This window comes from Polaromonas sp. (assembly GCF_035638815.1).
Lineage (GTDB): Bacteria > Pseudomonadota > Gammaproteobacteria > Burkholderiales > Burkholderiaceae_C > Polaromonas.
The window spans coordinates 53,364-100,894 of sequence record NZ_DASQZG010000002.1; the positions used below are offsets into that span (position 1 = coordinate 53,364).

General features: G+C 60.7%; 48 protein-coding genes (1 of these 48 only partly in view). 25 read left to right on the top strand and 23 right to left on the bottom strand.

Annotated features, from left to right (window positions below):
• The 8 genes in view from VE934_RS00560 to VE934_RS00595 are tightly spaced (at most 19 nt apart) and all read left to right on the top strand, a layout consistent with a single transcriptional unit that may run on beyond the window.
• Positions 1–714, top strand: partial view of a helical backbone metal receptor gene (locus VE934_RS00560; RefSeq protein WP_324883245.1) — the 3' portion only. The gene continues 165 nt to the left of window position 1, outside the view; 714 of the gene's 879 nt are visible here — the last part of the coding sequence; its start codon lies off the left edge, out of view; its stop codon occupies positions 712–714.
• Positions 711–1,739, top strand: coding sequence for an iron ABC transporter permease (locus VE934_RS00565; RefSeq protein WP_324883247.1), 1,029 nt, complete (start codon positions 711–713; stop codon positions 1,737–1,739). Before VE934_RS00560 ends, VE934_RS00565 begins: the two co-directional genes overlap by 4 nt.
• A complete protein-coding gene (locus tag VE934_RS00570) occupies positions 1,736–2,503 on the top strand; it encodes an ABC transporter ATP-binding protein (RefSeq protein WP_324883250.1) in 768 nt (255 codons plus the stop codon). The genes VE934_RS00565 and VE934_RS00570 overlap by 4 nt, the downstream gene beginning before the upstream one ends.
• A gap of 19 nt (positions 2,504–2,522) precedes the next feature.
• Positions 2,523–3,104, top strand: a complete 582-nt coding sequence (cobO, locus tag VE934_RS00575) for a cob(I)yrinic acid a,c-diamide adenosyltransferase (RefSeq protein ID WP_324883252.1) — start codon at positions 2,523–2,525, stop codon at positions 3,102–3,104.
• A 14-nt stretch (positions 3,105–3,118) separates the two neighbouring features.
• The gene (bluB, locus tag VE934_RS00580; protein ID WP_324883335.1) at positions 3,119–3,787 is read left to right on the top strand and encodes a 5,6-dimethylbenzimidazole synthase; all 669 of its coding nucleotides are present in this window, start codon (positions 3,119–3,121) and stop codon (positions 3,785–3,787) included.
• Position 3,788: 1 nt separating this feature from the next.
• Positions 3,789–4,811 (top strand): adenosylcobinamide-phosphate synthase CbiB, encoded by a 1,023-nt coding sequence (gene cbiB / locus VE934_RS00585; protein WP_414693786.1) that lies wholly within the window; start codon positions 3,789–3,791, stop codon positions 4,809–4,811.
• Positions 4,808–5,812 (top strand): aminotransferase class I/II-fold pyridoxal phosphate-dependent enzyme, encoded by a 1,005-nt coding sequence (locus tag VE934_RS00590; RefSeq protein ID WP_414693787.1) that lies wholly within the window; start codon positions 4,808–4,810, stop codon positions 5,810–5,812. The genes cbiB and VE934_RS00590 overlap by 4 nt, the downstream gene beginning before the upstream one ends.
• Positions 5,809–7,260, top strand: coding sequence for a cobyric acid synthase (locus VE934_RS00595; RefSeq protein WP_324883256.1), 1,452 nt, complete (start codon positions 5,809–5,811; stop codon positions 7,258–7,260). The genes VE934_RS00590 and VE934_RS00595 overlap by 4 nt, the downstream gene beginning before the upstream one ends.
• A 16-nt stretch (positions 7,261–7,276) precedes the next feature.
• Here VE934_RS00595 and VE934_RS00600 read toward each other — a convergent pair whose 3' ends face one another.
• A complete protein-coding gene (locus tag VE934_RS00600) occupies positions 7,277–8,455 on the bottom strand; it encodes a sensor histidine kinase (protein WP_324883258.1) in 1,179 nt (392 codons plus the stop codon).
• 224 nt (positions 8,456–8,679) lie between these two features.
• Here VE934_RS00600 and VE934_RS00605 point away from each other — a divergent pair, with 224 nt between their 5' ends.
• The 3 genes from VE934_RS00605 to VE934_RS00615 all read left to right on the top strand — a co-directional run bounded on the left by VE934_RS00605 (position 8,680) and on the right by VE934_RS00615 (position 12,565).
• Entirely contained in the window at positions 8,680–9,105 is a 426-nt protein-coding gene (locus VE934_RS00605) for a potassium channel family protein (RefSeq protein WP_324883261.1), read from the top strand.
• 106 nt (positions 9,106–9,211) lie between these two features.
• The gene (locus tag VE934_RS00610; protein ID WP_324883263.1) at positions 9,212–11,560 is read left to right on the top strand and encodes an ATP-dependent DNA helicase; all 2,349 of its coding nucleotides are present in this window, start codon (positions 9,212–9,214) and stop codon (positions 11,558–11,560) included.
• Positions 11,561–11,578: 18 nt separating this feature from the next.
• Entirely contained in the window at positions 11,579–12,565 is a 987-nt protein-coding gene (locus VE934_RS00615; RefSeq protein ID WP_324883264.1) for a glycerophosphodiester phosphodiesterase, read from the top strand.
• Positions 12,566–12,637: 72 nt separating this feature from the next.
• On the opposite strand, the gene uvrA is transcribed toward VE934_RS00615, so the two are convergent.
• Positions 12,638–15,295 carry an excinuclease ABC subunit UvrA gene (gene uvrA / locus VE934_RS00620; RefSeq protein WP_324883266.1) on the bottom strand — a complete coding sequence of 886 codons (2,658 nt, stop codon included), beginning with the start codon at positions 15,293–15,295 and terminating at the stop codon, positions 12,638–12,640.
• A 299-nt stretch (positions 15,296–15,594) separates the two neighbouring features.
• Between uvrA and VE934_RS00625 the strand changes: the two genes are divergently transcribed.
• The 4 genes from VE934_RS00625 (at position 15,595) to VE934_RS00640 (ending at position 24,908) form a co-directional block, all read left to right on the top strand.
• Positions 15,595–16,947: an efflux RND transporter periplasmic adaptor subunit gene (locus tag VE934_RS00625; protein WP_324883268.1), complete on the top strand. Its 1,353-nt coding sequence runs from the start codon at positions 15,595–15,597 to the stop codon at positions 16,945–16,947.
• Positions 16,948–16,986: 39 nt separating this feature from the next.
• Positions 16,987–20,106, top strand: a complete 3,120-nt coding sequence (locus VE934_RS00630; protein WP_324883270.1) for an efflux RND transporter permease subunit — start codon at positions 16,987–16,989, stop codon at positions 20,104–20,106.
• A gap of 124 nt (positions 20,107–20,230) precedes the next feature.
• Positions 20,231–23,482 carry an efflux RND transporter permease subunit gene (locus tag VE934_RS00635; protein ID WP_324883272.1) on the top strand — a complete coding sequence of 1,084 codons (3,252 nt, stop codon included), beginning with the start codon at positions 20,231–20,233 and terminating at the stop codon, positions 23,480–23,482.
• Positions 23,483–23,489: 7 nt separating this feature from the next.
• The gene (locus VE934_RS00640; RefSeq protein ID WP_324883339.1) at positions 23,490–24,908 is read left to right on the top strand and encodes an efflux transporter outer membrane subunit; all 1,419 of its coding nucleotides are present in this window, start codon (positions 23,490–23,492) and stop codon (positions 24,906–24,908) included.
• A gap of 72 nt (positions 24,909–24,980) precedes the next feature.
• On the opposite strand, the gene VE934_RS00645 is transcribed toward VE934_RS00640, so the two are convergent.
• The 10 genes from VE934_RS00645 to VE934_RS00690 form a co-directional block, all read right to left on the bottom strand.
• Positions 24,981–25,265, bottom strand: a complete 285-nt coding sequence (locus VE934_RS00645; protein WP_324883274.1) for a GIY-YIG nuclease family protein — start codon at positions 25,263–25,265, stop codon at positions 24,981–24,983.
• Between the two features lie 111 nt (positions 25,266–25,376).
• Positions 25,377–26,018: an endonuclease III gene (gene nth / locus VE934_RS00650; protein ID WP_324883276.1), complete on the bottom strand. Its 642-nt coding sequence runs from the start codon at positions 26,016–26,018 to the stop codon at positions 25,377–25,379.
• A complete protein-coding gene (locus VE934_RS00655; RefSeq protein ID WP_324883341.1) occupies positions 26,015–27,331 on the bottom strand; it encodes a type II toxin-antitoxin system HipA family toxin in 1,317 nt (438 codons plus the stop codon). The genes nth and VE934_RS00655 overlap by 4 nt, the downstream gene beginning before the upstream one ends.
• 35 nt (positions 27,332–27,366) lie before the next feature.
• Positions 27,367–27,615 (bottom strand): helix-turn-helix transcriptional regulator, encoded by a 249-nt coding sequence (locus VE934_RS00660; RefSeq protein WP_324883278.1) that lies wholly within the window; start codon positions 27,613–27,615, stop codon positions 27,367–27,369.
• A 209-nt stretch (positions 27,616–27,824) separates the two neighbouring features.
• Positions 27,825–28,247: a PaaI family thioesterase gene (locus VE934_RS00665; protein ID WP_324883280.1), complete on the bottom strand. Its 423-nt coding sequence runs from the start codon at positions 28,245–28,247 to the stop codon at positions 27,825–27,827.
• Positions 28,237–28,968, bottom strand: a complete 732-nt coding sequence (locus VE934_RS00670; protein ID WP_324883282.1) for a molybdopterin-dependent oxidoreductase — start codon at positions 28,966–28,968, stop codon at positions 28,237–28,239. Before VE934_RS00670 ends, VE934_RS00665 begins: the two co-directional genes overlap by 11 nt.
• On the bottom strand, positions 28,949–29,572 hold the full coding sequence (locus VE934_RS00675; RefSeq protein WP_324883284.1) for a hypothetical protein: 624 nt from the start codon (positions 29,570–29,572) through the stop codon (positions 28,949–28,951). The genes VE934_RS00670 and VE934_RS00675 overlap by 20 nt, the downstream gene beginning before the upstream one ends.
• Entirely contained in the window at positions 29,569–30,153 is a 585-nt protein-coding gene (locus tag VE934_RS00680) for a TetR/AcrR family transcriptional regulator (protein WP_324883286.1), read from the bottom strand. The genes VE934_RS00675 and VE934_RS00680 overlap by 4 nt, the downstream gene beginning before the upstream one ends.
• Positions 30,154–30,224: 71 nt before the next feature.
• Positions 30,225–30,959: a dienelactone hydrolase family protein gene (locus VE934_RS00685; RefSeq protein WP_324883287.1), complete on the bottom strand. Its 735-nt coding sequence runs from the start codon at positions 30,957–30,959 to the stop codon at positions 30,225–30,227.
• 9 nt (positions 30,960–30,968) lie between these two features.
• Positions 30,969–31,385: an LIC_13387 family protein gene (locus tag VE934_RS00690; RefSeq protein WP_324883288.1), complete on the bottom strand. Its 417-nt coding sequence runs from the start codon at positions 31,383–31,385 to the stop codon at positions 30,969–30,971.
• Positions 31,386–31,484: 99 nt separating this feature from the next.
• Between VE934_RS00690 and VE934_RS00695 the strand changes: the two genes are divergently transcribed.
• Positions 31,485–32,672, top strand: a complete 1,188-nt coding sequence (locus VE934_RS00695) for a PLP-dependent aminotransferase family protein (protein ID WP_324883343.1) — start codon at positions 31,485–31,487, stop codon at positions 32,670–32,672.
• A 31-nt stretch (positions 32,673–32,703) separates the two neighbouring features.
• Positions 32,704–33,261 (top strand): chlorite dismutase family protein, encoded by a 558-nt coding sequence (locus tag VE934_RS00700; protein WP_324883290.1) that lies wholly within the window; start codon positions 32,704–32,706, stop codon positions 33,259–33,261.
• A 66-nt stretch (positions 33,262–33,327) separates the two neighbouring features.
• Here the strand turns inward: VE934_RS00700 and VE934_RS00705 are convergent, their stop codons facing one another.
• Entirely contained in the window at positions 33,328–33,513 is a 186-nt protein-coding gene (locus tag VE934_RS00705; protein WP_324883292.1) for a hypothetical protein, read from the bottom strand.
• Positions 33,514–33,781: 268 nt separating this feature from the next.
• On the opposite strand from VE934_RS00705, the gene VE934_RS00710 reads away from it, so the two are divergent.
• On the top strand, positions 33,782–34,837 hold the full coding sequence (locus VE934_RS00710) for a DUF4062 domain-containing protein (protein ID WP_324883294.1): 1,056 nt from the start codon (positions 33,782–33,784) through the stop codon (positions 34,835–34,837).
• Positions 34,838–34,928: 91 nt separating this feature from the next.
• Here VE934_RS00710 and VE934_RS00715 read toward each other — a convergent pair whose 3' ends face one another.
• Positions 34,929–35,144 carry a BatA domain-containing protein gene (locus tag VE934_RS00715; protein WP_324883297.1) on the bottom strand — a complete coding sequence of 72 codons (216 nt, stop codon included), beginning with the start codon at positions 35,142–35,144 and terminating at the stop codon, positions 34,929–34,931.
• A gap of 82 nt (positions 35,145–35,226) precedes the next feature.
• Complete coding sequence (locus VE934_RS00720) at positions 35,227–35,415, bottom strand: hypothetical protein (RefSeq protein ID WP_324883299.1); 189 nt, start codon at positions 35,413–35,415, stop codon at positions 35,227–35,229.
• A gap of 188 nt (positions 35,416–35,603) precedes the next feature.
• Here VE934_RS00720 and VE934_RS00725 point away from each other — a divergent pair, with 188 nt between their 5' ends.
• On the top strand, positions 35,604–35,930 hold the full coding sequence (locus VE934_RS00725; RefSeq protein ID WP_324883301.1) for a histidine phosphatase family protein: 327 nt from the start codon (positions 35,604–35,606) through the stop codon (positions 35,928–35,930).
• A complete protein-coding gene (locus VE934_RS00730; RefSeq protein WP_324883303.1) occupies positions 35,927–36,166 on the top strand; it encodes a hypothetical protein in 240 nt (79 codons plus the stop codon). Before VE934_RS00725 ends, VE934_RS00730 begins: the two co-directional genes overlap by 4 nt.
• Before the next feature lie 47 nt (positions 36,167–36,213).
• Here the strand turns inward: VE934_RS00730 and VE934_RS00735 are convergent, their stop codons facing one another.
• The gene (locus tag VE934_RS00735; protein WP_324883304.1) at positions 36,214–37,245 is read right to left on the bottom strand and encodes a saccharopine dehydrogenase family protein; all 1,032 of its coding nucleotides are present in this window, start codon (positions 37,243–37,245) and stop codon (positions 36,214–36,216) included.
• A gap of 101 nt (positions 37,246–37,346) precedes the next feature.
• Here VE934_RS00735 and VE934_RS00740 point away from each other — a divergent pair, with 101 nt between their 5' ends.
• A complete protein-coding gene (locus VE934_RS00740) occupies positions 37,347–37,955 on the top strand; it encodes a TetR/AcrR family transcriptional regulator (RefSeq protein ID WP_324883306.1) in 609 nt (202 codons plus the stop codon).
• A gap of 33 nt (positions 37,956–37,988) precedes the next feature.
• Here the strand turns inward: VE934_RS00740 and VE934_RS00745 are convergent, their stop codons facing one another.
• From VE934_RS00745 to msrB, 5 genes are all read right to left on the bottom strand, one after another.
• The gene (locus tag VE934_RS00745; RefSeq protein WP_324883308.1) at positions 37,989–38,504 is read right to left on the bottom strand and encodes a GNAT family N-acetyltransferase; all 516 of its coding nucleotides are present in this window, start codon (positions 38,502–38,504) and stop codon (positions 37,989–37,991) included.
• On the bottom strand, positions 38,501–39,103 hold the full coding sequence (locus tag VE934_RS00750; protein WP_324883310.1) for a YdeI/OmpD-associated family protein: 603 nt from the start codon (positions 39,101–39,103) through the stop codon (positions 38,501–38,503). The genes VE934_RS00745 and VE934_RS00750 overlap by 4 nt, the downstream gene beginning before the upstream one ends.
• On the bottom strand, positions 39,100–39,456 hold the full coding sequence (locus VE934_RS00755; protein WP_324883312.1) for a VOC family protein: 357 nt from the start codon (positions 39,454–39,456) through the stop codon (positions 39,100–39,102). Before VE934_RS00755 ends, VE934_RS00750 begins: the two co-directional genes overlap by 4 nt.
• 751 nt (positions 39,457–40,207) lie before the next feature.
• Complete coding sequence (gene msrA, locus VE934_RS00760) at positions 40,208–40,921, bottom strand: peptide-methionine (S)-S-oxide reductase MsrA (RefSeq protein ID WP_324883314.1); 714 nt, start codon at positions 40,919–40,921, stop codon at positions 40,208–40,210.
• A gap of 2 nt (positions 40,922–40,923) precedes the next feature.
• Complete coding sequence (gene msrB / locus VE934_RS00765) at positions 40,924–41,412, bottom strand: peptide-methionine (R)-S-oxide reductase MsrB (protein ID WP_324883316.1); 489 nt, start codon at positions 41,410–41,412, stop codon at positions 40,924–40,926.
• Between the two features lie 246 nt (positions 41,413–41,658).
• Between msrB and VE934_RS00770 the strand changes: the two genes are divergently transcribed.
• The 3 genes from VE934_RS00770 to VE934_RS00780 all read left to right on the top strand — a co-directional run bounded on the left by VE934_RS00770 (position 41,659) and on the right by VE934_RS00780 (position 43,415).
• Positions 41,659–42,210 (top strand): YidB family protein, encoded by a 552-nt coding sequence (locus VE934_RS00770; RefSeq protein WP_324883318.1) that lies wholly within the window; start codon positions 41,659–41,661, stop codon positions 42,208–42,210.
• Between the two features lie 84 nt (positions 42,211–42,294).
• Positions 42,295–42,876: a DUF2889 domain-containing protein gene (locus VE934_RS00775; protein WP_324883320.1), complete on the top strand. Its 582-nt coding sequence runs from the start codon at positions 42,295–42,297 to the stop codon at positions 42,874–42,876.
• Between the two features lie 5 nt (positions 42,877–42,881).
• Complete coding sequence (locus VE934_RS00780; RefSeq protein WP_324883322.1) at positions 42,882–43,415, top strand: GNAT family N-acetyltransferase; 534 nt, start codon at positions 42,882–42,884, stop codon at positions 43,413–43,415.
• A 135-nt stretch (positions 43,416–43,550) separates the two neighbouring features.
• Here VE934_RS00780 and VE934_RS00785 read toward each other — a convergent pair whose 3' ends face one another.
• Positions 43,551–44,834, bottom strand: a complete 1,284-nt coding sequence (locus VE934_RS00785) for a phospholipase D-like domain-containing protein (protein WP_324883324.1) — start codon at positions 44,832–44,834, stop codon at positions 43,551–43,553.
• Between the two features lie 77 nt (positions 44,835–44,911).
• On the bottom strand, positions 44,912–45,220 hold the full coding sequence (locus tag VE934_RS00790) for a hypothetical protein (RefSeq protein ID WP_324883327.1): 309 nt from the start codon (positions 45,218–45,220) through the stop codon (positions 44,912–44,914).
• A gap of 354 nt (positions 45,221–45,574) precedes the next feature.
• Between VE934_RS00790 and VE934_RS00795 the strand changes: the two genes are divergently transcribed.
• Positions 45,575–47,531 (top strand): penicillin-binding protein 1A (locus VE934_RS00795; RefSeq protein ID WP_324883329.1); only part of this gene is annotated, 1,957 nt, incomplete at its 3' end.

Below are 47,531 nucleotides of genomic sequence, written 5' to 3' on the forward strand. Positions count from 1 at the left end.
CAGTGCAAACGGCTGGTGGGTGTGGACCGCTATTCCAATTACCCGGCCATGGTTCGCAGTCTGCCGCAGGTCGGGGGCGGAATCGATCCCAACGTGGAGGCCGTGGTGGCCCTGCGACCCGACGTGGTGCTGATGGCCACGTCTTCGCGCGGCGTGCAGCGGCTGGAGGCTTTGGGCCTGAAGGTGATTGCGCTGGAGCCCAAGAATGCCGTGGACGTGCAGCGCGTGATGGGCAAGATCGGCCAGGTGCTTGAAGTCCCCGACGCCCTGCGCATCTGGCGTGCCATTGACGCCGGGGTCTCGGCGGCTGCGCAGTCGCTACCGCCGGCCGCCAAAGACACGCGGGTTTACTTTGAGGTCAGCCGCGGGCCTTATGCCGCAGGCACCAGCTCCTTCATCGGCGAGACGCTGCTGCGCCTGGGCGTGAAGAACATCATGACGCCCGAGCTCGGGCCTTTCCCAAAGATCAATCCTGAATATGTGGTGCGGGCCAATCCCGATGTGATCATGATTGGCGCGCGCAACGCGCAGGGCCTGGCACAGCGCCCGGGCTGGGCCGGCATGCGGGCGTTGCGCGAGGGTCGCTTGTGCGTGTTCACCCCGGAAGAGTCCGACGTGCTGGTGCGGCCGGGGCCGCGCATGGCTGAAGCGGCGCGCCTCATGGCCACCTGCATCGCGAGTAAAAGTGGCAAACCCGGGGCACCTGTTCAATGAGTGCCGCTGTGCCCGGTGGCGCCGTCCAGCGCCGCACTTATCTGATTGGCCTGTGCCTGCTGCTTGTTGCTGCCGTGTTTTTGCTGGTGGGCGCGGGGGTAGGCAGCACCGGCTTTGACAGCGTGCTCCACGCACGCCATGACCCGGTTGCGTGGCAAATCATCTGGGACATTCGCTTGCCGCGCACGCTGGGCGCCTGGGTGGCCGGCGGCCTGCTTGGGCTGGCCGGTGCGGTTGCCCAGGGTTTGTTTCGCAACCCGCTGGCCGATCCCTATTTGTTAGGCAGTGCCTCTGGCGCCGCGCTGGGTGTGGCGGTGGCCTTGGCGCTGTTTGGCGTGTCGCCGTTTGCGACGGCTTTCCTGGTGCGTCTGGGTCTGACCGGTGCAGCGTTTGCCGGTGCTGTGGGCGGCGTGCTCTTGACCCTCTTGCTGGCCAAAGGGGTGCTGCACACCTTGCGCCTGCTGCTGGCTGGCGTCATCGTCGGCGTGGTGCTGGGCGCGGCGCGCGATCTGGTCTCGCTGGCGGTGCCCGACATCCTGCAGGCCATGCAGGCTTTCATGCTCGGCAGCACTGGTTTTGTGGGCTGGGCGTCCTGCGGCGTGATGGTGGCGGTGCTGCTGCCGACGCTGGCTATTGCCTGGGCGCTGGGCCGCGTGCTCGACGGCCTGGCCCTGGGCGAGGCCACGGCGGCCAGCCTGGGCTTGCCGCTGGCAGCCGTGCGTGCGGTGCTGGTGGGCGTGCTGGCGCTGGTCACCGGCGCGGCGGTGGCGCAGACCGGCCTGATTGCATTTGTGGGTCTGGCTGCGCCGCATCTGGTGCGCTCCATGATCAAGACCACCCATGGCCGGCTGGTGGTGCTGAGCGCACTGATGGGCGGCCTGCTGCTGATGGTGGCCGACGTGCTGGCTCGCTGGATGATTGCGCCGCAGGAGTTGCCTGTGGGTGTGCTGACTGCCGTGCTGGGTGGCAGCTACCTGCTGTGGCTGATGCACCGGCGCGGTTCCCGTGGGAGCGGATCGCTATGAATTCGATAGCTATTGCCGCCCGCGCCATAAGGGCTAGTCTCGGAAATGTTGAGGTATTGCACGGTATTTCGCTGACACTGCCCGCCGCGCGGTGGACCAGCATTGTTGGCCCCAACGGCGCGGGCAAATCCACCTTGCTGCGCGTGCTGGCCGGTCTGCTGGCGCACGGCGGCGAGCTGGCGCTGCTGGGCCAGCCGCTGCAGCAGATGCGCGCCCGCCAGCGCGCGCAACAGCTGTCCTGGCTGGGGCAGAACGAAAACTCGGCCGATGACCTGAGTGCGTATGACGTGGCCATGCTGGGGCGCCTGCCGCACCAGCCCTGGCTGGCGCCGCCGTCGGATGCCGACCGTGCCGCCGTCGAGCGCGCCCTGCGCACCACGCAGGCCTGGGACTGGCGCGACCGGCCCCTGGGCCAGCTCTCCGGTGGCGAACGCCAGCGTGTGCTGCTCGCACGGGTGCTGGCCGTGGAAGCCCAGGTGCTGCTGATGGACGAGCCGCTGGCCAACCTGGACCCACCGCACCAGGCCGACTGGCTGCAACTTGCGCGCGAGCTTGTGCACCATGGCAAGACGGTGGTGAGTGTGCTGCATGAAATATCGTTTGCGTTGCAGGCTGACGAGATGGTTGTGATGGCCGCCGGGCGCGTCACGCACCAGGGCGCCTGCACCGACCCCACTACACACCGCGCGCTGGAAGACGTGTTTGACCGGCGCATCGTCGTACACCCACTGGCCGGCCAGTGGGTAGCGCTTCCCCGCATCTGAGTCATACGAAAAAAGAAACATGCAAATCGAAACACCACCCACCGATAAGCCCTATGAAAAACCCGAGGGCGAACGCCGCGGCCTGCTCATCGTCAACACCGGCGACGGCAAGGGCAAAAGTACCGCCGCCTTTGGCCTGGCGCTGCGCGCCCACGGCCGCCACCATGTGCACGGCAAAGCGGTCAAGATATTCCAGTTCATGAAAGTGCCCAGCGCGCGCTTTGGTGAGCACCGAATGTTTGAGCAACTGGGTATTCCGATTGAAGGTCTGGGTGATGGCTTTAGCTGGAAAAGCCAGGATCTTGAGCATTCGGCACAACTTGCACGCGATGGCTGGGAGAAAGCGAAGGCCGCCATTCTGGGCGGTGAGAACTTCATGGTGGTTCTCGATGAATTGACTTACCCACTGATCTACGGATGGATGCCGCTGGACGATGTGTTGCAGACGCTGAATGACCGGCCAAGAGACGTGCACGTGGTGATCACCGGCCGCCGTTGCCCACCGGAGATCATTGAACTGGCTGACACCGTGACAGAGATGACCAAGGTCAAACATGCATTTAATGCAGGGATTCCGGCACAGCGTGGCATTGAGGACTAAGCGTGACCGCGTCGATGGACCACGCTTTCAGTCCGGCCGAGCAAGCTGCGGTGTACCGCGCCATCCACGAGCGGCGCGACATGCGGCATTTCAGCGGCGGCAGTGTGTCCGATGCGATATTGCTGCGCCTGTTGTCGGCTGCGCACCATGCACCCAGCGTTGGTTTCATGCAGCCCTGGCGTTTTGTCCGCGTGCGCAATCCGCAGTTGCGTGAAAGCCTGCATGCACTGATTGAGCAGGAGCGGGTGTTGACCGCGCAGGCCCTTGGTGCGCGTGAAGACGAGTTCATGAAGCTAAAGGTTCAGGGTGTGCTTGACGCTGCGGAGGTCTTGGTCGTGACTTTGCCACCGGGGCGCGAGCAACATGTGTTTGGACGCCGCACCTTGCCCGAGATGGACCTCGCATCAGCGGCCTGTGCGATTCAAAACCTGTGGCTTGCAGCACGCGCAGAAGGCTTGGGCATGGGGTGGGTGTCCCTGTTTGACCCGGTCCAACTGGCACAGCTGCTACAGATGCCTGAAGGCAGCAAACCTGTTGCTGTGTTGTGCCTCGGGCCGGTGCAGGCCTTCTACGACGAGCCCATGTTGCAGACCGAGAAGTGGGCACGCCGCGCGCCGCTCGCCGAAATGGTTTTTGAAGACCTGTGGGGCAGAACCGCCACAGTTGCCAGCACAGGCGGTTGACTTGTTGTTCGCCTTTTTTAACTGGCACCCTTCGCCGCATTTTCTCGCCAGCGCCCTGTTGCTCTTGCCCGTCTTGCTGCTGGCTTTGTGGCTGGACCGCACATGGGGCGAGCCTCGCGCCGCTTTTCATCCCGTCGTCTGGATGGGGCACTACCTTACGGCTTGCGGTCGCATAACGGCGGTATGTCGGCCTTTGCCCGCATTTGTCGGGGGCACCATCGCCTGGTGCGCGGGCGCGCTGGCCGTGGGCGCTCTTTCCTGGATGGTGCAAGGTCTGCTGGAGGCGCAATTTGTGCGCCTCACGGCTGTCGCGGATGTGCAGGCGGGCGTTTCGGTCCTGCTTCTTCTTGCGCTGATGGCCTGGCTGCTCAAGTGCATGTTGTCCTGGCGCATGTTGCGTCGTGAAGTGCTGGCGGTGGAAGAAGCGTTGCAGCAGTCGCCGCAAGCCGGGCGCGAGCGCCTTTCCTGGCTGGTCAGCCGCGACACGAGCCAGCTGACTGAGAGTGAAGTACGGCAAAGCGCTATTGAGTCACTGGCCGAAAACCTCAACGACTCAGTCGTGGCGCCTGTTTTCTGGTTCGTCCTGCTGGGGCTGCCTGGCGCCGCGGTCTATCGCTTTGCCAACACCGCTGACGCAATGTGGGGTTACCGCGGTATTTACAAGGGCCAAAACTGGAAGTGGGCGGGCAAGTGGGCCGCACGCTCGGACGATGTGTTGTCGTGGGTGCCAGCGAGATTGACAGCGCTGCTGATGTGGCTGGTGAGCAGAGGATTCAAGTTTGCAGCCCTGCACCGGGAGGCGGCGCGTACGCCTTCTCCCAACAGTGGCTGGCCCATGGCCGGCATAGCCCTGGCGCTGAATGTCCACCTGAGCAAGCCCGGTGTGTACACCTTGAATGAAGCGGGCAGGGCGCCCGGAGCTGCGGACACGCAACTAGCCGTTGGTTTTGCATCAAAAGTGCTTCATGGCCTTTTGTTATGCGCGACGATAGCTATTGTTTTGATAGCGGTTACGGTGAAATGATGGTCGCAGACGCCGCCTTGACATCACGCACACATGGCGGCCCGGACCACCTGGGCGTACCGTTGCATGACTTTTCAAGCAACAGCAATGCCTGCGGGCCTTGCCCCGCTGCCTGGACGGCCGTACAGCATGCCGACGCCAGCCAATACCCGGATGCCAGCTACACCGTTTTGCGTGCGCAGCTTGCCGAGTTTCACAAAGTGGACCCGCAGCGCGTGTTGCTGGCAGGCAGCGCCAGCGAGTTTATTTTTCGCATCACTGCGCTGGCTGCCCAGCGTGGCGCCAGCGGTGTTTGGCTGCCATCGCACAGTTACGGCGACTACGCCCAGGCTGCGCAAGGTTTCAAGCTGCCATTGGTGGGCCGACCCGAGCAGGCGCAGCTGCGTTGGGCTTGTGATCCGTCCAGCCCACTCGGCGCGGCGCATGCCTCGCTTGATCAGTTGCCAGACCCCAAGGCGTTTTGTGTGCTGGACCGGGCCTACGAGCCGCTGCGGCTGGGTGGCGCACCTGGTGTGTCACAAGAGGTGCTGCAAAAGTTCTGGCAGCTCTGGACACCCAACAAAGCCCTTGGCCTGACCGGCGTTCGCGCTGCCTATGTGATTGCACCGGCGGATTCTGATGAAAACATTAGCCAACTGGAGCGGCTTGCACCGTCGTGGGTGGTGGGTGCGCATGGTGTGGCGATGTTGCATGCCTGGACCACGCCCGCTGTGCAGGCGTGGCTTTCAGACAGCCTGCCGACGCTGCGGGAATGGAAGGCCAGTCAGATCGCGTTGTGTGAATCTTTCGGATGGACTGTGCTGCCCAGTGAGGCCAACTTTTTTGTTTGCCATGGCAAACAGATCCCGGGCGTCGCGGCCGACTTGCGTCAGCGCGGAATCAAGCTGCGGGACTGCGCGTCTTTCGGTTTACCAAGTCACTTCCGTTTAAGCGTGCAAACGCCAGCAGCGCAGCAGGCGCTGCACAATGCCTTGCAAGACATTTTCGGGAAATCAGCGTGACCGCAAAAAGCGTAATGGTTCTGGGCACGACCAGCGGAGCCGGCAAAAGCTGGCTGACCACGGCTCTGTGTCGCTACTACGCCCGCCAGGGTTTGAGAGTAGCGCCTTATAAAGCCCAAAATATGAGCAACAACGCCCGGGTTGTTGCTCAGGGTGAAATCGGCAGTGCCCAGTATTTTCAGGCGCTTGCCGCAAACGCTGTGCCGGACGTGCGCATGAATCCGCTGTTGCTCAAGCCAGAAAAAGACACGCAAAGCCAGGTGGTTCTGATGGGCCAAGTGAATGCCGAACTCTCGCGCATGGCATGGCGGGGCCGCAGCGCCTCAGTCTGGCCCGTGGTGGCCAAGGCGCTGGACGAGTTGCTGGAAGAAAACGATGTGGTGGTGATGGAAGGCGCGGGCTCTCCGGCTGAGATCAACCTCAAGGACAGCGACATTGTCAACATGCGTGTTGCGCAACACGCCAACGCGGCCTGCCTGCTGGTCACTGACATAGACCGCGGCGGCGCTTTTGCACACCTCTACGGAACCTGGGCCATGCTGGACGCGGCGGAGCAAAAGCTGATCAAAGGTTTTGTTCTGAACAAGTTTCGCGGCGATGCAAAGCTTCTGGCGCCCGGCCCTCAGATGTTGCAGGACCTGACCGGTGTCCCCACCGTGGCAACATTGCCCATGTGGTGGCAACACGGCCTGCCGGAAGAAGACGGTGTTTTTGATGCGCGCAGCACGGGCGCCGGAACCGTGACAAAGACAATCGCTGTCATCGCTTATCCGCGCATCAGCAACCTCGACGAATTCCAGCCGCTTAAAAACGTGCCCGGCATCCATCTCAAGTGGGTACGCAGCCCCGCAGAACTGATCGGCGTCGACTGGATCATCCTTCCCGGTTCCAAGCACACCAGCGGCGACCTGTCCTGGTTGCGGTCGCAGGGGCTGGACGGTGCCATTGCGGCGCATGCAGGGCGGGGCGGCGCCGTGCTGGGAATTTGCGGCGGGCTGCAGATGCTGGGCGAGGCATTGATTGATCCGCACGGTATCGACGGTAACGGCCCTGGTTTGGGCCTGCTGCCCGTAGTTACCTTGTTTGAAGCGGATAAAACCGTGCGCCGCAGGGCGGAAAAGTTTTTAGCCGTGGGTGGCGAGTGGTCAACTCTCTCGGGCGTAGCGGTGCAAGGCTACGAAATCCATCACGGACAGACCGCACCGCACAGCGCCATGGCCGCGGCGGGCGATGTGGCGCGCGCCGTCATGAGCGACGGCCTGGCCTGGCAAAACAATGCCGGAAATGTGCTCGGGGTTTATATGCACGGCTTGTTTGAGGATCCGGCAGTCTTGCACGCGCTGTTCGGAGCCGCCACGCCAACCCTGGAGCCAGTGTTCGATGGTCTTGCGGACTACATCAGCCAACACTTCGCACCCGGTGTGCTGGATGGGCTGATCCGGGACTAGGCAAGCGCAGCTGGCGTCAATCGTCGATGCCGTAAACGTGCGGCACACCTATGGTGAAGAAAAATGTCGCGCCCTGACCCGGTGCAGACTCTGCTGTGACCACGCCGCCGTGCCGCGTGATGACGCGCCGGACAGTGGCAAGTCCAACGCCAGTTCCCGGGAAGTCAGACTCTGAATGCAGCCTTTGAAAAGCGCCGAAAAGTTTGTCTGCGTATTTCATGTCAAAGCCCGCGCCATTGTCACGCACAAAAAACCTGGGTTCGTCAGACTCGTTTGACTCGCGCCCAAAGCTCACCGTGGCCCCAGGCGTCTTTGACGAGTATTTGAGGGCATTGCCAATCAGGTTCTGCAGCACCGAGTGCAAAAGGGCGGGGTCGCCCTCTGCGGCCAGTCCCGGCTCTATATTCACCTGCACATCATTCGTCGGCAGGGAGAGTCGCTCGGCGTTCACGACCTCCTGCGCCATTTGGGAGAGGTCGCACGTCTGTACGTTCAACTCACCGGTCGTGGATTTGGCCAGCTGCAGCAAGGCTTCAATAAGATCGTTCATGCGGTTGGCATTGGCTTCAATCCGGGCCATGTAATGTTCCGAGCGCGAGTCCTGGGATGCGGCAATGGACTTTCTCAGGGCTGTGCAAAAACCCTTGATGGATGACAGAGGAGCCCGTAAATCGTGCGACGCTGAAGACGAGAATGACCGCAAGCTTTCGTTGGACATTTCCAGGGCAATGCTCCGCTCGGCCAGGGTTCTGTTCAGTTCCGCGATTTCGCGTTTGCGCGTCTCACGCTCGGTAACATCTTGTTGTAAGCCCACGTAATGGGTGAGCTTCCCCTCTTCATTCAGAACCGGCGAAACACGCAACTCATTCCAGAACCAGCTGCCGTCTTTGCGGAAATTGCGTAGCAGAACGGTGGCTGAAGCACCCTCTTTCAAGGCGGTTCGAAGTGTCTCCAAACCCGGCTGATCCCGCAGCGCTCCCTGCATAAACCGACAATCGTTACCAATCACCTCGCCTGGCTCGTAACCGGTCATTTGATAAAAAGCCGGGTTGGCATAAATCAGCGGAAATTGTGAGCCGACGGCACGGCCGATGGTGACGCCGTCTCCGCTTGCAGCAATGGCACGGTGCAGCAGGAGTCGTTCAATCTCCGCGCTTTCGCCTGTTTGCGGCAGAGGCTCCGGATAATTTTTCATGTCTATTCCTTTGAGCTATTTTGCACATTACCTGACAATCATCAACCTCGGCCCGAGTTTGTTTGTTCAGTGGTATCAAGTTGAGTTCCCGTGGGCCAGCGCTACGCCAGGCGGGCGAGACAGGGTGATTGCCTGGGCCGGAGCTATAGTTCTCTCAGGCGTACGGCGTGCCGCGTTGCCAGCATCAACCTGGCTATTTCCAATCACCCACTAGCAGACTTACTGTGATCAACATCTTTCTGGCCAATCTGGCCGTTGTCATGCTGGCCGTAGTTATTCACTACGAGTTTCTGTTTCGGCTCACGCTGTTGCTGCCCAAGGTGAAGGTGAGGCACCGCTTCCTGGTGCTGTTGGGCGTGGCCGGGGCGCTGGTCGCGCATACGGTCGAGGTCTGGCTTTTTGCCGGTGTTTATTACCTGATGCACCATGCCGAAGGCTGGGGCCACCTGACGGGCAACTTCAGTGGCAGCTTGATGGACTGCGTCTATTTTTCCTTTACAACTTTCACCACGCTGGGCTTTGGTGACATCCAGCCCGTTGGCGATCTTCGCTTCCTGACGGGTCTCGAGTCATTGACGGGCCTGGTGTTGATTACCTGGTCAGCGTCCTTTCTATTTGTTGAGATGCAGAAGTTCTGGAACGAGAAATAGTTCCCTGGCACACCCTTGTCAGCGCGCCCTCGGGGGCCGATTCCTGCGCAGGTGAGCTGGCTACAATACTGGTTATTCATACAGCAACCCACGACCGCATTTGCACATGAACAAGCCTCACGACCCGGATAAACCGTATGTCGTGGCGGTACGTGCGCTGTGTGACTTCACTGCCAAGCGCGGGGACCTGGATCTCCGCTTCACCCCATCACCCTCAGCCCTTGAAGGTATGGCGGGGCACCGAACGGTGGCCATGCGGCGGCCGGCCCATTACCAGACCGAAGTCAGCCTGAGCGGCGATTACCAGAACCTGCGGGTACGCGGCAGGGCCGATGGCTACGACGCCAAGCTCGGCCAGCTTGAAGAAATCAAAACCTACCGCGGCAACCTTGACACCATGCGTGAGAACCACCGGCATCTGCACTGGGCGCAGTTGAAGGTGTACGGCCATCTGCTGTGCCAGCGGGAGGCCCTGGCCCAAGTCAAACTCGCGCTGGTGTATTTCAACGTGGCCACGCAGGATGAAACCCTGATCGTCGAGTCCCACTCCGCGACAGAGCTGCAGGCATTTTTTGAGGACCAGTGCCAACGCTTCATTGTCTGGGCGCAGCAAGAGCTGGTACACCGTGCCGCGCGGGATGCGGCTTTGGCCTCGCTGGCGTTTCCGCATGCCACCTTCAGACCCGGCCAGCGCGAGTTAGCCGAGGCGGTCTACAAATCGGCCAGCAGCGGCCGCTGTTTAATGGCTCAGGCACCCACCGGCATTGGCAAAACGGTCGGCACCCTGTTTCCCCTGCTCAAGGCTTGCCCCACACAGCAGCTCGACAAGGTGTTTTATCTGGCAGCCAAGACACCGGGCAGGCAGCTCGCGCTGGATGCGTTGGCCCTGATCAAAACCACGGCACCCCAGCTGCCGCTGCGCGTGCTTGAATTGGTAGCGCGCGACAAGGCGTGCGAGCATCCCGGCAGGGCCTGCCACGGCGACTCCTGTCCGCTGGCGCAGGGCTTTTATGACCGCTTGCCGGCGGCCCGACTTGCAGCGGTGGGTCAGGCGATTGAGGGCCCTCTGGACAAAGCTGCACTGCGCGAGGTCGCATTGGCACACGAGGTCTGCCCCTACTACCTGAGCCAGGACCTGCTGCACTGGAGCGATGTGGTGGTGGGCGACTACAACTATTACTTTGACGTCAACGCCATGCTTTACGCCCAGGCGCAGGACAGCCAGTGGCGGGTGAGTGTGCTGGTAGACGAGGCGCACAACCTGGTGGAACGGGCGCGCAAGATGTACTCGGCGGAGCTGGACCCGGCGCATCTGTCTCTTGCGAGGCAGGCCGCGCCACCCGCCATCAAAACAGTGTTGGGGCGTCTGGGCCGGGCCTGGCTCGAACTGCACCAGAACCAGCTGGAGGACTACAAAGTCCATGATGAGGTCCCGCAAGCTTTTTGCGGCGCGCTGCAACAAACGGCCAGTGCCATCCTTGATCATTTGGCCGACCACCCCTCCGGAATCGACGCCCGTCTGCAAAACTTCTTTTTCGAGGTGCTGCATTTCTCCCGTATGGCAGAGCTGCTGGGCACACACTCGCTGTTTGACATCACGCTGGGCGAAAGTGGAGCAGTGCTGTGCCTGCGCAACGTTGTCCCCGCGCCATTTCTGGCCCCGCGATTTGCGGCTGCGCATTCCACCGTGCTCTTTTCCGCCACCATGAGCCCGACGAATTTTTACAGCGACATGCTGGGCCTGCCGGATGACACAGCTTGTATCGATGTGGCCTCGCCGTTTCACGCCGGACAACTGTCGGTACAGGTGGTGCGTGATGTCTCCACGCGCTACCGTCACCGTGAAAACTCTCTCTTGCCCATGGTGGACTTGATGGCGCGGCAATACGCCCAGACGCCGGGCAACTACCTGAGTTTTGTCAGCAGCTTTGACTACCTGCAACAACTGGTGGATTTGTTTAAAACCAGGCACCCCGGCATTGCGGTGTGGGAGCAGTTGCGCGGCATGGAAGAGTCCGCCAAAAAAGCTTTTCTCGGCCGTTTCACCACGGACTCGTGCGGCATTGGTTTTGCGGTACTTGGTGGCGCATTTTCCGAAGGTATTGATTTGCCAGGCAAGCGATTGATTGGTGCTTTTATTGCCACGCTGGGCTTGCCGCAGATCAACCCGGTCAACGAGCAGATCAAGCTGCGCATGGAGAGCAGTTTTGGCAAAGGGTATGACTACACCTATCTTTATCCCGGTCTGCAAAAAGTGGTGCAGGCGGCGGGCCGTGTGATCCGGACCGAGCTTGATCAAGGTGTGGTGTATCTGGTGGACGACCGTTACGCCCAGGCGCAGGTGCAGGAGCTGTTTCCCCGCTGGTGGAAAGTAGAGCACCAGCGCGCACGGGGCAACGCCCAACATGCGCATGAAGCGCCGCAGAAAGGCCTGATGACTGACTTATTAAACTGAGCGTCCAAGGAGGCCACCATGCCAGCTGTATTCCGTCTCACTCTTGCTGCCCTGTTGCTGGCGACAAGCCTGCATAGCCACGGCTTTGACCTGCAGGCCCACCGCGGCGCCCGCGGACTGACACCCGAGAACACCTTGCCGTCGTTTGCTCAGGCCCTGGGCATTGGTGTCACCACGCTTGAGCTGGACATCGCAATCACGAAAGATGGTGTGCTTGTGATCACCCATGACCGGGCGTTGAACCCCGACATCACGCGTGGCGCTGATGGGCGTTTCATCGACGCACCGGGGCCTCTGGTGTCCAGCCTGAGTTTTGCCGAGCTGGGCGCCTACGACGTAGGTCGCATCAAGCCCGGGACCGCTTACGCCCGGCAGTTTTCTGATCAGAAAGCGCTGGACGGCACGCGCATACCGCGTCTGGCCGATTTGTTTGCGCTGGTGAAAAAGTCCGGTAATGACAAAGTGCGTTTTGCCATTGAGACCAAGCTGTCGCCGCTGGCTCCGCAGGACACGCTTGCGCCCGAGGCTTTTGCCCGCGCGGTGATCGCCGCAATCCGCGAGGCCGGCATGGTGTCACGCACTTCGGTGCTGTCTTTTGACTGGCGCACCCTGCAGGTGATCCAGCGCGACGCGCCCGAGATTCCGACCGTGTACCTGAGCATTCAGCGCGGCGCCGGCGAGAACATTGGGGCGGACAAAACCGAGCCTTCGCCCTGGACTGCGGGCATTCGCTACGTCGATCACGGATCAGTGCCCAGGATGATCAAGGCCGCAGGCGGCCACACCTGGTCGGCCTTCCACATGGACCTGACTTCCGAAAAGGTCAAAGAGGCCAAAACCTTGGGTCTGCAGGTTTTGGCCTGGACCGTCAATGAGCCTGCCCGCATGGCTGCCGTGCTGGATATGGGGGTGGACGGCATCGTCACGGACAGACCTGACCTGCTCCGTGAAGAGATGAAGCGCCGCGGCATGCCGCTGCCGAATTCGACGACCGTATCTCCCTAGCTTCGCAACAGTTGCGCCAGGTGGCGCCCCATGGACGCGGGTCGCGCAGCAGGCGAGAGTCCAGGCCGACCCTTAAGCCCGCAGGCAATCCGCAAGGTAGGGGGCGCTGCGGCTGGCGGGATGGTCTGCCACTTCTCGGGGGGTGCCCTGAGCCACTATCAGCCCGCCTTCCTTACCGGCGCCTGGGCCCATGTCGATCACCCAGTCACTTTGCGCCACAACCCGCATCTCGTGCTCCACCACTATGACCGTGTTGCCTGCCTCTACCAGGCCATTGAGTTGCAACAGCAGACGGTCTACATCGGCTGGGTGCAAACCCGTGGTCGGCTCGTCCAGTACGTACAGCGTATTGCCACGCTGGGTACGTTGTAACTCTGTGGCCAGCTTGATGCGCTGGGCCTCACCGCCCGAAAGCTCGGTGGCTGGCTGACCCAGCCGCAGATAGCCCAGCCCGATGTCGCGCAGCACCTGCAGAGGACGCAATACCTGCGCTTCGTCCTTGAAAAATTCGCAGGCTTCATCCACCGTCATGCCCAGCACTTGCGCGATGTTGCTTTCCTGCCAGGTGATCTCAAGTGTTTGGGCGTTGTAGCGTTTGCCGTGACAGTCGGGGCAGGGCGCGTAGACGCTGGGCATAAAAAGCATTTCTACTGACACGAAGCCTTCACCCTCGCAAGTGGCACAACGGCCCTTAGGCAGGTTGAATGAAAAGCGGCCTGCGTCGTAGCGCCGCTTTCGGGCAGCCGGTGTATCGGCAAACAGCTTGCGCACCGTGTCAAAAAAGCCGGTATACGTGGCCAGGTTGGAGCGAGGGGTACGGCCTATGGGCTTTTGATCCACACGCACCAGCCTGCGCACACTTTGGATTCCATCCGTGATGTGCCCTGCGGTTGCCTGGTGTGGCGCCGCCGTAAGCGGGTCACCGTCTTCTGCTTCGTCTTCGGGGCTGGTGCTGCCCAGTTGGGTCGATACCAGGTCCAGCAAGGCCTGGCTTACCAGGCTTGACTTGCCCGATCCGGACACGCCGGTCACGGCAGTGAAGCAACCCAATGGAAACGCCGCGTCCAGCCCTTGCAGATTGTTGCGCGTGATGCCTTCCAGACGTAACCACCCAGTGGCCTTGCGTATTTGCCGCTGGGGCGGGCTTGCCCGTCCGAATAGATAGCGCCCGGTTTGGGATTGGGCGATCCCAGCCAATCCATCCGGAGGTCCGCTATAAAGCACTTCGCCACCCTGTTCTCCCGCACCCGGGCCAACATCTACCAGCCAGTCCGCCCGGCGCATCATCGACAAATCATGCTCGACGACAAAGAGGGTGTTGCCAGCTGCCTTGAGCCGATCCAGCGCAGCCACCAGTGCTTCGCTGTCGGCTGGATGCAGTCCGGCGGAGGGCTCGTCCAGCACATAGATCACCCCGAACAAATGCGAGCCCAGCTGTGTTGCCAGCCGCAGGCGTTGCAACTCGCCCGGCGAAAGTGTCGGCGTGCTGCGCTCCAGCGAGAGGTAGCCCAGTCCCAGCTCTGTCAGTGTGGCCAGGCGGCCCAGCAGGTCATGCGAAATCCGGCGTGCCGCCTCACGTTTTTCTTCTGAGAGATTTGGCGTGCGCCTGACATCGGGCGCAGCCGCATGCGAGGCACCCCCCTGAGCCATCCGGTCCTGCACAGCCTTGCGCGCTGCGGTGCGGGGCAGGGTGCTGCCCACGTCATCAGGGGAACTGCTCAAACGCCCCTCGGCGGCGGGACGCAACACGGCGGCAAGCTGGGTAAGGGACAGTTGCGAAAGTTCGCCAATGTCATGCCCGGCAAAGGTCACGGAAAGCGCCTCCCGCTTGAGGCGTTTCCCATCGCATTGCGGGCACGCGCTGCCCGTCATGAACTGCGCCACGCGCTTTTTCATCAAGGAACTTTGCGTGGTGGCAAAGCTGTGCAGCACGTGGCTGCGTGCACTGGAAAAGGTGCCCTGGTAACTGGGCTCCATCTTGCTGCGCAGCGCTGCCCGGGTTTCTTTGGGTGTGAAACCCGCGTACACGGGCACGGTCGGTTTCTCGTCGGTGAAGAGAATCCAGTCACGCGTTTTCTTTGGCAATTCGCGCCATGGGATGTCCACATCGTGGCCGAGCGTCACCAGAATGTCGCGCAGGTTCTGGCCTTGCCATGCTACGGGCCATGCCGCCACAGCGCGCTCACGAATACTCAGGGAATCGTCGGGCACCATCAATTTTTCCGTCACTTCGTACACCCGGCCTAACCCATGGCAGCGGGGACACGCACCCTGTGGGGTGTTGGGTGAAAAATCTTCTGCATACAACATGGGCTGTTTGGGCGGATAGCTGCCTGCACGCGAGTACAACATCCGAAGCAGGCTGGAGATGGTAGTGACGCTGCCCACAGAAGAGCGGGCGCTGGGCGTGCCGCGCTGCTGTTGCAGCGCCACGGCAGGTGGCAGCCCTTCGATGGAGTCCACATCCGGGACACCCGCCTGGTCGATCAGCCGCCGCGCGTAGGGCGAGACTGACTCCAGATAGCGGCGCTGCGCCTCCGCATACAAAGTCCCAAAGGCCAGGGAGGACTTGCCCGAACCCGAAATTCCGGTAAAAACCACCAGCGCGTCGCGTGGAATGTCCACATCCACATCTTTCAGGTTGTGTTCACGCGCACCCCGTACACGGACAAAGCCCTGGCCGGAAGCTCGTGGGGGAATCGTGCGGGGGGACAGCTGTTTTTTAACCATGGAGAGACCGTAGGTCCGTCACCTGGTGCGCCGGGTCAGATAGAGCCTAATTGCCGGTAGGAGGGCGGCCCCCGTACCCTTCATGGAGCGAGGCCTTTCCCGGCCTTTGCGCTGGCAACAAACCAGGTTCACAAAACAGTTACAAGGAAAGGGCAAGCTAGGCCTGCCCACCCTGCGCAACAGGCGAGGATTGCGCCTACGCCGGGTTGCGCGGCCTGCCGGTGGCGGTCCATAGCTGTTGATGTACCGTGTGACAAAGCCGAGCGCCTGCTGGCGGCGACCCAATAAGAAGGAACCTGATGAATCCGCATTCACCCGAGCAGCCTGCAAAAACTGGCGACAGCCTGGTCCACGCGACCCCGCGCCGCCGGATTAGCCGCCGGGCCTCGCTCATTGGCCTGACCGTTGCCGTGCTGGTGGTTATTGGTGTTGGGTGGCTGGCCTGGTCGCTGACTCACAGAGAAACAGCAGGCGCGGCGGGTCCAGGCGCAGGGCCGGGCGGTGGTCGAAGCCAGTCCACAACAGTCGGCGTGGCCAAGGCCGAGCAGACAAACATTCCGGTTTTTCTCGAAGCGCTGGGCACCGTGGTGCCGCAAGCCACGGTGCGCGTGCGTCCGCAGGTCTCTGGCGTGCTGCAACAGGTACTGTTTAAAGAGGGGCAAATGGTCAGCAAGGGCCAGTTGCTGGCCACCATAGACCCGCGCCAGTTTGAAATGGCGACCCAGCAGGCTCTGGGCCAGCGCATGCGTGATGAAGCCCAGCTTGAAGCGGCGCGTGTCACCCTGCAGCGCTTTCGCACCCTGCTCGAGCAGGACTCCATTGCCCGGCAGGAGGTTGACACACAGGCCGCGCTGGTCAAGCAGCTTGAAGCGGCTGTGGTGATTTCCAAGGCCAACGAAGGTACCGCGCGGCTGAACCTCAGCTACACCCGCATTGTTGCGCCCATTGCGGGCCGCGTCGGCCTGCGGGTGGTGGATGTTGGCAATGTCGTCAACAGCGGCGACGCCAATGGCGTGGCCTTGTTGACCCAGGTCTCTCCGATAGATGTGGAGTTTGCGGTTCCTCAGGATCAGGCACCCGCGCTGCAGCGCAATGGCTCCAACGCCATGGAGGTCAAGGCCTTGGACCGCACCCGCAGCACGGTGCTGGACACTGGCGTGTTTGCCTCGCTGGACAACCAGGTCGACACGCAAACTGGCACGGTGCGTGCCAAAGCGCGGTTCAACAATGCGCAGCAAGCCATGTTTCCCAGCCAGTTTGTCAATGTGCAGCTTCAACTGCGCACCATTGAAAACGCCGTCGTGGTGCCCGTCGCGGCCTTGCGTACCGGCGCCAGTGGTGACCATGTGTTCATCTTCAATAACGACCGGACCGTGACCCTGCGCCCTGTAACCCGCGGCCAGGCCACGGTAGACAAGGTGCAAATCACTACCGGCCTGCAGGCCGGCGAGCGTGTGATTACCGAAGGCGCAGACCGTCTGAAGGATGGCTCGCGCGTCAACCTGCCCGGAGATGCGCCGCGCGCCGGCGGGCGCCGCCAGGGGGCGTCTGCTCCCGCAGGGGCTGCTTCCGGCCAGCGTGGAGGTGGGCAGGGCGGGCAGGGTGGCGAAGGCCGTCGCCAGCGGGCTGCGGCCAGTGCGCCAGCTTCCTGACCGTTCAGGCATGAGCGCCTCGCCAGACCTGCCCACACCATGAGCCCGTCCCGTCCCTTTATCCTGCGCCCGGTCGCAACCTCGCTGTTGATGCTGGCCATCGTGCTGGCTGGCCTGGTGGGTCTGCGCATGTTGCCGCTGTCAGCCTTGCCGCAGGTCGATTACCCCACCATCCAGGTGCAGACGCTGTACCCCGGCGCCAGCCCGGAGGTGATGGCGCAAACCGTGACGGCGCCGCTGGAACGTCAGTTCGGACAGATGCCTGGCTTGTCCCGCATGAGCTCGACCAGCGCGTCTGGCGTGTCCAGCGTCACGCTGCAGTTTGGCTTGGGTCTGGCGCTGGATGTGGCCGAGCAGCAGGTGCAGGCTGCCATCAACGCTGGCGGTTCTCTGCTGCCCGCTGATTTGCCTGCGCCCCCGGTTTACGCCAAGGTCAACCCTGCTGATGCGCCTGTGCTGACCCTGGCCATCACCTCCGACACGTTGCCGCTGACAGAGGTGCAAAACATCGTCAACACCCGACTGGCGCTCAAGATCAGCCAGGTCAGCGGCGTGGGTCTGGTGGCGCTATCGGGCGGCCAGCGTCCGGCCATGCGCATTCAGGTGGATACACGCGCACTGGCCTCTTACGGTCTGACGCTGGACGGTGTGCGCACCGCCATCACTGCTGCCAATGCCAACGGGGCCAAGGGCAGCATCGACGGTCCTACGCGTGCCTACACCATCAATTCCAACGATCAGTTGCTGGCGCTGGCCGATTACAACAAGCTTGTTGTGGCCTTTCGCAATGGCGCGCCGGTTCGTCTCAGCGATGTGGCCCAGGTTGTGGAGAGTGCAGAAAACGTCAAGCTCGGCGCATGGTCGGTGGTCTCGGGCCAACTCAAGCCGGCCATCATTCTCAATGTGCAGCGCCAGCCCGGCGCCAACGTGATTGCCACGGTGGACGCCATCAAGGCGCGACTGCCAGAGCTGACTGCCAGCCTGCCCAGTGCGCTCAAGGTTGACGTGCTGTCTGACCGCACCACAGGTATCAGGGCATCTGTGCACCATGTGCAGCTTGAGCTTTTGCTGGCCGTGATTCTGGTAGTGCTGGTGATTTTTGCCTTTTTGCACAGCCTGCGCGCCACCGTGATCGCCAGTCTGGCGGTGCCGATTTCTCTCATAGGTACGTGCGGCGCGATGTACCTGCTGGGCTACAGCCTGAACAACCTCTCGCTCATGGCCTTGACGATTGCCACCGGCTTTGTGGTCGATGACGCCATCGTCATGATCGAAAACATCTCGCGCCACATCGAGGACGGCGAGCCGCCCATGCAGGCCGCCATGAAGGGCGCCACCGAGATTGGTTTCACCATCATTTCGCTGACCGTCTCGCTGATTGCGGTGCTGATACCGCTGCTCTTCATGGGCGATGTGGTCGGTCGGCTGTTCCGCGAGTTCGCGGTCACCCTGGCCATCACCATTCTGATTTCTGGCGTGGTGTCACTGACGCTGGTGCCCATGATGTCGGCGCGCTGGCTCAAGGCCAACCCCGAGAGCCATGCCAACCAGCGCGGCTGGAGCGGAAAAGTGCAGCGCTTTTTTGATAGGGTGGTGGAGCGTTACGACGTCGCTCTCGGGTGGGTTTTGCTGCGCCAGCGCCTGACCTTGCTGGTGGCGCTGGGCACCCTGGTGCTGACGGTGCTGTTGTATGTGCTGATTCCGAAGGGGCTGTTCCCCACGCAGGACACCGGCCAGTTGCAGGCGCGGGTAGAGGCTTCGCAATCGGTTTCATACCCTCGCATGGCGCAGCTGCAGCAGGAAGTGGCGCGTCTGCTGATGGAAGACCCGGATGTGGCTACCCTGAGCAGCTTTGTCGGTGTGGACGCGGCCAACAACACCATGCTGCACACCGGCCGCATGCTGATCAACCTGAAAGGCTCGCGTGGCAGCCAGGAAGAAATCATGCAGCGGCTCAAGCGTACGGCCCAGGGCGTGGCGGGCATCACCTTCTACGTGCAGCCGGTGCAGGACCTGACCATCGACGCCGAATCCGGCCCCACGCAATATCGCTTTTCGCTGGAGTCCGCCGACAACGCCACCGTGGTCGAGTGGGCCACCCGCCTGACGCAAAAACTGCAGGAAGCCAAGCATGTGCGCAATGTGGTTTCTGACGCGTCCATTCTGGGTGCGGCGGTGTATGTGGACATTGATCGGGACACTGCAGCGCGTCTGAATATCACCGCCGCCAGCATTGACGAGGCGCTGTACAGCGCATTTGGTCAGCGTATTGTCTCGACCATCTTCACTGAAACCAACCAGTACCGGGTCATCCTCGAAGCGCGTCCCGACAGCCAGGCCTCGCCGGCATCACTGGGCATGGTGCAGTTGCGGACTTCTTCGGGCGAAGCCACGCCCTTGTCTGCAGTGGCCAAAATCACGGAGCGGCGTGCGCCGCTGCAAATCACCCACGTGGCGCAATACCCGGCCACCACGGTTGGTTTTGACACTGCCCCCGGCGTGTCGCTGGGCAGTGCAGTGGATGCCATTCGCGACGCTGCCAAAGAAATCAAGCTGCCTGCGGGCGTGACGATGACTTTTCTGGGCGCATCGGGCGCTTACGAATCGTCGCTGTCCAACCAGCTGTGGCTCATTCTGGCGGCCATCATCTGCGTGTACATCGTGCTTGGTGTGCTTTATGAAAGCTACGTCCACCCGCTGACGATTCTCTCAACGCTGCCCTCGGCAGGCGTGGGCGCGCTGGTCATGCTCATCATCACCGGCAATGATCTCGGGGTGATAGGCATCATCGGCATCATTCTTTTGATTGGCATCGTCAAGAAAAACGCGATCATGATGATCGACTTTGCGATTGACGCGGAACGTACGCAAGGCAAGTCGCCCGCGGACGCGATCCGCCAGGCTGCGCTGATGCGCTTCCGGCCGATTCTGATGACGACCCTGGCCGCGCTGTTTGCGGCAGTGCCGCTCATGCTGGGCTGGGGCGAGGGCGCAGAGTTGCGCCGTCCACTGGGCCTCGCGATTTTTGGCGGTTTGATTTTGAGTCAGCTCCTCACGCTGTTCACCACACCGGTGATTTACCTGGGATTTGATCGTTTGGGGAGGCGGTGGTCGTCTCGGCGTGATGCGCGTGCGTCGTCGGAGGTTGTAGAGCCATGATCCTCAAAGCTTGTCATTGCCGGCTTGACCGGCAATCCATGCCTCGCGAGCGAGGACGCAGGTTCATGCTGCATGGATCCCGGATCAAGTCCGGGATGACAGCTTCTGAAAGCGAGGCGCGGCCATGAACCTCTCCGAGCCCTTCGTCCGCCGCCCCATCGCCACGGTCCTGCTGACCATTGGCATTGCGCTGGCCGGCATTGGCGCTTTCTTTCTGCTACCCGTGGCTTCACTGCCGCAGGTGGACTACCCGGCCATTTCTGTCAGCGCCAGCCTGCCCGGCGCCAGCCCTGACACCATGGCCACCAGTGTGGCCACGCCCCTGGAGCGGCGTCTGGGCACGATTGCGGGCGTCAATGAAATGACGTCCAGCAGCAGCAACGGCTCCACCCGGATCAGCCTGCAGTTCGACCTCAACCGCAACATCGATGCGGCGGCCCGCGAGGTGCAGGCTGCCATCAACGCGTCCCGCGCCGACTTGCCGTCCACCCTGCGCAGCAACCCGACCTACCGCAAGGCCAACCCCTCGGCCGCCCCCGTGATCATTTTGGCGATGACCTCGCCCACTCGCTCGCCGGGGCAAATTTACGACGCCGTCTCCAACGTGGTGCAGCAAAAACTCGCGCAGGTCTCTGGTGTGGGAGACGTAGAGCTGGGTGGTGGTTCGCTGCCCGCGGTCCGGGTTGAATTGCTGCCCTTTGCGCTCAACAAATACGGCATCAGCACCGAGGACGTGCGCGCCTCACTGCAGGCAGGCAGTGCCAACCGGCCCAAGGGCGACATTGAAGGCTCGGGCCGGCGCTTTCAGATTTACACCGGTACCGGCCAGCGTGGCGCGGCCAAGGTTTCTGCCGCTGACTACAAAGGCCTGGTGGTGGCCTGGCGCGACGGGGCGGCGGTCCGCCTGTCTGACGTGGCCGACGTGGTGGACAGCGTTGAAAACGTCAACACGCTGGGCCTGTTCAATGGCGACCCGGCCGTGGTGGTGCTGGTTACCTTGCAGCCGGGGGCCAATGTCATCAAGACGGTAGACGGCGTGCGCGCCTTGCTGCCCGAGCTTCAGTCCCAGTTGCCCAAAGACATCAAGCTCTCGGTGGCCTCGGACCGCACCAACTCCATACGCTCGGCGCTGCACGAGGTTGAAATCACGCTGCTGATAGCGGTGGCACTTGTGGTGCTGGTGGTCAGCGCGTTTTTGCGCAGTGTCCGCGCCACAATTATCCCGGCGGTGGCGACGGTGGTCTCGCTGCTGGGTACGTTTGGGGTGATGTACCTGCTGGATTTTTCGCTCAACAACCTGAGCCTGATGGCGCTGACCGTGGCCACCGGTTTTGTGGTGGACGACGCCATCGTCGTGCTCGAGAACACGGCGCGGCATATCGAAGCGGGCATGGACCGCTTCAAGGCCGCTCTGCTGGGCGCGCGCGAGGTAGGCTTTACCGTTCTGTCCATCAGCCTGTCGCTGGTCGCGGTGTTTATTCCGCTGCTCTTCATGGGTGGGCAGGTCGGCCGCTTGTTCCGCGAGTTTGCGGTGACGCTGTCGGCTGCGGTGATGATCTCACTGCTCATTTCACTGACCACCACACCCATGATGTGCGCATGGCTGCTGCGGCCCGACGCACCGGGCAAGAAGCCGGGGCGCGTGGCCCGCTGGTTTGAGCGCGGCTTTGACCGCCTGCACCGCGGTTACGCCCACAGCCTGGATTGGGCCCTGCATGCCCGCTGGGTGGTCATGGCGATTCTGGGTCTGGTCGTGGTGCTCAATGTCTATTTGTTTGTCATGATTCCCAAAGGATTTTTCCCCACGCAGGACACCGGACAAATTCAGGGCGGGTTGCGTGCCGACCAAAGCATTTCCTTTCAGGCTATGCAGGAAAAGCTCAAGGCGCTGGTGGACATCATTCGCGCTGACCCGGCAGTGGATACGGTGGTTGGTTTTACCGGTGGTGGCCGCGCAGGTGGCGGTTTTCTATTTGTTAATCTCAAGCCTGCATCAGAGCGCACCGAAAAAGGACAGGCTGTGATTGCCCGCCTGCGGCCGCAACTGGCGACGGTGACCGGCATCAGCCTCTTCCTTAACCCGGTGCAAGACTTGCGCATGGGTGGGCGCTCCAGCAACTCCACCTACCAGTACACCCTGAAAAGCGACAAGGTGGCCGACCTGCGGCTATGGGCCACGCGCCTGGCAGAAGCCATGAAGCAGCAAGAGGCCCTGGTCGACGTGGATACCGACCAGCAGGAAAACGGCGTCGAGTCTTATGTGGAAGTGGACAAGGACAGCGCGGCACGTCTGGGCATCACTTCGCGCGATGTGGACAACGCGCTCTACAACGGCTTTGGTCAGAGGCAGGTGGCCACGATTTATGACGAGCTCAACCAGTACCGGGTGATCATGGGCGTGGCGCCGCGCTACATACGCAGCCCGGAGTCGCTCAAGGACATCTATGTGCCAGCCCGGCCTCCGGCGGATGCAAGCGCAGCCGCCACTTCTACATCGGCTGCAGGCGCTGCAACAGCGGCAGCAACCACAAGCGTCATCAACCCGGCGCTGCGCGACCAATCGACGGGTCAGGCTCTCAGTGGTGGCGCGCGCACCATGGTGCCGCTGTCGGCCATTGCCAAGTTTTCAGAGCGACCCACCGCCAGCTCTGTGGCGCACCAGGACGCGGAGCTGGCCACCACCATCTCTTACAACCTGGCCGAGGGCAACACCCTGGCCGACGGGCAGGAGGCGGTGCGCCGGGCCGAGGCCTCCATCAGCATGCCTATCAATGTGCGCGGGAGCTTTCAGGGCACGGCGCGCGCTGCACAGGCTTCGCAGCAAGAGCAGCCGCTGCTGATCTTTGCCGCTATCGTCGTTATCTATATCGTGCTTGGCGTGCTGTATGAAAGCCTGGTGCATCCCATCACCGTGCTGTCCACCTTGCCATCTGCCGGGGTGGGCGCGGTGCTGGCGCTACTGATCTTCAGGCTGGACTTTTCCATCATGGCGCTGATCGGGCTTTTCCTGCTCATAGGCATCGTCAAGAAAAACGCCATTCTCATCATTGACTTTGCGCTCGACGCTGAACGATCGCGCGGGCTCTCACCGCTGGACGCGGTGCGCGAGGCTTGTCTGCTGCGTTTTCGCCCCATCCTCATGACAACTCTTGCCGCGATGCTGGGCGCGCTTCCGCTGGTTATTGGTTTTGGCGAGGGCGCAGAGCTGCGCCGCCCATTGGGCATTGCCATCGTCGGCGGGCTGATCGCCAGCCAGGTGCTGACGCTGCTCACCACGCCAGTGGTCTACCTGCTGCTGGACAAGCTGCGCCGCCGCAGCCCGCAAGAGCGAGAGCTGGCCCGCCATGACACCAATCCCAACATTCAAGCTGCCTGAGGTCACCATGCGACTATCACTCACTCTGCCCCCCAGGCTCACCGCACTGGCGCTGGCCCTTCTGCTGGCCGGCTGTGCCGTTGGCCCGCGTTACGAGCAGGCTCCCACGGTGGACACACCTGCTGCTTTCAAGCAAGGGCAGGGCGAGTGGGTGCGCGCCGCGCCCGCCGACACGCTGGAGCGCGGCCCGTGGTGGCAGCTGTTCAACGACCCGCTGCTTAATGACCTGGCTTCTCGGGTGGAAGTCAACAACCAGAACATTGCCATCGCGGTGGCAAGTTATGCGCAGGCAAGGTCGCTGGTGGCAGAGCAGCGGGCCTCGCTGTTTCCCACGGTCACGCTGGACGGCGGCGCCAACCGCACAGGCGGGCGCGGAACAACCGCCGAGCGCAACAGTTACAAAGTCAACATTGGCGCAAGCTGGGAACCTGATGTCTGGGGCCGGCTGCGCCGCACGGTAGACAGTGCCCGCGCCGGTGAGCAGGCCAGCCTGGCCGACCTTGCATCGGCCCGCCTGTCAGCCCAGGGTGAGCTGGCCATCAACTACTTTGGCATTCGTCTGCAGGACGCCCAGCGCGCGCTGCTGGCGCAAACGATCACCGGCTACCAGCGCACGCTGCAGATCACCAACAACCGCTACACCGCAGGCGTGGTGCCGCGCACCGATGTTCTGCAGGCCGAAACGCAATTGGCCAACGCCCAGGCGGACATGCTGGGCCTGGAGCGCCAGCGCGCACAGCTTGAGCACGCCATTGCTGTCCTGGTGGGTGTGGCGCCGGCCAACTTCACGCTGCCGGTGCAACCGACCCTGCTGCTGACCGTGCCCGACGTGCCCATCGAGGTGCCCTCGGTCCTGCTGCAGCGCCGGCCCGACATTGCCGCGGCAGAGCGGCGCGTGGCGCAGGCCAATGAGCAGATCGGCATTGCCCAGTCGGCGTATTACCCCAGCGTGGGTTTGTCGGGCTCGGCAGGCTTTGGCGCGTCGCGTCTGGGCGACTTGTTCAACGCGTCCAACCTGGTGTGGGCGCTGGGGATTTCTGCCGCGCAAACACTGTTTAACGCCGGTGCGACCACGGCAAGAGTGCAGGGCACACGCGCCGCCTTCGACGAAGCCGCGGCACGTTATCGCCAGACGATGCTGGTGGCTTTTCAGGATGTTGAAGACCAGCTGGTGGCCTCACGCGTGCTGGGCCAGCAACTCGCGCTGCGCCAGCAAGCGGCCCGCGCGGCCGACCTGGTGGAGCAGCAGGTTCTCAACCGCTACCAGGCTGGGCAGATCAACTACACCGAAGTCATCAACGCTCAAGCCACCGCGCAAAATGCGCGCCGTAACCTGCTGCAACTGCAGGTGGACAGGCAGGTGGCCGCAGTGGCGCTCATCCAGTCGCTGGGGGGCGGCTGGCGCGGTTTATCAGAGACAAAATAAGCGTTGGCCCTTTCAGGACGGGCGCAGATTGCTATTGATAGAGTAGCAAAGTGGTACGTGAGGCATGAACTCTCAAAGCAAGGTCTCATACAAATCCACCCACTCCGGATTGCCCTTCTCAATCAAAGCAATTTTCCATTCCCTGTTCCATCTCTTCATCTGCTTTTCCCTGTGTATCGCAGCCTCAACCGACGGCGTGGATTCGAACCAGACAAGTTGATGAACCGCATATTGGCTGGTGAAGCCTTCGACCAGACCATTACGGTGTTCGTACACCCGGCGCATGAGGTTGTTGGTTACGCCTATGTACAGGGTTCCATTCTTTTGGCTTGCCATGATGTAAACGAAGTAGTCCATGGTTTATTTTTTCTTGTAGGTCATCCCCGGCTTGACCGGGGATCCATGCCTCGCGAGCCGGTAGTGCATGTGAGATGGATCCCCGATCTAGTCGGGGATGACACAAGCCTCTCACTCCGGCACCGGCGTCTTCGGCGTGTAGTCGCAATACGGCGCCACGGCGCACTGCCAGCACATAGGCTTGCGCGCCACGCAAACATAGCGGCCGTGCAAGATGAGCCAGTGATGCGCGTCCACCAGGTACTCAGGCGGAATGCGCTTAAGTAATTTCAGCTCTACCTCCAGCGGCGTCTTCCCCGGCGCCAGGCCCGTACGGTTTCCCATGCGAAAGATGTGCGTGTCCACCGCCATGGTCGCTTCGCCAAAGGCGGAATTGAGCACCACGTTGGCCGTCTTGCGGCCCACGCCGGGCAAGGCCTCCAGCGCTTCGCGGCTGCGTGGCACCACGCTGTTGTGCTGCTCCACCAGCATGCGGCAGGTTTCCATCAAATGCCTGGCCTTGCTGCGGTACAGGCCTATGGTCTTGATGTAGCTCTCCAACCCCTCCAGACCCAGGTCAAGAATCTTTTGCGGCGTGTTGGCCACGGGGAAAAGCCTGCGCGTAGCCTTGTTCACGCTCACGTCGGTGGCTTGGGCGCTCAGCAGCACCGCGGCCAGCAGCTCAAACACGCTGGTGTATTCCAGCTCGGTCACCGGCATCGGGTTGGCGGCCTTCAGCGTTGCAAAAAACGGGGCAATGTCGGCGGTTTTCATGGGAGCTCTGCAATAAATTTTTCAGCCTGGGCCAGCATGCCCGCGCGAATGGGCTTGAACACCCGCGCCGGATAGCCGGGCGGCAACTCCGCCGCCACCCGCTCCAGCGCGTCGGGCACCTGGAGCACCAGCGCAACCATGTGGTCAAAGGCCTCGGGCACGCCGCTTTGCTGCGCCAGCGTTTGCCAGTGCCGGGTGTGGATCTCATGCAGGTGGTAGTGCGTGTTTTTGCTACGGAGGGCCATCGCCAATTTGGCGCGGCGCGGGCTGAGCTCGTTGGCCCCGTTGCCAATGATGGGCCAGACCGACAGCACGTCATACAGCGGTGTCATGTGAAAACCGCCCCCACGCTCCAGGAAGATGGAAAAGTTTTTGGCATGCCCGTCGGTGGCAGCCATCAGCCAGAAGGCGAGCTGGGCTTTGACGAAGGTGAGACGGTCCTCGTCGGCTCGGGTACTGATTTCAAGCTGGCGGAGAATGGCACGTATGCCGGGGCCGCCTTCGGACTCGTACTTGCGTTCTCCAGACACCCCCAGTGCCTGGCAAAAATCTTCTTGCGGGAGGCGCGCCAGCCATTCGGTGCCAGATGGGGGAGACTGAAGCGCGCGGTCAAAGCGTTCAACCACCAGTACCTTGCGTTTGCCAAAAACTGCGGGCTCACAGTTGGCCACGGGCATACCGAAGGCCATTAGCAAGCGGGCGCACAGCCACTCGTTTTCTACAGAGTCGCTCATGTCCGCCCGCATATTGCCCACCAGGCCTAGCGGGAGTTTGAAAATATGCGTAGTGGGCGTAGCGCCCAGCGGGCGCCTCCACTGGCCGGCATGCCAGAGCAGGGCGGTTTTCTCCTGGGCGCCAGCGATGGAGATTCGAAAGTCATCGGCCTCCAGCATGCCAATAACGCGCCCGCCCGTGACTGCCGTGTTGATGGCGTGCTCCACACCGGCTTCGTCCAGCGGTTCGGATTCAATGCGGTCAAAGCCTTTGGGCTCTTCGCCAAGGGGCAACAACTGAACGGCACCTACGCAATCGCGGCCTATGGCGGCCAACAGGGCAAAGGTGTCGGTGCTGCCGGTGCCAAACTTGTCGCGCAAGCGCCGCCGAATGGTGTCGCTGTCTGGCAGCAGATTGTCAAAAAAATGAAGAACCACATTGCCCCGGTGTGGCACATTGTCCGGTGTCAGGGGCAGGGACAGCGACAGCGGTCGCCCCGCAGGAGACGTAGGCCAACTATCAGCGTACTGAAAGCGGTGCTCACCGTCGATGATGGACCATGTGCCCACACGCTCTCCGTTAGTCCACACACCCAGCATGCTGTCTTGCGGCTTGCTGCGCGGGCGGCGCGGCGTCACCACGTGGCCCCTGGTTCAGACACCTTGTATTTGTTTGGCTCGTCGATCACCAGCCTGTAGCCCATGGCCGCCACCATGCGCGCGATCTGGTCAAAGGCCGTCACTTCGGGCGCAGCCTCAATGCGTGCGATACGCTTTTGCGTCACCCCAATTCTTTCGCCCAATTGCGCCTGCGTGAGACCGCTTGCTTGACGCATGGACCGCAGAATGGTGCGTAGCTGCTGGGGTGTGTCTACTGAGTACATGGAAATACGCCTTTAAGGTAGTTATTAAAATTTACTCCTTAAAAGTAGTTAAGTCAAATTACTCCTTAAAAGTAGTCAAATTTTGACCTTTATCTGTCATCCCCGACTTGATCGGGGATCCATGGTGGTGAACTCCAATCGGTGGATCGTGCTGCATGGATCCCGGGTCAAGCCCGGAATGACAGTCGGGGCCGGGGATGACAGCTTTCTCAACCCGCCTTGCGAATCGTCCCCTGCGCCGCGGCACACAGAGTGCGCTCTCGCCCGCGCACTATGAAAACATCACACCGGCACACCGCCTGCGTTTTGCCGCTGCCCACTACCGTGGCCACGGCCACCAGGCGCTCTGCATCTTTGGCGGGTCGCAAGTAGTTGATCTTGTATTCCGCCGTAACCGAATCCCCCAGCACCGAGCCACCAGCAAAGGTGAGGGCGTTATCGGCCAGGTAAGACAGCACACCGCCGTGCACAAAGCCGTGTTGCTGCAGCAGCGCGGGCGCCACAGGTACCGACAGCTCCGCATGCCCCGGTTCAAACGCGTCCAGTCGCGCGTTCAGCATGACGCTGAAAGGCTGCAGGGCCAGAATCTGTTGCCCTTGCGCGAGCATGTCAGTGGCTGGGTTAGTGGGCATGGGAATCTCCAGTAGTGTCGGGGCGGGTGCCCGCGTGCTCGGCCGCTGCATTGGCAAACAGCGCCGCATTGGGTTTGATCATCGGCCTGTAAACATGGCGCAACAGCCAGCCCGGCATCCATTGCGCGCGCTCTTCAAGCGCCACCCTGCCACGCGGGTGATTCATGAAGGCAAAGGTCGACTGGACGCTTTTGGGCTCGGCCTGCCAGCATTCAATGTGGCTCAGGTGTTTGACCGACTTATAGCCGTAGTGCGCGGGAGCCACCAAGCGCAGTGGTGCACCGTGGCCCAGCGTCAGTGGCAGGCCATCCAGCGTGTCGGCCAGCAACACATCATTGGCCAGCAGGTCAGCAAGCAGCATGCGGGATTGGTAACCATCCTGCCCCCTCAGCACAACCCAGCGCACGCCAATGGCGGGGTCCACCCGGGGTGCAATGTGCAAGCCGTAAAAGTCAGAGAACCTCACTCCACCCCAGTGAAGCGCACGGTGGCTCCAGGTGGTGACGCAATGAAAGTCGCTGACCTGCTCAACCCTTTCCAGTCCTTCCAGTGCAGAAGAAATAGTCACGGACTCCAGCGCATCGCCCGAGAGCGTCAGCACGCGCGCCTTCTCGTCGCGCGGAAAGCGCCGTGCATAGGGCGCCAGGCCAAAGCGTGGAAAATCTGACCGCGCTTTTTGGCCAGGCGGAAGGGGGGGTGCCTCAGAGTGTGGATGGGTCATAGCTTGCCTTGTAAGACGCCGGAATATCAACAGGAAAAAACGCACCGGCCAGCGACAGCACAATAAGTAGTGAGATAACGGCGCCTACTGCGCAGGGCACAACAACCATCAAAGCCCTTGCCAACCGCGGGCGGCCCTCTGACTGCCAGTAAGCGGCGCAACCCAGGTGCGTGAAGAGTGCCAGTACAGCCAGGAAGTAGTAGGGCGCAAAGAAAAATTGAAACGGCGCCACGTGAAAGCCGGCAGCTGCGAAATAGAAGTTGGTGTTTAGGCCAAGCGCAGCGCGTCCGAACAAAACCGCACCTACGTGAACGGCCAGAAAGAATGAAAGGTAGGCGCCCGATGCGGCTTGTAGCCAGGCAATGCCGCCGTGCCGCTGCTTCCAGCCGCGGATGACAAACACCAACCCGCTGATGATCTGAAATCCAACGCAGGCCAGTAGCACCCATTCAACCGCGCGGTTCCGGTAGACCACGCGGGCTGTTTCCATGAAAGCAATGTGGGCTGAAGCACCCCCCAAACCCGCCAGGTGATTTGCAATGTGCAGACAGGCAAAGGCGGTAATTACCATCGCTGAAAGCGCGTGAAGTCTGCGTAGCGTCATGGGGCATCTCCTGCAACGGCCATCCAGGCCCCATGTTCCAGCGCGGCGCGCACCTTGAGCGGCACCGCGGGTTTGTCCTGCGCTACCCAATGCTGGGTGAGTGATAGCGATGGTGAAAACACCAGCGCCATCCAGACCGCAAAGGGCATGGCCCGCATCTCGCCGGCCTCTACCTGCTGGCCTACCCACACGGCCAGCGCCCCATAGGCATCGGCATTGGCGGCGCCACGCTCTCCACTTTCTGTCATGCCATCGTTACGCCGCAGCTTGTGCAGCAGGCGCGCTTGCTCCGGGTGTTGCAGTACCCACTGGATATAGGCGCGGACCAGGCCCTTCACCCCGGCCTCTGCTGTGGCGGCATTGGTTATGGGCGTCAGCAGAGTGGCATGAAAGTCGCGCAGGGTATGGGCATACAGCGCATCGGCCAGCAGCGCCTTGGTTGGAAAGTGGTGGTACAGGCTGCCGTTGCTAACACCTGCCTCCACGCGCACCATGTCCATAGAGGCGGCGGTCAAACCGTGCTCTAAAAACACCTTGGTGGCGGCGTCCAGCAGTTTTGATCGGGTCGAGGTTGCGTCCATGTATAGAGTATCACTCCAGAGTAATGCTCTAGTCAAGCGCTATCTGGAGACCCCATCGGAGCCAGCGACAGTCAGGCTTGCAGGGTGCGCCTGAACAGATCAAACAGCCGCTCCCAATGCCGCTCGGCAGCTGCCTGGTTGTAAATGCCTTCGCGCGTGGGGAAAACAAAACCGTGCTCGGTACCCGGGTACCACTCAATGCGATGCGGCGTGCCGCCCGCTACCAGTGCCTGTTGCAGCGTTTGCACAATCTCGGGCGGGGCCCACCGGTCGATTTCGGCGCAGGCAAAGTAGCTTTCGCATTTGATCCTGGGCGCCATCAGGTGGGGTGAATCTTCGCGGTCTGTCATCAGGTTGGCACCGTGAATGCTGGCTATGCAGTTGATGCGTTCTGGCAGGGAAGCTGCGGCCGCCATCACAAACGGCCCGCTCATGCAGTAGCCCACAGCACCCACGCGGCTGGCATCGGCTTGCGGCTGGCTATCAATAAATGCCAGCATGGCCTCTGTGTCGCGCACCAGCATGGCATTGGTGAGCGAGGTCATGTGTTCATACATGGTGGCCATCTGCGTCTCTGTTGGCTCCGTCAGCCAAAAGTCACGCGTGCGGCGGTAATACAAATTGGGCAACACCACGTAGTACCCCACTGCCGCAATGCGCCGCGCCATGTCATGCAGTTCTTCCCGCTTGCCGGGCGCATCCATATAAAACAGCACCACCGGGTGTGGACCGCCTTCTTCGGGGTGCACCACAAAACTGTTCATCGCGCCATCAGCGCCGGGGATATCCAGGTGTTTCTCAATCATGCGTACACCTCAAATAAAGTGAACCAGCAGCCCAGAAACATAAAGCATCGTCGCCAGCAAAATCCCGCGAAACGGCGTGCTGAACCAGTAGATCTTGCCCAACACCAAATAGCCCAGCAGCGCAACCAAGCCCAAGGCCAGCAAAAACACAGACTCAAACAAGAAGGCCGGGTAGGCCAGCGCCAGGTAGCCCCACACCGCGCCAAACAAAATGGCGCCGTAAGAGTGGCTGGCGTTAAAACCAATCCACGCGCGCCACATGGTGGTCTGGCGGGTAATCACGGGCGACACTGTCATCATCCTGGCCTTCAGCTCGGCATCTCGCGGGTCAAACTTGGGGCCGTAGAAGGTGAATATCAGATGCATCACGCCCAGAAAGAGGATGACGGCCGCGCTGGCGGCAATGAGTAGGGCGGGTGTGTTCATGCCGCCATTCTGCCGTTTCTCATCCCCAATACCTGTCACGCGGGAAAGCTGCGCGCAAATTGGCGACAATGCTTTGCAGAAAGAGAGACCACCATGCCTTTGCAATTTGCCGACCGCCTGAACAACGTAGAAACATCCGCCATCCGTGAGCTGTTCAAGCTCTTAGGCAAGCCCGGCATCATCAGTTTTGCAGGCGGTTTCCCCGACAGCGCCATGTTTGATGTCGAAGGCATCAAAGAAGCCGCCAACAAGGCCCTGACTGAAGAAGCAGGCGGCGCGCTGCAATACGGCGCCACAGAAGGCTACAACCCCCTGCGCGAACAACTCGCTGCTTTCATGGGCACCAAAGGTGTAGATGTGGCGCCCGATGGCTTGATCGTCACCACCGGCAGCCAGCAGGCGCTTGATTTGCTCGGCAAAACCATGATCAGCCCCGGCGACAAGGTCATTGTGGAAGGCCCCACCTTTCTGGCCACCATACAGTGCTTTCGCCTCTACGGCGCAGAACTCATCAGCGCCCCCATCGACGCCAACGGCGTCAAAACGGACGAGCTGGAAAAACTCATCGCCCAGCACAAACCCAAGTTTGTGTACCTCATCCCCACCTTCGGCAACCCCAGCGGCGCACTGCTGAGCCTGGAGCGCCGCAAGAAAGTGCTGGAGCTGGCAGTTAAGTACCAGACACTGGTAGTGGAGGACGACCCATATGGCGACTTGTACTTCGACGCCGCGCCGCCCCCCAGCATCCTCAGCCTGAGCAAAGACGTGCCCCGCAGCCGCGAGCTGATAGCCCACTGCGGCAGCATGAGCAAAGTGTTAAGCCCCGGCCTGCGCGTGGGCTGGATGATTGGCCCGGCAGAGCTGCTGGCCAACGCCACGATGTGCAAACAGTTCAGCGACGCGCACACCAGCACCTTCGCCCAGGCAACCGCAGCGCGATACCTCAAGGCAGGCCGCATGCCCGCCACCCTGGCCAATGTGCGCAAAGTCTACGGCGAGCGCGCCTTGGCCATGGGCGCAGCCCTCAAGCGTGAGCTGGGTGACGCGGTGGAGTTCACACAACCGCAGGGCGGCTTGTTCTTTTGGGCGCGGTTAACCGGAGCGGGCGGCAAGACCAAAGACGCGGCTAAGTTTGCTAAGAAGGCGATTGAACAGGGCGTGGCGTTTGTGCCTGGGGCGCCGTTTTATGCGGGCAATCCCGATGCGTCGACTTTCCGGCTTAGTTTTGCTACTGCGGATGTCGCCAAAATCGAGCAAGGCATTGGTCGTCTGAAGCTGGCACTGTAGTTGCATGTAGCCTTGGTAGAAAGGCACACACATGACTTCTCGGCTTTATTCATTTATAGGCGGCAATACTGGCCAATGGCGCGTCATCAGTGCGCGGGTGATGGCCGGTGACCCTGTCGCACAGCCGGCAAGGCTCAATGTTGTGCCCGACCTGGTGGCTGAAACCGACTCAGCGTCAGACTGGGTGCTCAGGGGCATCACCAGCAACGAGCGCTATGTGGAGCGCAGCGAGAAAGATCAACTGCTGGCCAAACAGCAGGGCCTGGGCCGACCGGAGGCCACTTGCGCTGCACTCATTCCGATACGAAAAAGTGCGGCCTGGTGGACGCTAACGCAGGACGAGAGACGCGCTATTTTTGAAGAGCAGTCTCACCACACCCGGATTGGCCTGCAATACCTTCCCGCCGTAGCCAGAAGGCTACATCACTGCCGGGACCTGTCGGACAGTGAACCCTTTGACTTTTTGACGTGGTTCGAGTTTGCTCCTGAGCATAAGTACAGCTTCACCAACATGCTGACTGAGCTGCGCGCTTCGCCGGAGTGGACGTATATCGAGCGGGAGGTCGATATTCGACTGGTTCGTGATTGAGGGGTTCGTCGGGGGAAGTGACGCCATGAAATAAAAAAGCCTGTTTCCGTCTCGGGAGTAGGTCGCTCAGCCCGCAGAGTGCTCGTCCTTTCCAACCGTCTCGCCGCCCGTGTCCGGCGTATCCGTGGTCTGAATGTGTGGCTTCTTGCCGGGCTGGACGGCATGTTCTGCACCGGGAGCTATTTCTTCACCGCCATGTTTCTTTTCCTGCTGGACTTTTTTGTCGTGCGCAATGTTGCGCGGGTCGGTCATGAGGGTCCTATGGTGTTGTGGAAATGCAGGGGCTGAGTGAATCTGTTCTTCCACAGTGCGCGACGGAGGAGCCGGGCGATACGGCTCCAATGCCTGAGCTTGTGTGGGAGGGGTCCCGACTCGCTACTCTGAGTCGCGTTCCGTCCCACAGGCCAGCACTTTGCTGTGCCGCCCCCTCTATTTAGATGAGGGCGATGTGTAACAAAAGGTCTACTATCTGTCCTTAATATTTATAGCCCCCTAGTTACCCAAACAAAAAGAAGCATTTATGACGACCAAAAAATATCAAATTTTTGTCAGCTCCACGTACGAAGACCTGAAGGCAGAGCGGGACCAGGTAATTAAAGCGATTCTAGAAATGGGACACATACCGGTAGGCATGGAAATGTTTAGCGCAGCCGATGAAGAACAATGGCAGATTATCAAAAATCAGATTGACCTTATTGACTATTACGTTCTTGTAATTGCTCACCAATATGGATCGGTAACTCCAGAGGGAGTGAGTTACACGGAGAAGGAGTATCACTACGCACAATCCAAAGGAATTCCTGTGCTTGGGTTCATCGTGGATTCGTCAGCATTGTGGCCGGGAGATAAAGTTGAAAAAGACGCAAAGAAAAAGAAAGCGTTGGACCAATTTAAAACAAAAGTTAAGGGCAGGCTTATTCAGTTTTGGAAAAACTCAGATGATTTGCACGCGAAGGTATCAATTTCATTGATTAAATCGATTGTTGCAAATCCTCGCGTCGGTTGGGTTAGAGCCGATGAGGTTGCCGATCCCGCAGTGACACGCGAACTCACGCGACTCAGTGGGGAAAACGCAGTACTTCGGCAAAAGTACGAGAGTCTTCTGACGAAAAGTAACGAGTCAGAAAACGAAGTCTTACATGTCTTCAACGTGCTGACGAAAAATGAGATCGAATTTAGGGTTAGAAAAACACCTAAATGGGATGAGGCCGAGACCAAAGCGTGCACTTTGATGGACGTGTTCAATTGGTGTGCGCCCAACTTAATTTCTGAAAATTCCAACCTTGGTATTTCGCAAAACATCGCGTTGGGGGCAATGGGCACAGGCTATTTTCATAACCATCCTGTCGGTACCAACATAGTTTCCGGTTTCATTGCTGATTTTTCGGCATTAGATTTAATTCAGCCGTCCAAGAAAAACCATTCCGTCAAGGATAAGGAAAAGTATTGGACGTTAACATTGCTCGGAAAACAAGTTATGAGAGAGTCGCGCCGACTTGCTTTAGAGGCAGGTGTGGTACCTAGCACACCTCCTGTCGCCGAAGGAACAATCTCCAAAGACGATCAACCTGACTAGGTAGACCAAGCGCCAACCCCTTCAAGCGCCACTACTCCCATCGCCCCCTTTCCTGGAGCAGGCAAGCAGTGCTTAAGCCCCGCCTCAGTAATCACTGGTCAATTTCAGCTTCCACCGGTTGCCCCAACAACACCGGCCACTTACATAACACTCGTTCACGGGAATCGCGGCGGGAATGCCTTCCTGTAGCAAGGCTGCTGTAGCGCACAACCAGCTTGGCCCGGCGCTGCAGCAGCCAGAGATACAACACCGGCAGCAGGGGCAGGGCAAGCATAAGCCAGAGGAAGTGGGGCGAGAGAAAAAACATGGCCTTATCTTGCCCCGGAAGCGCCCGGCAGGCAATCGCTCCAGGCCAAAGCCCGGCCGTACCAACTGGAAAAGCCGGCAATTTACCCTGCGGACTTGTCGTCCTTTGCAGAAGATTCGTCATCGGCCGTAGTGGGGTCCTCACGCGACTCCATGGCTGGCTTTTTGCCAGGCTGCACGGCGTGCTCTGCGCCCGGAGCGATCTCTTCGCCGCGGTGTTTCTTTTCTTGCTGAACCTTTTTGTCGTGGGCGATGTTGCGTGGGTCTGTCATGGTGTTCCTGAGTTGATTTGAAGGCGCGGCCTTTTAAGGCCCCGTGACTCCACAGTGCGCGCTCTACGCGCCCATAGCCACCATCGCATCACCCGAGCTCCTGTGGGAGAGATCCCACGCTCTATCCCTGCCTGACTTGGGTACACCGGCCACATACTCGGATAAGACTACTTTGATAGCCTGTGGGCATGAAAGCCCTTATTCCTTTGCTCGCGTCTGTTCTGGGTGCTGCTTTCCTGGCTTCATCCGCTTTCGCCGCAGACGCCTGGTCCGAATCGACCCAGCCGGGCGCGATTGTTTTGTTCCGTCATGCCACGGCTCCCGGCGTCGGTGACCCGGCCGAGTTCAAGCTGAATGTTTGCGCCACGCAGCGCAACCTGGATGACAAGGGCAGGGCAGAGGCGCGCAAGCTGGGGGAGCAGTTCCGCAGCCGCAAGATTGCAGTGGGCGCGGTGCTGACATCTCAGTGGTGCCGCACGCGTGAGACGGCCCGCCTGGCTTTGGTGACGGGGTGAAGGACGAGCCTGCTTTCAATTCATCTTTTCGCGCGTCGTCTGAAACCAGTGATTCGCAGACCGCGCAGGCCAGGGCCATCCTGTCGCGCTGGCGTGGCCCGGGTACCCTGGTGGTGGTGACGCACCAGGTCAACATCTCGGCGTTAACCGGTGTGAGCCCAGCCTCGGCCGAAGGTGTTGTGCTGCGGCCTGCGGCTGATGGCCGCCTCAAGGTGGTCGGTACGGTGGCGCCTTAACCAGATCAATCTCTGTAGGCAACTAAACCGTCCGAATCCAAGAAAACTCACCCTACTTGCCATGCGAGGTGCTCGGGACAAAGCGCCTCCAGAAAAGCCCGTGCATCAAATGCCTCGCCGGCAGTGAAAACACCGGGTGTCTTGACTTTGCCGCTCACCACACGTTCCATCGCCTCCACGACCAGAGGCGCGGTAAACGCATAGATGTCCCGCCCGCTGGCCAAGGCTCGGCGCTCTTCGCTTCCCCGGCGCAACACCACCTCCACCACAAATGTCTGCGCCGACCGGCCGCTGTCGTCGCTGGCTGTTGGCGCCGGCTGGTTCGGGGCGGTCAGGTCTTTGACGGCTGCGGTTGTCATATAAGAGCGAATCTCGGGCGTCTTGAGGTGACGGGAGATGGTTACGGTGTCTGCCATGGTGAATTCACTGATCACGGGCTGCTTTCCCACCGGAGCGGGAAAAGTCCATTCAGCCGGTGGCGCTGCGCCTGTGGCGTAGTTCAGCTTGCCGTTGCCAAACACAAGCCGCCGTCCATCGCGGCGCTGCCTGGAGACCTGGCCTGCCAGCAAGGTGCCGGCAGTGGGTAGCCAGCTGTCCAGCCCATAGGCGATGGAAATTTCATCGGCCTCTGCCCAGTCGCCCATGGCTGCTGTTGCCAGCAGATCACCCAGCCCGCCGTAAAAGGCCATGGCGGGCACAACCACAATGCCGCCCTCGCGTGCGCGGTGGGAAAATTGCGCAATGGTGTCGAGGTTGGCCTCAATCTCTGCCGCCACGTCCAGGTAGGGGATGCGTGCGCGCAAAGCGGCCTCAATCACCGGTGCGGCGGTGCTGGCAAAAGGGCCAGCGCAATTGATCACTGCCACTGCACCCTTAAGCGCGTTGTCTAGCGCGGCGGGGTTGTCACTGGCTGCTACCCGCTGCGCAAGCTCGGGGTGTTGTGCCCCGAAGGCGCTTAGTTTTTCTGCGTCGCGCCCGCACAAGATGGGCGTCCAGCTGCGCCGCAGCAGCTCTGCCACCACAAAGCGCCCGGTGTGCCCATAAGCGCCGTAAACCGCCACAGCCTGGTTTGATGTCATCACGATTCCTTTAACAAGAGCCTCTGCCGCAAAACGCTACAGATCTGTACTCTTTGAATAAGTGTACAGTACAGATCTGTAGCGCGTCAAGAAAGTTTGAAATGACAAAAAAATCAGTAGTCGATGTTGCGGTTGAAGAGCGTGGCGCACTCAGCGTGCGAGAGCGCGTTTTGGAAACGGCGGCGACGCTTTTCTATCAAGAAGGCGTCAGAGCCGTAGGGGTCGATCTGGTGGTTGAGCGCTCAGGCGTGGCCAAGACCAGCCTGTACCGGCACTTTGCGACTAAAGACGATCTGGTGGTTGCCTTTCTGGAGCGTGAAGATGCCGAATACTGGCGCGACTGGGAAACTGTCGCCGCAAAAGCGAAGGGCGATGCAAGGGCGGAGCTTGAAGCGCATTTCCGCTGGATAGCCAATCACATCGCGGGGCCAACTTACCGTGGTTGCGCGTTTTTGAATGTGGCGACGGAGTTTCCAGCGCCCGACCATCCCGCCCGGGCGGTGGCTGCCAGAAACAAGATAGAGTTGCAGCGCCGTTTAAGCGCATTGGTAAAGGCGATGGCCATACGAAAGCCGGATCAGCTGGCCGATCAGCTTGTGCTGCTGATCGACGGGGCTTATGTCAACGGCCAGCTACTCGGCAAAAAGGGGCCGGTGCACTCGCTGGTGGCGGCAGGGTTGGCGCTGATCGCCGCTGCGCAAGAGCGCTGAGCGCCTCGCCGGGGGAGTTTCACGGTCGGTGAGTTACTCCTGCCTCTTGCACACCATCAGCAGCGCCGCGCCGTCTGGCGTGCTGATCTCGCCCACCGCTTCAAAGCCTGCCTTTTCATAACAACGGATGGCGCGAGCGTTTTGCGGGGCGGGGTCGGTCTGGATGTGGGTAACGGCGGGGTCAGCCAACAGCTTCGCAACAAAGGCTTTCACCATGGCTGTGCCCAAGCCTTGATTCAGATGGGTTGGGTCTGCAATCGACTGGTCGATGCCGCGCACGCCGGGGTCGGTTTCATCCTCCCACCAGCCATCGCCTGAGCCCATGGCCACGTAAGACTGGATGTAGCCAAAGGGCTGGCCGTCCAACAGGGCGATATGGGGTTGCACTTCGGTCGTGTCGGCAATCAACGGGCCGTACTCCGCCTCAATGTCCTCCAGCGTGCCGGGGTCACCCCACCATTCTGTCCAGTGCGGCTGCTGCGTCCACGCGTGCAGCATGGGTAGATCGCTGATTTGTAGTGGGCGGAAGGAGATGTGTTGCGTCTTCATGTTTTTTTCTTCGCTGAGTTTTGCGGATAGATCGTCTCTCCGCGCGCCAGCATGCTCACAAACTGCCCAACGCGCCTTACCCGTGTCTCAGGCTTTTTGGCGGTCTGCAGGCGAAACAGCACCGCATAACGGTTCTGCGCACTGACGGTTGCGAAGAAGTCAGACGCGCCTGGCTGCGCGTCCAGCGCAGCTTGCAGATCGGGCGGAATCTGTGCCTTGCTTGCAGGGTCATACGCCGCGTCCCAACGGCCGTCATTCCGGGCCCGTTCAATTTCTGCCAGACCCGAGGGCTGCATGAAGCCGGTTTGTATATAGCCAAGTGCCTTGTCACGATTGACTTTGGACCAGATGCTGCGCTTGCCGCGAGGGCCCCAGCGCTGAAGGTAGTAATGCTCGTTGTCACCTTTTCTCTGGCTGTCGATCCAGCCGAAACACAGGGCGACTTCGAGCGCTTCGGCGTAGGTCACGGTGGACACTGGTGCGCTTTTCTTGGCGTGCCGAAGCCATACACCCCTGGACTCCGCGTGGTGCTGGACCAGCCACTGGGCCCACTCGGCCTGCAGGCCGAGTTGCAGCGTTTCTTCAGCCTGCTCCTTCATTCTTTGGACCAGACCGCCAGCTCGTAACCATCGGCATCCTTGAAGTGAAAGCGGCGCCCGCCCGGGAAAGAAAAGATGTCGGTGCTGATGTTGCCTCCGGCTGCAATGACGCTTTCACGCGCGGCTTCCAGGTGGTCGGCCAGCAGCACGACCAGCGGCCCGCCTGCGGGGGAAGGCGCCAACTGGGTGGTAAAGCCGCCTTTCATGGCGCCGTCAGAAAACTCTGTGTAGTCGGGGCCGTAGTCGGTAAAAGTCCATCCAAAGGCTTTGCCGTAGAAGGCTTTGGACTTGCTGATGTCAGCGACGTTGAATTCAAGGTAATTGATGCGGCAGTTTTCTGGTGTGGTGGACATTGATCACTCCTGTCTGTCGGAAGCCGCCATTGTGCCCAAGGTGGTGCGGGTGCGTGCCGGGCAAGTTGCTGTTGGTCACCGTGTTCTTGTTGCTACTTAATTAATAGCAGACTATTGCCGTCAACAAAGGGCTAGGTCGGGATTTTGTTCTTAAGCATCGGTGCAAGACTCCTTAGTGGCTTTTGAAGTGACCGCTCTTGGCTGTCATCCTCGACTCGATCGGGGATCCATGCAGCGTGGGCCACAAGTCGTAGTTCGCAGACATGGATCCCGGATCAGGTCCGGGATGACAGGCGGGGAACTGCCGATCGCGATGGGTATTCGTCAGCCTGCGATGTAGTGCCCTGACTTACCGCTGGCGTTGCGTGCATGTCCCCACCGCCACGCGCCGCAAGGGATCTCTTGGCCGTCATCCCCGACTCGATCGGGGATCCATGCAGCGTGCGCCACCAGTCGTAGATCGCAGACATAGATCCCGGATCAGGTCCGGGATGACAGGCGGGGAACTGCCTGATCGATGGGGTATTTGCCAGCCTGCGATGAAGTGCCCTGACTTACCGCTGGCGTTACGTGCATGTCCCCGCCTCCACGCGCCGCAAGGGATTCTTTGGCCGTCATCCCGGACTCGATCCGGGATCCATGCACCATGAACCACCAGCAGTAGTACGCCGCCATGGATCCCCGATCGAGTCGGGGATGACAACAAGTCAAGTCCGGGATGACGAGCGGGGAGCGATAAAAAAGCTGCGCGCTACTTGCCAGCCTGCGATACCAGCGCAGGCTTTTCCCGATAAACCTCCGGCATCATGGTCTTGAGGTTGGCGATTTTGGGCAGGTCAAAGCGGGCAATGTAGGGCTGGCGCGGGTTGAGGGTCGCGTAGTCCTGGTGATAAGCCTCGGCGGGATAGAAGGCCAGTGGCGCTGCCAATGGCGTGAGCTGGGTGACTATCTTTTGTGGAAAGGCTTTTGCGGCGTCCAGTCGGGCGATGTATTTTTCTGCCACCTGCTTCTGGTTGGCATCCGTGTAAAAAATGGCCGAGCGGTATTGCGTGCCACTGTCCGGGCCCTGGCGGTTGAGCTGCGTAGGGTCATGCGCAACCGAGAAGTAAATCTGCAACAGCTTGCCGTATGACACCTGCTTGGGGTCATAGGTGATCTGCACCGCTTCTGCGTGGCCGGTGCGGCCAGTGCCGATGCTGGAATAGGTGGCGGTGGCTTTGTCCCCGCCGGCGTAGCCGGACACGGCATTGAGAACACCCTTGGTGTGCTGAAAGACGGCCTGTACGCCCCAGAAGCAGCCGCCTGCAAACACGGCAGTCTCGCGCGCGGCCGATGCGGGGGTGTCGATTGCGGGTGGCGGCAGCTTGACGGCTTTTTCTGATGCCAAGCTGCTGCCCATACCCAGGTACAACCAGGCGCCAACGGCCAGCAGGCCGGCGAACACGAAGATGGAAGCGTTGCGCATGATCATGCCGCCTTGAAAGTCAGCGACACACCGTTCATGCAGTAGCGCAGGCCAGTGGGTTTGGGGCCGTCGTCAAATACATGGCCCAGATGCCCGCCGCAGCGGCGGCACAGCACTTCCACGCGCTTCATGAACAGTGTGGTGTCGGTCTCCTCAACCACGGCTTTATCCATCGCCTGCCAAAAGCTGGGCCATCCTGTGCCGCTTTCAAACTTGGTGGTGGATGAAAAGAGGGGCAGGGCGCAGCCTGCGCAGCTGTAGACGCCAGCGCGTTTTTCCTTGTTCAGCGGGCTGGTGTAGGGCGTCTCGGTACCGGCCTTGCGCAGTACGCGGTACTGGTCTGGTGAAAGGGCGGCTTTCCACTCGGCGTCGGTTCGGGTCAGTTCATAGCTGCGTGCCGCGTGTGCCGGCGCGGTGAACATGCTGCGCAAACCGGCGATGGATGCGCTGGCGGCACCCAGACCCAGGAGGATATTTCTGCGGCTCTTCATGGTTTTCTTTCTTTGCAGCCAGGACTGGCTTGCTGTTGGTCGTGCGGATGCGCCGCTTCTTACAACGGAATCGTCAGTAGTGCGGCTACTTTCCGAGTCAACTGAGGGGGAGAAAGTTCATCAGTCGGCCCTGGTAGGCGGCGCAATTGCGGCATTCAACAGACTGTGACTATCGGCACAGACCTACGCCCCTGCCATTTTTTGCGCCGTAGATTGACTGTTTATTACCAACCAACGGAGTTATTCATGGGCAACGACATTCTGGGACAGGTTTTGGGCAGCGTTTTGGGTCGCGGGGGCCAAGCGGGCTCCATGGGCGGGGGCGGCCTTGGTAGCGTGTTGGGCGGCATGATGGGCCGGGGGCAGGGCGGTGCGATGGGCATGGGGCGTAGTGGCAGGGGTTCTGCACTCGGTGGCCAGGGCGGAGCCTTGATTGCCATGTTGCTGCCGCTGGCCATGCAATGGGTGCAACGCAATGGCGGCCTGGGCGGGGTGCTGGAGCGCTTCAAGCAGAAGGGTTACAGCCAGCAAGCGGCGTCTTGGGTGTCTACCGGCGCCAACGACGATCTGCCAGCTCACGCCATTTACGATGTTGTCGGCCATGAAGAGCTGTCACGCCTGTCGCAGCAACTGGGCGTGGATAGCGAAGAGGTCTCGCAAGGCATGGCGCAGATCATGCCGGAAATGGTCAACCAGCTGACACCCGATGGCAATGTGCCCGATGACTCTGATGTTGTGCTGGGCCGGGGCATTACCTCGCTGGAGCAAATGCTGATGGACGCGGACCGGGTTCGCTGAACGGCGCCATCACCGCCGCGTGCGGACAAAAACGCGGGGAGGGTGTGGTCAGCGAAAATGAGGTTTTTCCTCAGCAAAGTTGCCATGCCACTGCCCGCACCCCAAGCCCGTACCCATCTCCACACACGCGCCGTTGTCTACCGCGGTTATCAGCGGGAGGATGGGCTTTGGGACATCGAGGCCGAGATGTCCGACACCAAGACCTATGCGCTGGAACGCTCTGAGCGCGGTGCCATGCCGCCGGGCACGCCCATTCATGGCATGGCAATCCGGGCTACGCTGGACGACTCACTGACCATTCGGGAAATTGTCAGCGCAAGTGACGATGCGCCGTTTGCCGAATGCCAGCAGGGCACCGACCCAATGCAGCAGATGGTGGGTGCCACCATGGGCCCCGGATGGCGGCAGGCGATTGAGAAAGCTTTGGGTGGCACCCGTGGTTGCACACACCTGCGTGAGCTGCTTTTCAACATGGCCACGGCGGCTTACCAGACGATTCCTGTGTACCGCGCGCACACGCGTCGGCAAGCTGGCTTGCCCGACTTTGAGGGCGACGCGCCGCCCTATCATCTGGGCAAATGTATTGCCTGGCATTTTGACGGGGCGGTGGTGCAGCGCCACTATCCACAGTTTGCGGGCTGGCAGCCGCTGAAGCGAAAGGTTTGAGAGTAATGCCGCAAGAAAATGCAACGCTCACGGTTCGTCGCCTCCAGTCGGTCACAGACGCTCAACTGCAGGGGCTGGCCGGGTTGCTGGTTGATTGCGTGGAAGGCGGCGCGTCCGTCAGCTTTATGCAGCCCTTGTCAGTGGACCATGCGCTGGCCTTCTGGCGCTGCGTTGCAGACGGTGTGGATGGCGGCGAGCGTGCCCTGTTTGTCGCTGAAGACGCGGAAGGCATTGTTGGCACGGTGCAGCTGATACTGGCCCAGCCCGACAACCAGCCGCATCGGGCCGATGTGGCCAAGATGCTGGTGCACCGCAGGGCGCGGCGCCAGGGCCTGGGTGCTGCCCTGATGCGCGCAGCAGAGCAAACCGCCAAGGCGTGCGGCAAGACGCTTCTGGTGCTGGACACCGCCAGCGGCGAAGCTGAGCGACTGTATGAGCGATCGGGTTGGCAGCGGGTGGGGGTGATTCCGGGCTATGCGTTATTGCCCGCTGGCGAGCCTTGCGACACGACATATTTCTACAAGGCGTTGGAGGTTTGAAGCTCAAGGCCCGGCAAATCCCTGTCTGTCATCCCGGGCTCGATCCGGGATCCATGCCGCATGTACTGCCGAAGGTTGCTACTCAAATGGTAGCAAACTATGGCCGCCAATAAAGGGCAAACGGCCGATTTTGTTCTATAAAACCTCGTTGAACATGTAAAACATGTTGTCTTTGGCCTTGTGCCAGAGTCCGCGCTTGCTCCAGGCTTCCAGCTCAATCTCCTGGCACAAGGGGGCGTACTTTTCAAACACCGCGTCCAGCTGCTGCGCAATACCGGCGTCCTTGATGCCGATAGTGATTTCGTCGTTGGTGTCAAAAGACCGGTCGTCAAAGTTGCTGGAGCCGATGGCGCTCCACACACCGTCCACGGTCATCACCTTTTGGTGCAGCAGCGTATGCGGGTACTCAAACAAACGCACACCGCAGCGCAGCAGTTTCTCAAAGTTGCGGTGTCCGGCGTGCTGCACCATGGGGTTGTCTGAGCCGCTGGTGGCCGGCATCATCACGCGTACATCCACGCCGCGCTTGACGGCCGCACCCATGGCGTCAATCGCCTCGGGCTCGGGGATGAAGTAGGGGTTTTGAATCCAGATCCGCTTGCGGGCCAGGCACAACACAGTGTGGTGCAGGATTTTCACCGCCGGGGCAGAGCCCTCCGGCTTGGCGTATGCGGCATGAATCAGGATGTCGCCAGCGGGTTCCAGCTCGGGAAAAACATCGTCTCCCACAAACAGCTCGCCGGTTTGCCCGCCCCAATTCTCGCTGAAGGCCGCTTGAATGCTGTGCACGATAGGCCCGCGAAGATGCACGCTCAAATCGGCGTAGTGATCTTTGTCCTGCGCATCGCCCAGCCAGTTGTCCACGATGCAGTGGCCGCCAACAAAGGCTTCCCGTCCGTCCATCACGGCAAGTTTGCGGTGATCTCGCTCATTCAGCACGCCGATGTTGCGAAACTTCTTTTCGTGGAAGAAAACAAGTTTGCAACCGGCGTCTTTCATCTGCTGCCGGGTTTCCTTGCCAACGCCTTTAGATCCGGTGGCGTCCAGCAACACGCGCACCTGCAATCCGGCACGGGCGCGTTCGCACAGGGCGTCGGCCAGTCGCTTGCCCAGCACGCCGTCTTTCCAGAGAAAGGTTTCAAAGTGGACAGACTTTTGCGCGGCGGCAACACGCGCTATCAGCACATCAAAAAACGCTCCGTTTTCATGCACCTCGACAGAGTTGCCGGGTACTGCGGTGCTCAGCGTCAGGCCTGCAAGTGAGGGAATGAGTTCATCAATGGGAGAGTCGGACTCAATTTTGAGCTTGGGGCTGAAGTGGCGCTTGATGGACCAGATGATGATGATCAACAACGCAACGACGCCAATAAAGACCAGCAGAGGGATATAGGAAAGGCCGTCCATTAAGGCGTCTGTCATTGGGCGTTAGCTCCCTGTTGGTCGTCGAAAAAAGTGCGGCACGGACGCCGAAAAGGGCGCCCGGCAAATGGGCGGTGTCAGGCGGATTCGGGAATCTGCATGTTGTCAAGCCGGCGCCCCGTTGGCCAGCTCAGAACGGCTTGCCGCCCTGTTGGCTCGGCGCTCTGGAGGTTGGGCATGGGGCGCTGTGTTGGGCGGCAATCCGTGTCCGAGCTGGAGATTTCTTCTTCCAGCCAGGCCGCGCGTTGCTTGTACATCTCGGCCAGCGCGGCGTGGTGGTCGGCTGCCACCTGGTGCTCAATGCGCGCCAGGTTAGCTTGCTGAAGGTACTCCCGTGCTTTGCGGACATGAGCATCGGCGCGGGACTGGAAAATATCGAATCGCATCTGAATCTCCTCAAGGGTCCGACAGAAACCGGGTGGTGTGTTGAATGAAGTTTTATTGAACCAGAACCTTGCGCGCAGACACCATGCGCCGTTTTGCCGTGATGAGCGGAATTTCATCCCGTATCGATGTAAGACATTTCCCGTGGCGCCAGCGCATGCGGAGCACCGGGATCGAAAGCTCTGGTTTTGATCAGGTGCTATAAAAAGAATAGCTGATAGCGCCCGTAGTTAAAGGGGCGGGGCCCTATTCCTTGTGTAAAGATCCCTGAGTGGTCATTCAGACAACCTGACCGATCAACTTTTTGCGCGCCGTCCTACAGTGGTGTTCATGACGCAGCCCTAGGCTCATCGCTCATGAATACGCCCGCGCCCCAATCCCGTTTCAGGCAGTTTGTTGCCACCATTCCCGGGCGCCTGCGCCATCCAACTTTTCGCGGCATTGCCTGGGGACTGGCTACCTTGCCGGTACTGGCATTGCTTTATGTTCTGGCGCTGATTCCCTTTACTCCCAGCATTGCCGACCTGCGCAAGGTAAAAGCCGCCAAGCCCTCGGTCATCCTGTCTGCAGACGGGCAGGAGCTGGCAACTTTTCAACGCGCCAATCGGGACTGGGTCAAGCTCGGTGAGATTTCCCCCAACGTGCTTGCAGCGCTGATTGCCACCGAAGACCACCGCTTTTATGCTCATCGCGGCATGGACGTCAAACGCACCGGTTCTGCGATCCTGAACACCTTCAAGGGCAATGTGCAGGGCGGATCGACCATCACACAACAGTTGGCGCGTAACCTGTACCCGGAAGAAGTAGGCCGCGCCCGCACGCTGACACGCAAGATCAAGGAAGCCATCACGGCGCTGAAAATCGAAGCGGTTTATTCCAAGGATGAAATCCTTGAGACATATCTGAACACGGTTCCTTTTTTGTACAACGCCTACGGCATCGAGATGGCGGCCCGTACTTATTTTGACAGTTCTGCCGATGCGCTGAATGTGCTGCAAAGCGCCACACTCATCGGCATGCTCAAGGGCACCAGTTATTACAACCCGGTGCTCAACCCCGAGCGGGCCCTGCAGCGTCGCAACATCGTGTTGAGCCAGATGGTCAGGCATCAAAAGTTGCCCGCCGCCGACCTGGCTGATCTGAAGAAGATGCCGCTTCAGGTTGACTTTGAACGTCAGGACGCGGAGTTGGGCCCCGCGCCGCACTTTACCCAGCAACTGCGCCGCTGGGTAATTGAGTGGGCAGACCGAAATGAATACAACATCTATGCAGACGGTCTGGTGGTGCGCACCACGATCGACTCGCGCTTGCAGACCATGGCCAATGAAGCGGTCACGCGGCAGGCAGACAAGCTGCAAACCATAGCCAACGCCGATGCGCGTCTTGCACTGGGGTGGAAGCAGGCGAACGCGAAGGCAGGAGCCAAACCTGGCCCCGCCAGAGAACTTGTGCTGACCTTTGTCCGAGACACCGCCCAGTACAAGGCTGCCACTGCTGCGGGCCAGACCGATGAGCAAGCCGTGGCGCAGCTGCTGGCGGACTCTGCCTTCATGCAGGCCCTGCACGAGGAGAAGACGCGATTGCAAGCCGGCTTTCTGGCGCTGAACCCGGGAAACGGGCATGTGTTGGCATGGGTGGGCAGCCGGGACTTCAAGCAGGACCAGTTCGATCATGTGGCGCAGGCCCGCCGGCAACCGGGCTCAACCTTCAAGCCCTTTGTTTACGGCGCGGCTTTTGAAAATGGCTCACGTCCCAGCGACGGGTTTTTCGACCAGGCGGTTGAAATCCCGATGGGTGACGGTACTTTTTGGCGACCCAGCGATGGCGGCGGCCCGAGTGGCGCCCCGATGACGCTGCGCGAGGGACTGATGTATTCCAAAAACACCATCACCGCGCAGGCCATGCATGTTGTAGGCCCGGCAAAAGTGGCAAGGCTTGCCAACCTGATGGGCGTGCGGCAAAGCAAGATGGATGAGGTCTTGTCGCTGGCGCTAGGCACCAGCCCGGTGACCCTGAAAGAAATGGTGGCCAGTTACGGCTCTCTGGCCAATGATGGCCGGTACGTCGAGCCGATGGTGGTCACGTCTGTGGAAAACCGGGACGGCGTGGTCCTGGAAGCGTTTGAACCCAAGGTGGCAGAAACGGCCATGTCCACGTCTTCAGCCCAGCTCCTTCTGGATGTGCTGCGCGGCGCGGTTGACCAGGGTACGGGCGCCGGAATTCGCACCCGCTTTGGCATCAAGGCTGATGTGGCGGGAAAAACCGGCACCACGCAGGACAACACCGACGGGTGGTTCATCCTGATGCATCCGC

What these genes read in the sequence shown, in the direction of transcription:
- bluB (WP_324883335.1), top strand. Translation starts at nt 3,119, where the DNA reads ATGGACCACGCTTTCAGTCCGGCCGAGCAAGCTGCGGTGTACCGCGCC.
- VE934_RS00740 (WP_324883306.1), top strand. Translation starts at nt 37,347, where the DNA reads ATGACAAAAAAATCAGTAGTCGATGTTGCGGTTGAAGAGCGTGGCGCA.
- VE934_RS00645 (WP_324883274.1), bottom strand. Translation starts at nt 25,265, where the DNA reads ATGGACTACTTCGTTTACATCATGGCAAGCCAAAAGAATGGAACCCTG.
- VE934_RS00660 (WP_324883278.1), bottom strand. Translation starts at nt 27,615, where the DNA reads ATGTACTCAGTAGACACACCCCAGCAGCTACGCACCATTCTGCGGTCC.
- VE934_RS00670 (WP_324883282.1), bottom strand. Translation starts at nt 28,968, where the DNA reads ATGACCCATCCACACTCTGAGGCACCCCCCCTTCCGCCTGGCCAAAAA.
- VE934_RS00630 (WP_324883270.1), top strand. Translation starts at nt 16,987, where the DNA reads ATGAGCCCGTCCCGTCCCTTTATCCTGCGCCCGGTCGCAACCTCGCTG.
- VE934_RS00725 (WP_324883301.1), top strand. Translation starts at nt 35,604, where the DNA reads ATGAAAGCCCTTATTCCTTTGCTCGCGTCTGTTCTGGGTGCTGCTTTC.
- VE934_RS00780 (WP_324883322.1), top strand. Translation starts at nt 42,882, where the DNA reads ATGCCGCAAGAAAATGCAACGCTCACGGTTCGTCGCCTCCAGTCGGTC.
- VE934_RS00640 (WP_324883339.1), top strand. Translation starts at nt 23,490, where the DNA reads ATGCGACTATCACTCACTCTGCCCCCCAGGCTCACCGCACTGGCGCTG.
- VE934_RS00700 (WP_324883290.1), top strand. Translation starts at nt 32,704, where the DNA reads ATGACTTCTCGGCTTTATTCATTTATAGGCGGCAATACTGGCCAATGG.
- VE934_RS00615 (WP_324883264.1), top strand. Translation starts at nt 11,579, where the DNA reads ATGCCAGCTGTATTCCGTCTCACTCTTGCTGCCCTGTTGCTGGCGACA.
- VE934_RS00715 (WP_324883297.1), bottom strand. Translation starts at nt 35,144, where the DNA reads ATGTTTTTTCTCTCGCCCCACTTCCTCTGGCTTATGCTTGCCCTGCCC.
- VE934_RS00770 (WP_324883318.1), top strand. Translation starts at nt 41,659, where the DNA reads ATGGGCAACGACATTCTGGGACAGGTTTTGGGCAGCGTTTTGGGTCGC.
- VE934_RS00720 (WP_324883299.1), bottom strand. Translation starts at nt 35,415, where the DNA reads ATGACAGACCCACGCAACATCGCCCACGACAAAAAGGTTCAGCAAGAA.
- VE934_RS00735 (WP_324883304.1), bottom strand. Translation starts at nt 37,245, where the DNA reads ATGACATCAAACCAGGCTGTGGCGGTTTACGGCGCTTATGGGCACACC.
- VE934_RS00680 (WP_324883286.1), bottom strand. Translation starts at nt 30,153, where the DNA reads ATGGACGCAACCTCGACCCGATCAAAACTGCTGGACGCCGCCACCAAG.
- VE934_RS00685 (WP_324883287.1), bottom strand. Translation starts at nt 30,959, where the DNA reads ATGATTGAGAAACACCTGGATATCCCCGGCGCTGATGGCGCGATGAAC.
- VE934_RS00785 (WP_324883324.1), bottom strand. Translation starts at nt 44,834, where the DNA reads ATGACAGACGCCTTAATGGACGGCCTTTCCTATATCCCTCTGCTGGTC.
- VE934_RS00755 (WP_324883312.1), bottom strand. Translation starts at nt 39,456, where the DNA reads ATGTCCACCACACCAGAAAACTGCCGCATCAATTACCTTGAATTCAAC.
- VE934_RS00635 (WP_324883272.1), top strand. Translation starts at nt 20,231, where the DNA reads ATGAACCTCTCCGAGCCCTTCGTCCGCCGCCCCATCGCCACGGTCCTG.
- VE934_RS00625 (WP_324883268.1), top strand. Translation starts at nt 15,595, where the DNA reads ATGAATCCGCATTCACCCGAGCAGCCTGCAAAAACTGGCGACAGCCTG.
- nth (WP_324883276.1), bottom strand. Translation starts at nt 26,018, where the DNA reads ATGAAAACCGCCGACATTGCCCCGTTTTTTGCAACGCTGAAGGCCGCC.
- msrB (WP_324883316.1), bottom strand. Translation starts at nt 41,412, where the DNA reads ATGAAGAGCCGCAGAAATATCCTCCTGGGTCTGGGTGCCGCCAGCGCA.
- VE934_RS00590 (WP_414693787.1), top strand. Translation starts at nt 4,808, where the DNA reads ATGATGGTCGCAGACGCCGCCTTGACATCACGCACACATGGCGGCCCG.
- VE934_RS00675 (WP_324883284.1), bottom strand. Translation starts at nt 29,572, where the DNA reads ATGACGCTACGCAGACTTCACGCGCTTTCAGCGATGGTAATTACCGCC.
- VE934_RS00565 (WP_324883247.1), top strand. Translation starts at nt 711, where the DNA reads ATGAGTGCCGCTGTGCCCGGTGGCGCCGTCCAGCGCCGCACTTATCTG.
- VE934_RS00600 (WP_324883258.1), bottom strand. Translation starts at nt 8,455, where the DNA reads ATGAAAAATTATCCGGAGCCTCTGCCGCAAACAGGCGAAAGCGCGGAG.
- VE934_RS00750 (WP_324883310.1), bottom strand. Translation starts at nt 39,103, where the DNA reads ATGAAGGAGCAGGCTGAAGAAACGCTGCAACTCGGCCTGCAGGCCGAG.
- VE934_RS00665 (WP_324883280.1), bottom strand. Translation starts at nt 28,247, where the DNA reads ATGCCCACTAACCCAGCCACTGACATGCTCGCGCAAGGGCAACAGATT.
- VE934_RS00610 (WP_324883263.1), top strand. Translation starts at nt 9,212, where the DNA reads ATGAACAAGCCTCACGACCCGGATAAACCGTATGTCGTGGCGGTACGT.
- VE934_RS00790 (WP_324883327.1), bottom strand. Translation starts at nt 45,220, where the DNA reads ATGCGATTCGATATTTTCCAGTCCCGCGCCGATGCTCATGTCCGCAAA.
- VE934_RS00745 (WP_324883308.1), bottom strand. Translation starts at nt 38,504, where the DNA reads ATGAAGACGCAACACATCTCCTTCCGCCCACTACAAATCAGCGATCTA.
- uvrA (WP_324883266.1), bottom strand. Translation starts at nt 15,295, where the DNA reads ATGGTTAAAAAACAGCTGTCCCCCCGCACGATTCCCCCACGAGCTTCC.
- VE934_RS00710 (WP_324883294.1), top strand. Translation starts at nt 33,782, where the DNA reads ATGACGACCAAAAAATATCAAATTTTTGTCAGCTCCACGTACGAAGAC.
- VE934_RS00775 (WP_324883320.1), top strand. Translation starts at nt 42,295, where the DNA reads ATGCCACTGCCCGCACCCCAAGCCCGTACCCATCTCCACACACGCGCC.
- VE934_RS00690 (WP_324883288.1), bottom strand. Translation starts at nt 31,385, where the DNA reads ATGAACACACCCGCCCTACTCATTGCCGCCAGCGCGGCCGTCATCCTC.
- VE934_RS00705 (WP_324883292.1), bottom strand. Translation starts at nt 33,513, where the DNA reads ATGACCGACCCGCGCAACATTGCGCACGACAAAAAAGTCCAGCAGGAA.
- VE934_RS00655 (WP_324883341.1), bottom strand. Translation starts at nt 27,331, where the DNA reads ATGCTGGGTGTGTGGACTAACGGAGAGCGTGTGGGCACATGGTCCATC.
- VE934_RS00570 (WP_324883250.1), top strand. Translation starts at nt 1,736, where the DNA reads ATGAATTCGATAGCTATTGCCGCCCGCGCCATAAGGGCTAGTCTCGGA.
- msrA (WP_324883314.1), bottom strand. Translation starts at nt 40,921, where the DNA reads ATGCGCAACGCTTCCATCTTCGTGTTCGCCGGCCTGCTGGCCGTTGGC.
- cobO (WP_324883252.1), top strand. Translation starts at nt 2,523, where the DNA reads ATGCAAATCGAAACACCACCCACCGATAAGCCCTATGAAAAACCCGAG.